This is a genomic window from Streptomyces sp. NPDC093221 (genome assembly GCF_044753885.1).
Classification (GTDB): domain Bacteria; phylum Actinomycetota; class Actinomycetes; order Streptomycetales; family Streptomycetaceae; genus Actinacidiphila.
In genome coordinates this window covers 1,317,249-1,360,359 of sequence record NZ_JBIVOA010000002.1, presented here as the reverse complement: position 1 = coordinate 1,360,359, position 43,111 = coordinate 1,317,249, and the positions used below count along the sequence as shown (strand labels likewise).

General features: G+C 71.0%; 40 protein-coding genes, 1 rRNA gene and 1 pseudogene (1 of these 42 running past the window's edge). 20 read left to right on the top strand and 22 right to left on the bottom strand.

The features are described from left to right. Positions 1-141 precede the first annotated feature (141 nt). Positions 142-258: ribosomal RNA gene (gene rrf, locus ACIQCJ_RS12070) — 5S ribosomal RNA — on the top strand. A 111-nt stretch (positions 259-369) separates the two neighbouring features. Here rrf and ACIQCJ_RS12065 read toward each other — a convergent pair. Then, positions 370-1,109, bottom strand: a pseudogene (locus ACIQCJ_RS12065) (MFS transporter); the annotation flags it as partial. A 358-nt stretch (positions 1,110-1,467) separates the two neighbouring features. On the opposite strand from ACIQCJ_RS12065, the gene ACIQCJ_RS12060 reads away from it, so the two are divergent. The 8 genes from ACIQCJ_RS12060 (at position 1,468) to ACIQCJ_RS12025 (ending at position 8,850) form a co-directional block, all read left to right on the top strand. Beyond that, a complete protein-coding gene (locus ACIQCJ_RS12060; protein WP_355340706.1) occupies positions 1,468-2,115 on the top strand; it encodes an HAD family hydrolase in 648 nt (215 codons plus the stop codon). 169 nt (positions 2,116-2,284) lie between these two features. Beyond that, positions 2,285-3,466, top strand: a complete 1,182-nt coding sequence (locus tag ACIQCJ_RS12055) for an MFS transporter (RefSeq protein WP_355340745.1) — start codon at positions 2,285-2,287, stop codon at positions 3,464-3,466. Then, positions 3,435-4,607, top strand: coding sequence for an acetoin utilization protein AcuC (locus ACIQCJ_RS12050; protein ID WP_355340703.1), 1,173 nt, complete (start codon positions 3,435-3,437; stop codon positions 4,605-4,607). Before ACIQCJ_RS12055 ends, ACIQCJ_RS12050 begins: the two co-directional genes overlap by 32 nt. Before the next feature lie 246 nt (positions 4,608-4,853). Further along, positions 4,854-5,687 carry a phosphatase gene (locus tag ACIQCJ_RS12045; RefSeq protein ID WP_391052069.1) on the top strand — a complete coding sequence of 278 codons (834 nt, stop codon included), beginning with the start codon at positions 4,854-4,856 and terminating at the stop codon, positions 5,685-5,687. Positions 5,688-5,815: 128 nt separating this feature from the next. Further along, positions 5,816-6,037: a helix-turn-helix domain-containing protein gene (locus ACIQCJ_RS12040; RefSeq protein ID WP_188281714.1), complete on the top strand. Its 222-nt coding sequence runs from the start codon at positions 5,816-5,818 to the stop codon at positions 6,035-6,037. A gap of 137 nt (positions 6,038-6,174) precedes the next feature. Beyond that, positions 6,175-6,273, top strand: a complete 99-nt coding sequence (locus tag ACIQCJ_RS12035; protein WP_003948845.1) for a 30S ribosomal protein bS22 — start codon at positions 6,175-6,177, stop codon at positions 6,271-6,273. Positions 6,274-6,469: 196 nt separating this feature from the next. Next, positions 6,470-7,537, top strand: coding sequence for an NAD-dependent epimerase/dehydratase family protein (locus ACIQCJ_RS12030; RefSeq protein ID WP_355340696.1), 1,068 nt, complete (start codon positions 6,470-6,472; stop codon positions 7,535-7,537). Positions 7,538-7,563: 26 nt separating this feature from the next. Next, complete coding sequence (locus ACIQCJ_RS12025; protein ID WP_401855346.1) at positions 7,564-8,850, top strand: lysophospholipid acyltransferase family protein; 1,287 nt, start codon at positions 7,564-7,566, stop codon at positions 8,848-8,850. 98 nt (positions 8,851-8,948) lie between these two features. On the opposite strand, the gene ACIQCJ_RS12020 is transcribed toward ACIQCJ_RS12025, so the two are convergent. From ACIQCJ_RS12020 to ACIQCJ_RS12005, 4 genes are all read right to left on the bottom strand, one after another. After that, complete coding sequence (locus ACIQCJ_RS12020) at positions 8,949-10,220, bottom strand: DUF5667 domain-containing protein (RefSeq protein ID WP_355340691.1); 1,272 nt, start codon at positions 10,218-10,220, stop codon at positions 8,949-8,951. Positions 10,221-10,461: 241 nt separating this feature from the next. After that, entirely contained in the window at positions 10,462-11,286 is an 825-nt protein-coding gene (locus tag ACIQCJ_RS12015; RefSeq protein ID WP_391052059.1) for an ECF subfamily RNA polymerase sigma factor, BldN family, read from the bottom strand. A gap of 340 nt (positions 11,287-11,626) precedes the next feature. Continuing rightward, entirely contained in the window at positions 11,627-12,640 is a 1,014-nt protein-coding gene (locus ACIQCJ_RS12010; RefSeq protein ID WP_402711263.1) for an HAD family hydrolase, read from the bottom strand. Between the two features lie 104 nt (positions 12,641-12,744). Further along, positions 12,745-13,011, bottom strand: coding sequence for a glutaredoxin family protein (locus ACIQCJ_RS12005; protein ID WP_355340682.1), 267 nt, complete (start codon positions 13,009-13,011; stop codon positions 12,745-12,747). Between the two features lie 249 nt (positions 13,012-13,260). Between ACIQCJ_RS12005 and ACIQCJ_RS12000 the strand changes: the two genes are divergently transcribed. The 5 genes from ACIQCJ_RS12000 to ACIQCJ_RS11980 all read left to right on the top strand — a co-directional run bounded on the left by ACIQCJ_RS12000 (position 13,261) and on the right by ACIQCJ_RS11980 (position 19,137). Further along, a complete protein-coding gene (locus ACIQCJ_RS12000) occupies positions 13,261-13,959 on the top strand; it encodes an exonuclease domain-containing protein (RefSeq protein WP_402711262.1) in 699 nt (232 codons plus the stop codon). Positions 13,960-14,090: 131 nt separating this feature from the next. Then, positions 14,091-14,801, top strand: coding sequence for a redox-sensing transcriptional repressor Rex (locus tag ACIQCJ_RS11995; protein ID WP_188281706.1), 711 nt, complete (start codon positions 14,091-14,093; stop codon positions 14,799-14,801). Next, positions 14,798-16,153 carry a glutamyl-tRNA reductase gene (locus ACIQCJ_RS11990; RefSeq protein WP_355340676.1) on the top strand — a complete coding sequence of 452 codons (1,356 nt, stop codon included), beginning with the start codon at positions 14,798-14,800 and terminating at the stop codon, positions 16,151-16,153. The genes ACIQCJ_RS11995 and ACIQCJ_RS11990 overlap by 4 nt, the downstream gene beginning before the upstream one ends. Positions 16,154-16,486: 333 nt before the next feature. Further along, complete coding sequence (gene hemC / locus ACIQCJ_RS11985; protein WP_401308945.1) at positions 16,487-17,479, top strand: hydroxymethylbilane synthase; 993 nt, start codon at positions 16,487-16,489, stop codon at positions 17,477-17,479. Continuing rightward, complete coding sequence (locus tag ACIQCJ_RS11980; RefSeq protein WP_355340670.1) at positions 17,476-19,137, top strand: bifunctional uroporphyrinogen-III C-methyltransferase/uroporphyrinogen-III synthase; 1,662 nt, start codon at positions 17,476-17,478, stop codon at positions 19,135-19,137. The genes hemC and ACIQCJ_RS11980 overlap by 4 nt, the downstream gene beginning before the upstream one ends. Before the next feature lie 105 nt (positions 19,138-19,242). Here ACIQCJ_RS11980 and ACIQCJ_RS11975 read toward each other — a convergent pair whose 3' ends face one another. Continuing rightward, positions 19,243-21,471: an AAA family ATPase gene (locus ACIQCJ_RS11975; protein WP_355340743.1), complete on the bottom strand. Its 2,229-nt coding sequence runs from the start codon at positions 21,469-21,471 to the stop codon at positions 19,243-19,245. 160 nt (positions 21,472-21,631) lie between these two features. On the opposite strand from ACIQCJ_RS11975, the gene ACIQCJ_RS11970 reads away from it, so the two are divergent. After that, positions 21,632-21,781 (top strand): hypothetical protein, encoded by a 150-nt coding sequence (locus ACIQCJ_RS11970; RefSeq protein ID WP_355340667.1) that lies wholly within the window; start codon positions 21,632-21,634, stop codon positions 21,779-21,781. A gap of 306 nt (positions 21,782-22,087) precedes the next feature. Beyond that, positions 22,088-23,074 carry a porphobilinogen synthase gene (gene hemB / locus ACIQCJ_RS11965; protein WP_402711261.1) on the top strand — a complete coding sequence of 329 codons (987 nt, stop codon included), beginning with the start codon at positions 22,088-22,090 and terminating at the stop codon, positions 23,072-23,074. 13 nt (positions 23,075-23,087) lie between these two features. Here the strand turns inward: hemB and ACIQCJ_RS11960 are convergent, their stop codons facing one another. The 6 genes from ACIQCJ_RS11960 to ACIQCJ_RS11935 all read right to left on the bottom strand — a co-directional run bounded on the left by ACIQCJ_RS11960 (position 23,088) and on the right by ACIQCJ_RS11935 (position 29,176). Beyond that, positions 23,088-23,984 carry a patatin-like phospholipase family protein gene (locus ACIQCJ_RS11960; RefSeq protein ID WP_355340662.1) on the bottom strand — a complete coding sequence of 299 codons (897 nt, stop codon included), beginning with the start codon at positions 23,982-23,984 and terminating at the stop codon, positions 23,088-23,090. A gap of 71 nt (positions 23,985-24,055) precedes the next feature. Beyond that, positions 24,056-25,372 (bottom strand): hypothetical protein, encoded by a 1,317-nt coding sequence (locus ACIQCJ_RS11955; RefSeq protein WP_391052041.1) that lies wholly within the window; start codon positions 25,370-25,372, stop codon positions 24,056-24,058. Then, positions 25,369-26,457: a fatty acid desaturase family protein gene (locus ACIQCJ_RS11950; protein WP_402711260.1), complete on the bottom strand. Its 1,089-nt coding sequence runs from the start codon at positions 26,455-26,457 to the stop codon at positions 25,369-25,371. The genes ACIQCJ_RS11955 and ACIQCJ_RS11950 overlap by 4 nt, the downstream gene beginning before the upstream one ends. A gap of 277 nt (positions 26,458-26,734) precedes the next feature. Continuing rightward, positions 26,735-27,964, bottom strand: coding sequence for an acyltransferase family protein (locus ACIQCJ_RS11945; protein WP_402711259.1), 1,230 nt, complete (start codon positions 27,962-27,964; stop codon positions 26,735-26,737). Between the two features lie 79 nt (positions 27,965-28,043). Further along, positions 28,044-28,337 (bottom strand): DUF397 domain-containing protein, encoded by a 294-nt coding sequence (locus tag ACIQCJ_RS11940; protein ID WP_391052033.1) that lies wholly within the window; start codon positions 28,335-28,337, stop codon positions 28,044-28,046. After that, a complete protein-coding gene (locus ACIQCJ_RS11935) occupies positions 28,337-29,176 on the bottom strand; it encodes a Scr1 family TA system antitoxin-like transcriptional regulator (protein ID WP_391052030.1) in 840 nt (279 codons plus the stop codon). Before ACIQCJ_RS11935 ends, ACIQCJ_RS11940 begins: the two co-directional genes overlap by 1 nt. A gap of 114 nt (positions 29,177-29,290) precedes the next feature. Here ACIQCJ_RS11935 and ACIQCJ_RS11930 point away from each other — a divergent pair, with 114 nt between their 5' ends. Continuing rightward, complete coding sequence (locus tag ACIQCJ_RS11930) at positions 29,291-29,707, top strand: ATP-binding protein (protein WP_355340645.1); 417 nt, start codon at positions 29,291-29,293, stop codon at positions 29,705-29,707. A 7-nt stretch (positions 29,708-29,714) separates the two neighbouring features. Here the strand turns inward: ACIQCJ_RS11930 and ACIQCJ_RS11925 are convergent, their stop codons facing one another. The 8 genes from ACIQCJ_RS11925 to ACIQCJ_RS11890 form a co-directional block, all read right to left on the bottom strand. Continuing rightward, a complete protein-coding gene (locus ACIQCJ_RS11925) occupies positions 29,715-30,524 on the bottom strand; it encodes a DUF4253 domain-containing protein (RefSeq protein ID WP_402711258.1) in 810 nt (269 codons plus the stop codon). Between the two features lie 868 nt (positions 30,525-31,392). Then, entirely contained in the window at positions 31,393-32,133 is a 741-nt protein-coding gene (locus ACIQCJ_RS11920) for a chitinase (protein ID WP_402711257.1), read from the bottom strand. 179 nt (positions 32,134-32,312) lie between these two features. Next, the gene (locus ACIQCJ_RS11915; RefSeq protein WP_355340636.1) at positions 32,313-32,891 is read right to left on the bottom strand and encodes a YbhB/YbcL family Raf kinase inhibitor-like protein; all 579 of its coding nucleotides are present in this window, start codon (positions 32,889-32,891) and stop codon (positions 32,313-32,315) included. Positions 32,892-32,925: 34 nt separating this feature from the next. After that, entirely contained in the window at positions 32,926-34,647 is a 1,722-nt protein-coding gene (locus tag ACIQCJ_RS11910; protein ID WP_402711256.1) for an MFS transporter, read from the bottom strand. Positions 34,648-34,708: 61 nt separating this feature from the next. Next, the gene (locus tag ACIQCJ_RS11905) at positions 34,709-35,149 is read right to left on the bottom strand and encodes a MarR family transcriptional regulator (RefSeq protein ID WP_391163538.1); all 441 of its coding nucleotides are present in this window, start codon (positions 35,147-35,149) and stop codon (positions 34,709-34,711) included. 112 nt (positions 35,150-35,261) lie between these two features. Further along, positions 35,262-36,035 (bottom strand): DUF899 family protein, encoded by a 774-nt coding sequence (locus tag ACIQCJ_RS11900; RefSeq protein WP_401308974.1) that lies wholly within the window; start codon positions 36,033-36,035, stop codon positions 35,262-35,264. A gap of 67 nt (positions 36,036-36,102) precedes the next feature. Further along, complete coding sequence (locus ACIQCJ_RS11895; protein ID WP_391163536.1) at positions 36,103-36,612, bottom strand: MarR family transcriptional regulator; 510 nt, start codon at positions 36,610-36,612, stop codon at positions 36,103-36,105. Beyond that, positions 36,606-37,316, bottom strand: coding sequence for an SDR family oxidoreductase (locus ACIQCJ_RS11890; protein WP_402711254.1), 711 nt, complete (start codon positions 37,314-37,316; stop codon positions 36,606-36,608). Before ACIQCJ_RS11890 ends, ACIQCJ_RS11895 begins: the two co-directional genes overlap by 7 nt. Before the next feature lie 287 nt (positions 37,317-37,603). On the opposite strand from ACIQCJ_RS11890, the gene ACIQCJ_RS11885 reads away from it, so the two are divergent. Together ACIQCJ_RS11885 and ACIQCJ_RS11880 are read left to right on the top strand one after the other, a co-directional pair. After that, positions 37,604-38,317, top strand: coding sequence for a GAF and ANTAR domain-containing protein (locus ACIQCJ_RS11885; RefSeq protein WP_401308983.1), 714 nt, complete (start codon positions 37,604-37,606; stop codon positions 38,315-38,317). A 5-nt stretch (positions 38,318-38,322) separates the two neighbouring features. Beyond that, positions 38,323-39,072, top strand: a complete 750-nt coding sequence (locus tag ACIQCJ_RS11880; RefSeq protein ID WP_355340616.1) for a GAF and ANTAR domain-containing protein — start codon at positions 38,323-38,325, stop codon at positions 39,070-39,072. A gap of 3 nt (positions 39,073-39,075) precedes the next feature. On the opposite strand, the gene argS is transcribed toward ACIQCJ_RS11880, so the two are convergent. Continuing rightward, a complete protein-coding gene (gene argS / locus ACIQCJ_RS11875; protein WP_391163534.1) occupies positions 39,076-40,860 on the bottom strand; it encodes an arginine--tRNA ligase in 1,785 nt (594 codons plus the stop codon). Between the two features lie 226 nt (positions 40,861-41,086). Between argS and lysS the strand changes: the two genes are divergently transcribed. Further along, positions 41,087-42,826 (top strand): lysine--tRNA ligase, encoded by a 1,740-nt coding sequence (gene lysS / locus ACIQCJ_RS11870; RefSeq protein WP_391052005.1) that lies wholly within the window; start codon positions 41,087-41,089, stop codon positions 42,824-42,826. 97 nt (positions 42,827-42,923) lie between these two features. Here lysS and ACIQCJ_RS11865 read toward each other — a convergent pair whose 3' ends face one another. Next, on the bottom strand, positions 42,924-43,111 hold the final stretch of the coding sequence (locus ACIQCJ_RS11865; RefSeq protein ID WP_402711253.1) for a DUF2637 domain-containing protein. It continues 1,486 nt past the right edge of the window; only the last 188 of its 1,674 coding nucleotides appear in the window; the start codon falls outside the window, past its right edge — the gene reads right to left on this strand; it ends in the stop codon at positions 42,924-42,926.

Genomic DNA, 43,111 nt, shown 5'->3' with positions numbered 1-43,111 from the left:
CCCTGTGAGGGGTGGAGCTGACTGGTACTAATAGGCCGAGGGCTTGTCCATTGTTGCTCGCGTTCACTGTGTGGTTCTGAAACAACCAGCCCACCACCACGCCCCCTTCACCGGGGGTGTGGGGTGTGTGTTTCATGGTGTTTCGGTGGTCATAGCGTTAGGGAAACGCCCGGTTACATTCCGAACCCGGAAGCTAAGCCTTTCAGCGCCGATGGTACTGCAGGGGGGACCCTGTGGGAGAGTAGGACACCGCCGAACAATTTTTATGGAAGAGGCCCGGCCTCGGATCTTAGGATCCGACGCCGGGCCTCTTTTGCGTTCCCCGCCACCCACCGGAAAACCGGTTTTCGAGTCCGCCTATCAGCCGGGCGTCGAGGACAGGAGGAGCGGGAGAGCGAGGAGGACAAGGAGGGCGCTGGTCCAGAAGGAGGCGAGCCAGCCGAGGAGCAGCAGGGGCCCGCGGTGGTGAGGACCAGGCCGGGGCGGTGGTCGGCGAGGCGGCCCGCGAGGGTGAGCCCGGCGAAGGAACCGGCGCCGAAGAGCATCAGGGCCACCGAGATCCACAGGCGGCCGAGGCCCGCGGTGTCGGTGACGACCGGTGCGAGGAAGGTGAAGCTCGCGAAGGTGGCCGCGTTCACCAGGGTGCCGAGCACCGCGCCCGCGGGCACCCCGGCGACCGTGGCCACCGTCGTCCCGGAGAGCAGTACGGCCAGCGCGCGCCCCTTGCGGTCGGGGGACACGAGGGTGACGGCGGTGGTGAGGGCGACGGCGAGGAAGCCCGCGTTCGCGAGCGCGGCGACGATCCGGGTGGCGAACAGGACCGGGAAGCTGCCGGTGACGGCGCCCGCGGCGTGCGCCGCCGCGAAGGCGACGACGAAGGCGAGCAGGCTGCTGCGGGCGGGCCAGGCGCGGGCGAGGGCGGCCATCAGCGGGGCGCCGACGACCATGCCGATCGCGAAGGCCGAGGTGAGCGTGCCCGCGGTCCCGACCGTCACGTCGAGGTCGGCGGCGATGTCCGGCAGGAGGCCGGCCAGCATGAATTCGGAGGTGCCCATGGCGAAGACGGCCATGGCGAGCAGGTACAGCGGAACAGGGAGACGGAGAGGCATCGGGAAAGGCTCCGAGGTGAGGAGATGCACGAGAGGAAACGTGAAAACGTCGTCTCGTCACCGCGGTCAGCACCCGGGGTGCGGCAGCCGTCCAGCCATGGCCGCGCGAAGAGCCGCGCGGAGAGTCGCACGAAAGCGCGGAGAGTCGCACGAAAGCCCGTAGGGCCGCTCAAAAGCGCGGAGTGGCCGCGAAAGGCCGCGCAAAAGGAGCGTGCGAAAAAGGCGGACGGTGAAAGGGAGCTGCGAACTCAGTGGTTCAGGGGGCTGACGGCGTGACCGAAAGCCCCCGCCTTGGATGCCTCGGGGCTCGACATGGCCCGTACGCTACCGGATGCGTGCCCCCAACTACAGTGGCCGTATGCGGTATGACCTGGTCATCTTCGACAACGACGGCGTCCTTGTGGACAGCGAGCCGATATCCAACCGGATTCTCGCCGGGCACCTGACGGAGGTGGGGCATCCGACGACGTATGAGGACTCGATCCGGGACTACATGGGCGCGGCGGTGCACCGGGTGCACGACGTGGTGTGGGAGCGGTCGGGGCGGCGGCTGCCCGAGGGGTTCGACGAGGAGCTGCACGCGCGGGTCTTCGCGGCCTTCGAGCGGGAGCTGGAGCCGGTGGCGGGGGCGGCCGGGGTGCTGGACCGGCTGGTGGCGGAGGGGGTGCCGTACTGCCTGGCGTCGTCGGGGAGCCATGAGCGGATCAGGGTGGCGCTGCGCAGGACCGGGCTGTACGAGCGGTTCGGGGAGGAGCGGATCTTCTCGTCGCAGGACGTGGGGCGGGGGAAGCCAGCGCCGGATCTGTTCCTGCACGCGGCGGCCGTGATGGGGGTGGCCCCCGAGCGGTGCGCGGTGGTCGAGGACAGTCCGTTGGGGGTGCGGGCGGCGGTCGCGGCGGGGATGGACGTGTACGCGTTCACGGCGATGACCCCGGCGGAGAAGGTGGCCGACGCGACGGCCCTCTTCGGTGCGATGGAAGGGCTGCCCGACCTGCTGCTGAGGTGAGCGGGAGCGGTCCGGGGAGCCGTCCGGCGCGGGTTGATCACAATTGTGACCCCCGCCACCTACTCATCCGTAGCTTCCGCGTTTACGCTGCTCGCTCATGGACGAAGCCGCGCAGAGCGCCCCCGGGGGGCCCGCCGCCCCCGTGAAGTACCGGCAGCCGGACGACCGGCTGCGGCACGGGCGGGCCGCGCTCGCGATCAGCTTCTTCGCGCAGGGCGCGCTGTTCGCGCTGCTGGTCACCCGGATTCCGGCGATCCAGGACCGGTACGGCATCAGCGACGGGCTGCTGCCGGTGTTCCTGGCGGCGGTGCCGATCCTCGCGGGCCTGGGCAGCGTGGCGACCGAGTACGTCGTGAAGCGGATCAGGCCGAGTGCGGTGCTGCGCTGGGTGCAGCCGGTGGTGGCCCTGGTCCTGCTGCTGCTCGGCGCGGGCGACCAGTTGTGGATGGCGGCGGTGACGCTGGCGCTGTTCGGGGTGTGCGTCGGCGGTCTGGACGCGTCGATGAACATGCTCGGGGTGAGCCTCCAGCACACCTACGGCCGCAGCATCATGCTCGGCTTCCACGCCTCGTACAGCCTGGGCGGGATCGTCGGGGCGTGTCTGGCGTGGTCGGGGGCGCACTGGCACATCTCGCTGGTGGCGCTGTACGGGCCGGTGGTGGCGCTGCTGATCCCGCTGACGCTGGTGGCGAGCCGCTGGTACGCCGACCAGGAGCAGCCGTCCGTCACCGAGTTGGGGGGCGAGAAGCAGGCCGTCGTGATGCGGCTGCTGATGCCGCTCTGTCTGGTGATGGCCTTCGCGTACATCGGTGACTCGACGGTCTCCAACTGGAGCGCGAAGTACCTCCAGGACACCTTGCACAGCTCGGAGCAGCTCTCCACCGTGCCGTACGCCGTCTACATGGTGACGACGCTGATCGGCCGTTCGGTGGGTGACTTCGGGGTGCGGCGGTACGGTGCCGCGTCCGTCGTGCGGCTGGGGACGGTGCTGGCGATGGCGGGCTTCGCGGTGGTGGCGGTGGCGCCGGGGGCGTGGGTGGGCATGCTGGGCTTCACGCTGCTGGGGCTCGGGCTGTGCGTGATCGTGCCGCAGACGTTCGCGGCGGCCGGGCGGATGTTCCCCGGTGCCTCGGACTCGGCCATCGCGCGGCTGAACATCTTCAACTACGTGGGTTTCCTGGTCGGCTCGCCGCTGGTGGGCGCGCTGGGCGATGTGTGGAGCTACCGCGGGGCGATGCTCGTGCCGATGGTGCTGGTGGGGGCCACGCTGTTGTACGCCAAGTCCTTCGAGGCCGGGCCCGCCGGGTACGGTGTCGGCCATGAGCGGCCGAGCACAGTTGATGTGGGATGAGCGGGTAACCAAGTACGACTTCGGTCCGGGCCACCCGATGGACCCGGTGCGGCTGTCGCTCACGCGCGGGTTGGTGCGGGCCTTCGGGCTCGACCGGGAGCTGTCGGTGGTGGCGGCGCCCGCGGCCGGTGACTCGACGCTGGCGCTGGTGCACCGGGCGGATTACGTGGCGGCGGTGCGGGCGGCGTCCGCCGATCCGGCCGCGGCGGATCTGTCGTACGGGCTCGGTACCGAGGACAATCCGGCGTTCGCGGGGATGCACGAGGCGTCCGCGCTGATCGCGGGGCAGTCGGTGGGCGCGGCCGAGGCGGTGTGGCAGGGCGATGTGCTGCACGCGGTGAACTTCGCGGGCGGGCTGCACCACGCGATGCCGGGCGCGGCGGCGGGTTTCTGCGTCTACAACGACGCGGCGCTCGCGGTGGCCCGGCTGCTGGAGCTGGGCGCGGAGCGGGTGGTGTACGTGGACGTGGACGTACACCACGGCGACGGTGTGCAGACGGCGTTCTGGGACGACCCGCGGGTGCTGACGATCTCGCTGCACGAGCATCCGCGGACGCTGTTCCCGCAGACGGGGTGGCCGGAGGAGACGGGCGGGCCGTCCGCGGAGGGCGGCGCGGTCAATGTGGCGCTTCCCGCGGGGACGGGTGACGCGGGCTGGCTGCGGGCCTTCCACGCGGTGGTGCCGGAGCTGGTGGCGGCGTTCCGGCCGCAGGTGGTCGTCTCGCAGCACGGCGCGGACACCCACTTCGAGGATCCGCTGGCGCATCTGGCGGTGTCGCTGGACGCGCAGCGGCTGGTCGCGGAGGCGTGTCACGCGCTGGCGCACGACCACGCGGAGGGCCGCTGGGTCGCGCTGGGCGGCGGGGGTTACGCGGTGGCCGATGTGGTGCCGCGTACGTGGACGCATCTGGTGGGGATCGCGGCGGGCGCGCCGGTCGCGCCGAAGACGCCGGTTCCCGAGGAGTGGCGGCACGAGGTCTACGCCCGGACCCGGCAGCAGGGGCCGCTGCGGATGACGGACGGCCGTGATCCGCACTGGGCGGACTTCGCCGACTCCGGTTACGACCCGGCGGACCGGCTCGACCAGGCCGTGATCGCCACCCGCCGCGCGGTCTTCCCGCTCCACGGCCTGCTGCCGTAGGGCCTGTCCGGCGGCACGCCGTAGCGCGTTGTCCCCTTTTCCGGCGAGCGTGGCGCTCCTTCTCCACGGAATCCCCCAATTTCGCACACGCCGTCACCGCGTTGTTCGGTAACCCGTTACAGCGGAGCGCGTACGCGTGTGGCGTAGGTCTTCTACGTCCGGAGCGCACTCGGCGCGGGTCACCCGCACGGGGTGTTTTTGGCGGTTTCGTACCCGGCGGGCGGAGGGAGTCGGGACGATCAAGGGGTGCTGAGTGTCGGCGCGCTGCGCGCGCATCTGGTGGCGGCCGGGCTGGCGGGACGGGTCTCGACCCCGAGGGAGAAAAGTCTGCACAGTTACCGGCTCTTCGCGGCGCGGGATCCGCGCCAGACGCTGGGGCTGGATCCGGAAGGGGAGTGGGGCACGGCTGAGTTGCTGCGGCTGATGGCCGACCGCTGCGGTGTGTCGCCGGACCCGGCGGACACCTCGGGGCAGGACACGATCGACCCGGACTGCACGGTGGCGGCGCTGGACGCCTTCGCCGAGCGTCTTGGCAGGGCGGCGCAGGATCGTATCCCCGTTCTGCTGGGGACGGGCCACCCTCATCGGCTGTTGGGCTTCTACGCCTCTTTGGCCGCCGCGCTGTCGGCGGCGGGATGTGTGATTCTCACCCCTGCGTACGGCGGCTACGTCGATATGCCGACACAGTTCGGGGTACGGCGTCACAATCTTTGGTACGTGGGAGGTGTCGCCGTGGTGCGCCCCGTGCCTGGTGCGGAGGGTTCGCAGGAGGGTGCGGGGGCGGGCGAACCGGGTGCTCATACGCACTCCCCGCTGCCCGTCAGAGCGGCCCTCGCGGCTGCCGCGGAGCAGGGCGGAGTGCTGCCGCGGCTGGTGGTCGGGGACCACGGATTCGTATGCGGGGCAGGGCAGTTGGGCATCGAGGCGATCGGTCTCGCGGACTCCGACGACCCCGCGGTGTTCGTCGCGGAAGCGGAGGGCAGGGTGTCGGTCGCGGTACCGCTGGACGACACCGTGCGGTCCGATTACTACCGGCCGCTTACCCGCTACGTACTCCATCGGGCGTGGCTGTCACAGTAATCAACTATTGGCAACTCCTCTTCCCCACTTGCATCATGCGCCCCTAATCTGAGGGGGAGCGCACTTGACTGTTGGAGTCGCCGGAGGGGAAGCCGGTGGCCGTCAGGTGCGGAAAGTTCAGGTGTGTCATGGCTTCAAGCGAAACCAGGCCTCTCAACGAGGTCGTGTTCCTTACCGTGGCCGAAGTTGCCGCGGTCATGCGCGTGTCCAAGATGACGGTGTACCGGCTGGTGCACAGCGGTCATCTGCCGGCGATCCGGGTGGGGAGGTCTTTCCGGGTTCCGGAGCAGGCCGTCCACGACTACCTGCGTGAGTCCTATGTGGGGGTGGGGGTGGGGGAATCTGCCTGATCTCGCCCGCCGAGGGCCGCTGACCGCCTGCGTGGGGCTCGGTTTATGCTCGTCCGCCTCGGGCGGGTAGGCTTGGCCGACGTAGGTCGTGTGGGCTCGGACGCCCCGCACCGAGTGAAAACGAAGCGAGGGTAGTCGTGGGCTCTGTCATCAAGAAGCGACGTAAGCGTATGGCCAAGAAGAAGCACCGCAAGCTGCTGAAGCGGACGCGCGTTCAGCGTCGCAACAAGAAGTAAGCGGGCTCGACGCAGTACGCCGCTCTTCCTGCCCCCTCCACCGCCCGTAGGCGGCGGAGGGGGCAGTGGCGTTTTCCGGGGCAGGTGTGACGGAGGGGGCAGCGGCGTGACGTCGGCGGCCCGCACAGCGGGCCGTCACTGCGGCGCAACAACGAACGGGTACGGTGCGTACAACCCCGTAGGAAGGCGCTGAACCGTGGGCAAGGTGGTGCTCGTCACCGGAGTCGCGCGACCGATCGGCGGCCGTTTCGTCCGCCGCGTCCTGCGGGAGCCGGAGGTCGACCGGGTGATCGCGGTCGACGCCGTACCGCCCGAGCACGATCTGGGCGCCGCGGAGTTCGTCCGCGCCGACATCCGGCAGCCCATGATCGCCAAGGTCCTCGCGCAGACGTCGGTCGACACCGTCGTGCACCTGGACGTCAGCGCCACCACCACGATGGGCTCCGGCGGCCGGACGCAGGTCAAGGAGACCAACGTCATCGGCACGATGCAGCTCCTGGGCGCCTGCCAGAAGGCCCCGACCGTACGGCGCCTGGTCGTGAAGTCCACCACCAGCGTCTATGGCGCCGCGCCGCGCGACCCGGCCGTCTTCACCGAGACGATGCCCGCCAAGTCGCTGCCGAGCGGCGGCTTCGCGAAGGACGCCGTCGAGGTCGAGGGGTACGTGCGGGGCTTCGCGCGCCGCCGCCCGGACGTCGCGGTCGCGGTGCTGCGGTTCGCGAACATCCTCGGCGCGCACGCCGACACCCCGCTCGCGGAGTTCTTCGCGCTGCCCGTGCTGCCCACCGTCCTCGGCTACGACCCCCGGTTGCAGTTCGTCCACGAGGACGACGTGAACGAGGTGCTGGTACTGGCCGCGCTCGACGCGCGGCGCGGGACCCTCAACAGCGGGACGTTCAACATCGCGGGCGACGGGGTGCTGCTGCTGTCGCAGACCGCGCGGCGGCTCGGCAAGCCGACCGTGCCGGTGCTGCTGCCCGCGGTCACCTGGATCGGACGGACGCTGAAGGCCGCGGGCGTCACCGACTTCTCGCGCGAACAGATTCGGCTGTTGACGCACGGCAGGGTGGTGGACACCCGGCAGATGCGTGAGACGCTCGGTTTCGTGCCGGCGTACACGACGGCCGAGACGTTCGCCGACTTCGCGCGCAGCCGCGGGCCCGGGCTGCTGCCGCCGGACCGGATGGCGCGCGCCGTCGACCGGCTCGCCGCGGCGGCGCTGGCGCCCGACGCCGCGGACGCCACCGACGCCGACCACGCGTGACCGCACCAGGCAGAAGGAGTCGAACCATGGCAGACGCCAAGGTGATCCCGTTCGGCGACGATTCGCGGGCGCGGCGTACGGGCTCGGGTTCCGGCTCGGGTCCGGGGTCCGGCTCGGGGTCCGGCCGGTCGCGCGGCGGCCGGTCCGCGGGCGCCAGGAAGAAGGACGGCGCCGGGTCGTCCGGCGCGGGCGGGCCGGGCACGCAGCCGCTGGCGGCGGTGCCCGAGGTGCCGGAGCCCCAGGAGACGGCCGAGGCGGGCTCAGAGCCGGGCGGTACGGGCGCAGCGGTCCCCGCGCAGGGAAGCGGCGGCGGGACCGAAGCGGAATCCGCCACGGGGGCGCGTACGGGTTCCGGTTCCGGGTCCGCTTTCGGGTCCGCTTCAGGGTCCGCTTCCGGTTCCGGTTCCGCCGCGGGGGACGAGGGGCCGGGGCTGGCCGCCGCGCTCGGCGGGGTCGCCGACCGGCTGCTCGGCGGGGACTGGGAGCGGAAGGTCGCCTCCGGCCTGTCGTTCCTGCGGCGCCGGGTCACCGGCGAGTACGAGGTCGACGAATTCGGCTACGACGCCGAGTTGACCGAGCAGGTGCTGATGTCGGTGCTGCGGCCGTTCTTCGACACGTACTTCCGGGTCGAGGTGAAGGGCATCGAGAACATCCCCGCCGAGGGCGGGGCGCTGGTGGTCTCCAACCACTCCGGGACGCTGCCGGTCGACGGCCTCATGACGCAGGTCGCCGTGCACGACCACCACCCGGCGGGACGGCACTTGCGGCTGCTCGCCGCCGACCTGGTCTTCATGCTGCCGGTGGTCAACGAATTCGCCCGCAAGGCCGGGCACACGCTGGCGTGCGCGGAGGACGCCGAGGTCTTGCTGGAGCGCGGTGAGGTCGTCGGGGTCATGCCCGAGGGCTTCAAGGGGCTCGGCAAGCCGTTCTCGGAGCGCTACAAGCTCCAGCGGTTCGGGCGCGGCGGATTCGTCGCGACGGCGCTGAAGACGAAGGTGCCGATCATTCCGTGCTCGGTGGTCGGCGCCGAGGAGATCTATCCGATGGTCGGCAACTCCCGCACCCTCGCGCGCGTGCTCGGCGTCCCGTACTTCCCCCTCACCCCCACCTTCCCCTGGCTGGGGCCGCTCGGACTCGTCCCCCTCCCCACCAAGTGGACGATCCAGTTCGGCGAGCCCATCCTCACCGACGCCTACCCGCCCGAGGCGGCGGAGGACCCCATGCTCGTCTTCAACCTGACCGACCAGGTCCGCGAGACGATCCAGCACACCCTGTACAAGCTGCTGGTGGACAGGCGGTCCGTCTTCTTCTGAGGGCGGCCCCGCCACGCGGCGGGCGGTGTTCTTCTGAACGTGAAAGGGCGGCCGGTTCTCCCCGCGGGGAGCCGGCCGCCCTTGGGTGTGCGGTGGTGCTAGTCGTTCGAGTCGTCCACGCCGAGGCCGAGGCCGGGGAGGAGACCGGGCAGGAGCGGGGGGAGGGTGACGGAGTGGGGCGGGGTGGCGGAGGTGGACGGGGTGTCCGTGGCGCCGTTGCCGCTGCCGGGAGTGCTGTTCGGCGGGGGCGGGAGCAGCGGGCCGCCGATCAGGCCCTCGTGCTGCGGGGTGGTGGGCGACACCGACGGGTTGCCGCTCGGCGCCTGCCCGGACTTGCTGTCCCCGGACGCGGGCGCGGACGGCGTGCCGGAGCCGGAGCCCGTACCGCTGCCCGTACCGTCGTCGCTTCCGCCGCCGGAACGCCGGTGGCCCCGGGAGCCGGAGGAGCTGTCGTCCTTCGGCTTGGGGAGCACGGATTCGAGCGGCTTGACGTCATCGTCTATGGCGGCGAAGACCGACGAGACCTGGTCGGAGACATCGGTGAGCTGGCTGGGCAGCTTGCCCCGCATCTCGGTCCAGCCCTGCCGGTGCGACGCGGCGAAGGTGTTGAGCAGCGCCATCGGCTGGAGCGAGCCGTCCTTCGCGTACGCCTGGGTGAGCAGCCGGTGTCCCTCGGCGGCCTCCTGCCGCATGCCGGACAGCGCCTTGCGCACATCGCCGACGGACTCGTCGTCGAGCTGTCCGCCGCGCTGCCGGTCCATGAGCCGCCGGGCCTCCTGCATGCGCGTGGAGGCCATGTCGAGGTAGACCTTGCCGCGGGAGGCGTCACTGCCCGCCATGTCGAGCTTCAGGTCCTCCATGCCCCGCTTGAGGCCGTAGAGGGTGTCACCTGGCAGCGCGTTCGTACTGGCCGCCGCGACTCCGCCGAAGGCACCGGCGGCGACGCCGACGGACAGGCCGCCGACCGCGAGCCGCCGGGACAGCCGGGAGCGCGGGGTGAGCTTGCGCAGCCGGTGGGCCCCGTGTCCGCCGGTGCCCTCCGAGCGCTGCTCGGGAACCCGGCCGGTGACCTCGAAACTGCCGTCGGCGATGGCCTGTTCCATCGCGGCGATGAGCTGCGCGCGCTGGACGGTCTTCTTCTCGGCGTCCAGTACGGGCGCCGGCCGGTCGCCGATGGCCGCGGCGAGCGACAGCAGCGAGTCCTGTTCGGGATCCGCGTGCCGGGCCGCGGCATGGCTGCCGTGCTGCCCGCTCGCCGGTCCGGCACCGCCGCCACCGCGCTCGCCGGTGGTCTCGTCGAGGACAGCAGCGTCCTCAAGGGCCTGGGCGAAGGCGTTCGCCCGGCGGTGTGCCGTTGCCTGTCCGATCACGGGCGGCACCTCCTCTCGTCATCCACACTCGACTCCCCATGCCGCCCGGAAGGTTGCGTTCCCGGCTGCCGTCCACCCGATCGAGTGAACAGCAACAGGCAGCGCGCGGCACAGATATGTCTGCATGTGATGCAACGAGTGCCGGGCCAGTTGGGTTACGCAGGTCTGATGATCGGGTCGGCTCTGATGATCGGACTGATAGGCCGAATGACGGCCTGCCGGGGTACGGGACAACGCGGACTCACCGGGCGTCTTCCGGTAGCAGCCTGGCCAGGGTGCGGACCGCCCGGTACTGGAGGGTCTTGATCGCCCCCTCGTTCTTGCCCATGATGCGGGCGGTCTCGGCCACCGAGAGACCTTGGAGAAACCGCAGCGTCACGCACTCCTGCTGCTGCGGATTGAGCTTGCGCACGGCCTGGAGCAGCGCCTCGTTCGACAGCGACTCCAGAACGGAGTCCTCGGGGCTGCGCTCGACCTCGTTCGCGTCGAGCATTTCACCGGTGGTCACTTCCAACCGGAACCGGCTCGATTTGAAGTGGTCGGCGACCAGATTGCGGGCGATCGTGACCAGCCACGCGCCGAAGTCACGGCCTTGCCAGGTGAAGGTACCGATTCTGCGCAGGGCGCGCAGGAACGTCTCACTCGTCAGATCCTCGGCCGTGGCTTTGCTGCCGACGCGGTAATAGATGTAGCGGTAGACGGTGTCGGAGTAGTGGTCGTAGAGCCGTCCGAAGGCTTCGGTCTCGCCTTCCTGGGCCCTTTCGACCAGGTCCATCATCCGGCCGCTGTCGGTGTCGGAGGCCGGGCGGCGGGCGGTGGTCGTGGCGGTCGACTGACCGCCGCCGGAGCCGTTGCCCGCGCCGGTGGTGCTGGTGGAGCTGCTGCGGGTGCGTCTGCCTGCGGCTGTGCTGACTTCGGCCAGCGCGTAAGCGTGGCCGGGGACGGTGGGACCGGACGTGGCGAAGGCGGGCACGGCGTACGTGGGGACTGTGCGCATCAGGCGGTCAACCACCAGTGCGCGCAACGCAGCCAGGCCAGAGGTGTCAACCCCGTCGTGTGGGTACACGGGACTCCCAGAGGCAGAACTTCCATCACGTGCAGTACGGGACCGTTCACTCGTCGTGGCGACGTGTGGGTACCGGAATGCGTCTGAGGAGAATAACGCTTCGTACAGGCGACGCTACACCGAGTTGCTCAAATCGCCGTTTCCGCCACTTCCTAAGCGGAATGGTGATCGAGCAATTATCGAACAGGCGCCCTTAGTTGACCACTTCTGCTCGTGAAATGGTCGCGGAGAGAGCGTGTTGTGCTCGTGTTCACGCGTGTCGCTCCCGCCACTTCGGACGCCCCGCGGCACGGCGGATCCGCGGCGTCACGGGGGTCACAGGCGTCCCGTGACGGCTGCGTCAGGAGTGCCGGCGGCGGCTGATCGCGACGGCGGCCAGGGCGCCGCCCGCCACCGCGCCCATCCCGGCCGCGGCGGGGATGCCGATCTTGGCGGCCTTGCGCCCGGTGCGGTAGTCGCGCAGCCGCCAGCCCTCGGCGCGGGCGTGCTTGCGCAGCCTGCTGTCGGGGTTGATGGCGTAGGGGTGGCCGACCAGGGACAGTATCGGGATGTCGTTGGAGGAGTCGCTGTACGCGGCGCACAGCGACAGGTCCAGGTCCTCGGCGGCGGCCAGGGCGCGTACGGCCTCGGCTTTCGCGGGTCCGTGCAGCGGCTCGCCGACCAGGTGCCCGGTGTAGACGCCGTCGATCGACTCGGCGACCGTGCCGAGCGCGCCGGTCAGGCCGAGGCGGCGGGCGATGATCGTGGCGGTCTCGACGGGTGCGGCGGTCACCAGCCAGACGCGCTGCCCGGCGTCCAGGTGGGCCTGGGCGAGCGCGCGGGTGCCGGGCCAGATCTTGCCCGCCATGTACTCGTCGTAGATCTCCTCGCCGATGGACATCAGTTCCTCGACGCGGTGCCCCTTGATGATGGACAGCGCGCTCTCGCGCACGTCCCGCATGTGCTCGGGGTCCTCGTTGCCCGCCATGCGGAAGTACGTCTGCTGCCAGGCGAAGCGCAGCAGGTCGCGGGTGTCGAAGAACTTCCGCTTGTACAGGCCGCGGCCGAAGTGGAATATCGCGGCGCCCTGCATCACGGTGTTGTCGAGGTCGAAGAAGGCCGCCGCGCGGGGCTGGTCGTGCGCCGGGAACTCAGGTTCCGCGGGCTCGTCCGGCTTCCCCGTCCTGGCGGATCTCGCGGACGCCGCGGATCTCGCGGACGTGACGGTTTCCTCCGGCCCGGCGGAAACCGCGTCCCGCGGCCGGGTCTTGGTGGCCAGGGCGGTCTCCGCGGCCAGTGCCGCGGCCTCGCCTGCCAGCACACTGCGCTCGGTGCCGGCCTGCCTACGGGGGGTGAGCCATCTGCGTGCGGCCATACCGCGAGCATAACCACCCGGCGCGTCAAGCCCTGTTCGCGCACGATGCGGGGGCGTGAACGCCGCACGACCGGTACAGTGACCGGCTGCGGGTCCCGGCCGGGTCAGCCCGCGGTGAGCGCCGCGCGCAGCCGCTTCTCGTCCACACGCCAGAACGTGTGCTGTTCGCCGTCGATGAGGACGACGGGGATCTGCTCCCAGTACCGCGCGTACAGCGCCTCGTCCCGGGTGATGTCCCGTTCCTCCACGGCCGCGCCGGTCTCGCCCGCCACCTTCTCGATCACGGTGCGCGCGTCGTCGCACAGGTGGCAGCCGGGCTTGCCGATGAGCGTGACCGTGCGCACGGCCGCCGCGGTGTCGTCGTTCGTCATACGGGCCATTGTGCGCCGGACGGTCCGGGCCCCCGTACGACGGGTTCGCGTACAGGGAACGGGCTCTCGCACGAGGAACAGGCCCCCGTACGGCGCCGGGTCGCACCACCTGTCACCCGTGACCCTCCGTGCGGCCGTACTGCACCTGTGTCACAGGCGATATGCGGGCGTTACTCGCACTCGCGCACATTCGATTACGATCGAGGTCGTTTTGTACGGCCGGGGGCGATGCGTGAGGAGTGTGACCGCGTGCTCTCGGCTCCGAGCCAGGCTTCGGCGTACGGCTTTGCCGTGGTCGACGTCGAGGCGACCGGTTCGTCGTCGCGGCGGCACCGGGTGGTGGAGCTGGCGGTCGTACTGCTGGACAAGGACCTGACCCCGCAGGGCGAGTTCACGACGCTCGTCGATCCGCACGGTCCGGTCGGCCCGACGCACATCCACGGCATCGAGGGCGGCGACCTCGGCGGGGCGCCCTCGTTCGACGGCATCGCGGCCCGGCTGCTGAGTCTGCTGCGCGGCCGGGTGCTCGTGGGGCACAACGTGGGGTGCGACCGCTCGTTCCTGGCCGCCGAGTACGCCCGCGTCGGGGTGCGGCTGCCGTCTATACCAGAACTTTGCACGATGCGGATGGCCGCCGCCCGCTTGCCCGTTCCGCACGGACTGTCACTGCGCGACTGCGCCGAGGCAGCGGGCGTCACGGAGTGGCACGCGCACACCGCGCTGGGTGACGCCCGTGCGACGGCTGAGCTGTTCTCGCACTACGTTCGGGGTGCGGAATCGGTCGAATTTGCGGAATCCGCCGTTCTGGGCGAGCGGCTGGCGCAGGCCGCCGCGGTGGAATGGCCGCAGGCCACTGGCCTACCGGGGGTCGTTGACGCACTCTGGAAGCGCCGCAGCAACGATTCCGCACGGCGAATGGTGCCCAATGTCCGTAATGGGAGCGCGTGATGCCGGTCACGTCCGCCGGGCAAATCGGACACCATCTTTGTGCACGCGTTCACAAAGACATAGCCTGCTGTCCACGGGGCGGCCCCAAAGACCGTGGTCGTCTTCAGCCCAGCTCTACCCGCAGGAGCACCGTGGCAACTGGCCGATCTCACCGACCGGCGACCCGCAGCCGAGGGATTCCCGAGGCCACCGTCGCCAGACTTCCGCTGTACCTGCGGGCACTGACAGCACTCTCCGAGCGCTCGGTGCCCACCGTGTCGTCGGAGGAACTCGCCGCCGCCGCCGGGGTCAACTCGGCCAAGCTGCGCAAGGACTTCTCCTACCTCGGCTCCTACGGGACCCGCGGCGTGGGCTACGACGTCGAGTACCTCGTCTACCAGATCAGCCGTGAGCTGGGCCTCACGCAGGACTGGCCGGTCGTCATCGTCGGTATCGGCAACCTCGGCGCCGCGCTCGCCAACTACGGCGGGTTCGCCTCCCGCGGCTTCCGGGTCGCCGCGCTGCTGGACGCCGACCCCGCCCTCGCGGGCCGTCTGGTCGCCGGGCTCCCGGTCCGCCACATCGACGAGCTGGAGTCGATCGTCGACGACAACCAGGTGTCGATCGGCGTCATCGCCACGCCCGCCGGCGCCGCCCAGGAGGTCACCGACCGCCTCGTGGCCGCCGGTGTGACCTCGATCCTCAACTTCGCGCCGACCGTGCTGACCGTTCCGGACGGCGTCGACGTACGCAAGGTCGACCTCTCCATCGAGCTGCAGATCCTCGCCTTCCACGAGCAGCGCAAGGCGGGCGAGGACCGCCAGGACCCGGACGGTGACGTACCCGCCGTGATGCCCGCATGAGCGTTCTCGTCGTCGGACTCAGCCACCGCAGCGCACCCGTGAGCGTCCTGGAAAGGGCCGCGCTCACCGGGGACGCCCGCGCCAAGCTGCTCCAGGACGCGCTCGCCGCGGAGCCCGCGGCCGAGGCGGTGGTGCTCTCGACGTGCAACCGCATCGAGCTGTACGCGGACGTCGACAAGTTCCACGCCGGGGTCGCCGAACTGTCCACGCTCCTCGCCCAGCACAGCGGCGTCGGCCTCGAAGAGCTGACCCCGCACCTGTACGTGCACTACGAGGACCGGGCCGTCCACCACCTGCTCTCCGTGGCCTGCGGGCTGGACTCCATGGTCGTCGGCGAGGGCCAGATCCTCGGCCAGATCAAGGACGCGCTGGCCGCGGGGCAGGAGCTGCACACCGCGGGGCGGCTGCTCAACGACCTGTTCCAGCAGGCCCTGCGGGTCGGCAAGCGCGCCCACTCCGAGACCGGGATAGACCGGGCGGGCCAGTCCCTGGTCACCTTCGGCCTGGACCAGCTCGCCGTGACGACGGGACCGCTCGCCGGCCGCCGCGCCCTCGTCGTCGGCGCGGGCTCCATGTCCTCCCTGGCCGCCGCCACGCTCGCGCGCGCGGGCGTGCGCGAGCTGGCCATCGCCAACCGCACGGTCGACCGGGCCGAGCGCCTCGCGGCGACCCTGGCCTCCGACAACGGCGCTCTCGACAGCCGCGCGATCACCATGTCCGAGGTGTCCGCCGCGCTGCGCACCGCCGACGTCGTGGTGTCCTGCACCGGCGCGACCGGCCTGGTGCTGAGCGCGGACGACCTGCGCGCCGCCCTCGCCGAGCGCCCGGCGGGCACCGACCTCGCCGTGCTTGACCTCGCCATGCCGCGCGACATCGACTCGGCCGCGCACGCCCTGCTCGGCGTGCACCTGGTCGACATAGAGTCGCTGGCCGCCGCGTCCGCCGACGCGCCCATGGCCGCCGACGTCGACGCCGTGCGCGGCATCGTCTCCGAAGAGGTCGCCGCCTTCGGCGCGGCTCAGCGTGCCGCTCGCATCACGCCCACCGTGGTGGCGCTGCGCGCCATGGCCGCCGACGTCGTGGCGGGTGAACTTTCCCGCCTCGAAGGTAGGCTGCCCGATCTGGACGACAAGCAGCGCGCCGAGATCACCCAGACGGTGCGCCGCGTCGTCGACAAGCTCCTGCACGCGCCCACCGTGCGGGTCAAGCAGCTCGCGGGCGAACCGGGCGGCGCGGGCTACGCCGACGCCCTGCGCGAGCTCTTCGACCTCGACCCGCAGGCCGTAGCCGCCGTCCGCTCCGCGCCGACCCGCACCACCCTGGGCGTCCCAGAACCGAATCGAGGCCGCTGAATGAACGAGACGGGTGCCCCGCACGAGCCCGGGGCTGTGTCTGATCTGGGGCTGCCGCCGGGTGGGCGCGAGGTGCCGGACGCGGCTGGACGTGCCCCGCAGGGGCGCGGGCCTGTGTCTGATGTGCGGCTGCCGCCGGGTGGGCGCGAGGTGTCTGAGGCGGTGCCGGACGCGGCTGGACGTGCCCCGCAGGGGCGCGGGGAACTGCGCGGCCGGCCGGTGACGGCCGGTGGTCCGGGAACAACCGGCAGTGCCCCGCTGGACCCGGCGGAGACGAGCGGCGCCGCCGCGGCTGAGGCCGCGGTGCCCCGCGCCCCCGAGGGGGCACCCTCCGTGCGCGAGGAAGCCGTCGAGGGGGCACCCTCCTCGCACGGGGCGCAGCCCCTTCGGCTGGGGACCCGGCGGAGCAAGCTGGCGATGGCGCAGTCGGGCATGGTCGCCGCCCAGGTGACGGAACTGACCGGCCGCCCGGTCGAGTTGGTCGAGATCACCACGTACGGCGACGTCTCGCGCGAGAATCTGGCCCAGATCGGCGGCACCGGCGTCTTCGTGTCGGCCCTGAGGGACGCCCTCCTGGCCGGCGAGATCGACTTCGCGGTGCACAGCCTCAAAGACCTGCCCACCGCGGCGGCGGACGGCCTGACGCTCGCGGCGATCCCGGTACGGGAGGACCCGCGGGACGCACTCGTGGCCCGCGACGGCCTGACGTTCGAGACGCTGCCCGACGGAGCGCGGGTCGGCACGGGCTCCCCGCGACGGATGGCGCAGCTCAACGCGTGGGCACGGTCACACGGCAGGGACGTGGAGACGGTGCCGATCCGTGGCAATGTTGACACCCGCATCGGGTACGTTACTTCCGGCACGCTCGACGCGGTCGTACTGGCCGCCGCCGGGCTGAACCGTATCGGCAGGCTCGCGGAGGCGAGCGAGCTGATCGCTGCCGACGCCGTACTGCCCGCTCCCGGCCAGGGAGCGTTGGCGGTCGAATGCGCCGCCTCCAACCAGGAGTTGGCCGCACAGCTCGCCGAGCTCGACGACCCGTTCACCCGGGTCGCCGTGACCGCCGAGCGATCCCTGCTCGCCGCCCTCGAAGCCGGCTGCTCCGCCCCTGTGGGCGCGCTCGCCGACCTCGTGGCCGACGGGCAGACTACCGAGCTGCGCCTGCGCGGTGTCGTCGGCACGACCGACGGCGCCTCACTGGTGCAGATGTCCATCACCGGCCCCGTACCGGCGTCCGACGACGAAGCGCGTGCCCTCGGGCGCGAGTTGGCCGTCGAGATGCTCGCCAAGGGTGCGGCCGGTCTTATGGGGGAGCGCGCACTTTGAACCCCGCCGCCGTCGCTGCAACGACGAACACCGCCGGGACCGCCGGTTCCAACCGACCTTCTTCCGGCCACGTCACCTTCCTCGGTGCCGGGCCCGGAGACCCCGGGCTGCTGACCTTGCGCGCTGTGGAGGCGCTGGCCCGTGCCGACCTGCTGGTCGGCGACGCGCCGGTGCTCGACGTGGTCCGCACGCACGCCCGCGCGGACGTGGGCACGGCCCAACCCGCCGCAGACGGCGAGGTGTTGGACATCTCCGCTGTCTCGGCTGCTGCCACCCAGCTTGTCATGGCGTCCGCGCGGACCGGAAAGCGGGTCGTCCGTGCGGTCGCGGGCGACCCCGGCCTCGACTCGTCCGCGGCCGAGGAGATGCTGGCCTGTGCCCACGCGGGCATCCCCTTCGAGGTCGTGCCCGGCGTGGCCGCCGCCGTCGGCGTACCCGCCTACGCGGGCGTGCACTTGAGCAGTGACGTGCGCTTCGTGGACGCGGCCACCGCCGGCGACCGCTGTTGGAACGAGGTGGGCGCGAGCGACGCGACACTGGTGGTCTCCACCACGCTCCAGACCGTCGCGATCGCCACCGCGGAACTCATCGCCGCCGGACGCAAGCCCGACACCCCGCTGTCGGTGACCGTCGCCGGGACCACCACCCGGCAGCGCACCTGGACCGCGACGCTGGCCACCATCGCCGCGGAGCTGAAGGCGACCAAGGCGTTGCCGACGCCCGAGGGACCGATCGCCGCGATAGCCGTCGTCGGCGAACGCACCGCCCAGCGCCAGCACTTGTCGTGGTTCGAGACCAAGCCGCTGTTCGGCTGGCGGGTCCTGGTGCCGCGCACGAAGGAGCAGGCGGCGTCGCTGTCCGACCAACTCCGCTCGTACGGCGCCGTGCCGCACGAGGTGCCGACCATCGCGGTCGAACCGCCGCGCACCCCGCAGCAGATGGAGCGGGCCGTCAAGGGCCTGGTGACCGGACGCTACGAGTGGATCGCCTTCACGTCGGTGAACGCCGTCAAGGCGGTGCGCGAGAAGTTCGAGGAGTACGGGCTCGACGCGCGGGCCTTCGCCGGTATCAAGGTCGCCGCGGTCGGCGAGCAGACCGCCCAGTCGCTGGTGGAGTTCGGCGTCAAGCCGGACCTGGTACCCAGCGGCGAGCAGTCCGCGGCCGGGCTGCTGGAGGACTGGCCGCCGTACGACCCGGTCTTCGACCCGATCGACCGCGTCTTCCTGCCGCGCGCCGACATCGCCACCGAGACGCTGGTGGCCGGACTGGTCGAGCTGGGCTGGGAGGTGGACGACGTGACGGCCTACCGGACCGTGCGCGCCTCGCCGCCGCCCGCCGACACCCGTGAGGCCATCAAGGGCGGCGGATTCGACGCGGTGCTGTTCACCTCGTCCTCGACCGTACGCAATCTCGTCGGCATCGCGGGCAAGCCGCACAATGTCACCGTGATCGCCTGCATCGGGCCCGCCACCGCCAAGACGGCGGAGGAGCACGGGCTGCGGGTGGACGTCATGTCGCCCGAGCCGTCCGTGCTCGCCCTCGCGCAGGCCCTCGCCGACTTCGGTACGGCCCGCCGGGTCGCGGCCGAGGAGGCGGGCGACCCGGTGACCCGTCCCAGCGAGCGCCGTCCCGGCTCGCGCAGAAGGGCCCGCGTCTAGGGCCCGGATCTGAGGCCCGGATCTGAGGCCCGCGTCCAGGGCCCGGACCCAGGGCCGGGACCCAGGGCCCGCGTCGAGGACCTGGTGGGCCGCACGGGCCCACGACTACCGCAGCGCCGGGGGCAGTTGCTCCCGGTGGACGACGCCCAGGCGCTGCGTGGCGCGGGTGAGCGCCACATACAGGTCGCTCGATCCGAACCGGGCGGGCTCCACGACCAGCACATGGTCGAACTCCAGGCCCTTGGCCTGGCGCGGGGCCAGCAGCACCAACGGCCGGGTCAGGTCGGGCGCTTCGCCCGCCGTGACACCGTCCAGCGCGGCGGCGATCTCCTCGTGCAGCTCGCGCGGCGCGATCACCGCCAGGCGGCCCTGCCCCGGCAGCGGCGTCAGCTCCGCGGCGGCCTTGGCGACCGTCCCCGCCAGGTCCCCGCCCGCGTCCCGCGTCCACGGCCGCTCGCCGGTCGACCGCACCGACACCGGCAGGACGTACCGCGGGTCCTGCGCCCGTACGACCCTGGCCGCCAGCTCCATGATCTCGGCGGGCGTACGGTAGTTGACCTTCAGCGTGACGTGCTCGAAGCGGTCCCCGACGTACGGCCGCAGGATGTTCTCCCACGAGCCGACGCCCGCCGCCTCCGACGTCTGCGCCGGGTCGCCGACCAGCGTCAGCGAACGCGTCGGGGTGCGGCGCATCAGCAGCCGCCACGCCATCGGCGACAGGTCCTGCGCCTCGTCCACGATGATGTGCCCGAACGCCCAGGTGCGGTCGGCGGCGGCGCGTTCGGCCGCGCTGCGGTGGTCGTCCTCCTCGTGCCGTTCCGCCATCCGCTCGGCGTCGATGATGTCGTGCGCGGCCAGGACCTCGGACTCCTCGTCCTCGAACTCGTACGACTCCGAGCCCCGCGACAGCTCCAGCACACCCTGCGCGTAGGCGATCCGCTCCTGCCGTACGGCCTCCTCGGCCGCCAGCCGGGCGCTGTCGTCCACGCCGAGGAGTTCGGCGGCCTCGTCCAGCAGGGGGACGTCCGCTGGCGTCCACGGGGCGTCGAGGGGGTTGTCGGGGCGCGGGCGCCGGATCGCGTCGGCGTCCTCGGCGGGCAGGTACACCGGCGCGGCCAGATAGTCGGCCAGGAACGCCTCGGGGGTCAGCGGCGGCCACAACTCGTCGACGGCGGCGTGGACTTCCTTGCTCGCCGCGATGGCCCGGCCGAGCAGCGCGATGTCGTCGGGCCCGAGGAAGTTGGGCCCGCCGTACGGGTCGGCGCCGATCCGCTCGGCGAGCTGCGCGGTCAGCGCGTCGATCACGCGGAAGACGAAGTGCGGGCGGCCGAGGTTGTGCGGCAGCAGGGTGTCGCGGGCCGCCTGCCGGGCCTCGTACGCGATCTCCCAGTCGAGGATGAGGTCGCCGTCGTCGTGCCGGATGATCAACGGGGCGCCGGGCTCGGGCAGTTGCTGCCGGTCGCGGACGGCCGTCGCCAGCGCCTCGGCCATCTCCTCGCCGCCCTTGACGGCGGCGGCGCGCGGCGTGTCGGTGCCGGTGGCGTGGACTCCGGGGAAGAGTTCGGCCTGGGTGGCGAGCAGGACGCCGGTCTCGCCGAGGGCGGGCAGCACCTCTTCGATGTAGCGCAGGAACGCCGGGTTGGGGCCGACGATCAACACCGCGCGCTTGGAGAGCAGTTCGCGCTGCTCGTACAGCAGGAAGGCGGCCCGGTGCAGGGCGACGGCGGTCTTGCCGGTGCCGGGGCCGCCCTCCACGACGAGGACGCCCCGGTGCGGGGCGCGGATGATGGTGTCCTGCTCGGCCTGGATGGTCCGCACGATGTCGCCCATCCGGCCGGTGCGCGCGGAGTTGAGCGCCGCGAGCAGCACGCTGTCGCCGTTGGGGTCCTCGAAGCCGGTGCGTTCGCCGTCGGCCAGGTCCAGGATCTCGTCGTGCAGCTCGGTGACGGTGCGGCCCTCGCTGGCGATGTGGCGGCGGCGCCGCAGGCCCATCGGGGTGTGCCCGGTGGCGAGGTAGAAGGGGCGGGCGACGGGCGCGCGCCAGTCGATGAGCAGCGGCGTACGGTCGGCGTCGTCCTCGCGGATGCCGATCCGGCCGATGTGGTGCGTGGCGCCGTCCGAGCGGTCGACGCGGCCGAAGCACAGCGAACCGTCGACCGCGTTCAGCGCCGCGAGCAGGCCGGAGCGCTCCGCGACCCGGATGTCGCGTTCGAGCCGCGCCTGGAGGCCGGTGCCGACCGGCGTCAGCGCGTCCTCGACGCCCTGCGCCGCGACACCGCGCAGCGCGTCGACCCGCGCGTGGACGCGGTCGATGAATTCCTGCTCTTCCCGCAATTCGACGCTTTCCCGATTTGACAAAACGGCTCCCCGTCGGATATGGTTGTTCTTGTTGGCCCCGTGATCGGGGCCTTTCCCATGTGCGCTGAATGCGCGCAGAAGAAACCAATATACGCGTGGCGATCCCCGGTCGGCAATTGCCCACCGGGGATTTCTCGTGCCCCGCGGCCCGTACCCGGTCGTCCTCTGCTCGCCCGGCGCGGGCGACCCGCGCTCGATGGGCACCACGCTCTACGACGACCTCGCCTCGCCCGGCTACGACCGCCCCTCGCACCGCTGCCCGGAGGCGCGCTTCTTCTCCGGGTGAGCCCGGCCCGCATCGGCAAGGCGCATTCACCAGGCCGCGACACCCCCTGGGCCGCGACGCCGATGGCCCGTCGGCAACGCCCGAATTTCCGGTGGCCGCCTTTCCGCGGATACGGCGGCGGCCGACGAATTGCGCGGCGCGGAAGCGAACGGATCTTCTTCTCCTCCGCATTGCCGCGGGCCTTTGCGGAGCCGACTGGGCGTCGGGAAAAGCACACCGGGAGCGGGCGTACCGTGGGAGAGAGCCCTCGATCGTGAGGGTGCCTCGATCTCCACGGGTTCGGACCCACGGGAAGGCGGCGCAGCCATGAGCAGCCGGTACGGCGAGTTTCCGGGCGCGCGCCCGCGACGTCTGCGGACGACCCCGGCGATGCGCCGCATGGTCGCCGAGACCCGGCTGTCCCCGGCGGAGCTGATCCTGCCGATGTTCGTCCGCGAGGGCATCAGCGCGCCGCAGGAGATCTCCTCCATGCCTGGCGTCGTCCAGCACACCCGCGACTCGCTGCGCAAGGCGGCGGCGGAAGCGGCAGCGGCCGGGGTCGGCGGCATCATGCTCTTCGGCGTGCCCGAGGTGAAGGACGCGGTCGGCAGCCAGGGCACCGAGCCCGACGGCATACTCCAACTCGGCATCCGCGACGTCGTGTCCGAGGTCGGCGACGCGCTCGTGGTGATGTCCGACCTGTGTCTGGACGAGTACACCGACCACGGTCACTGCGGCGTGCTCGACGCCGAGGGCTGCGTCGACAACGACGCCACGCTGGAGCGCTACGCCGAGATGGCCCAGGTCCAGGCCGACGCGGGCGTCCACGTGGTCGGCCCCTCCGGCATGATGGACGGTCAGGTCGGCGTCGTACGCGACGCGTTGGACGAGATCGGCAAGCAGGACGTGGCGATCCTCGCGTACACCGCGAAGTACGCCTCCGCCTTCTACGGCCCCTTCCGCGAGGCCGTCAACTCCTCGCTCAAGGGCGACCGCAAGACGTATCAGCAGGACCCGGCCAACCTCCGTGAGGCGATGCGCGAGCTGGCGCTGGACCTGGAGGAGGGCGCCGACATGGTGATGGTCAAGCCCGCCCTGCCCTACCTGGACGTGCTGCGCCGCGTCGCCGACGAGGTGAACGTGCCCGTCGCCGCGTACCAGATCTCCGGTGAGTACTCGATGGTCGAGGCCGCCGCCGCGAACGGCTGGATCGACCGCGACCGCGCGATCATGGAGACGCTGACGTCCATCCGCCGGGCGGGCGCGAACATGATCCTCACGTACTGGGCGACCGAGGCCGCCCAGCGGCTCTAGGACCGGACAGGCCCTAGCCCGCCCCTGCCTCCGAGAAGTCCTCGAACTCGCAGTCGGACAGCGCCGCCAGGGCGTCGGCGTACCCCAACTCCTCGGCCCGCAGCAGCCGTTTGCGGTCGGTCTCCGTCCGGCTGGTCAGGACGTCCGGGTCGGACGGGGTGACGCGGTGGATCGGGACGGACCCGAACGAGCCCTGGACCATGATCTGTTCGGAGACCCGCGCCAGCGGGTTGTAGGCGAGCATCAGGCCGCGCACCGGGGCGGATATGCCGGGCGCGGTACGGATGACCAGCGCCTCCTTGCCGCTGAGGTGGTGGCCGAGCGAGCCCGCGCCGACCGTGGAGACGGCGATGACGGCGCTCGGATTGCGCGCCAGCGCGCGCAGCAGCGGCAGCGGGTCGGAGATGCCGCCGTCCACGTACGTCTGGGACCGCAGCCGGACCCGCCGGTGGTAGAGCACCGGGATGGCCATGGTGGCCCGCAGCACCTCGAAGAGTTCGGCGTCCGAGGTGCACCGGCCGAGGTCGAAGTACTCGGCGATGGACGTGACCGCGTTGGTGACGGCGACCTCGAAGGTCAGCGCGTGCTTGGTCAGGCTGGCCACCGAGAGCCCGGTCTGCTCGCGGATGACGGAGACGAGCAGGTCGACGTCGACCATCTTCGTCACGCGCCTGCTGTCGATGAAGTTCCGGCCGCTGAGGTCGTCCAGGAACGTCTTCACCAGCCCGGTGAGGTCCGGCGCGTCGTCGGCCCGCGCCTGCCCGGCGAGCACCGCCCCGGCCACGCACCCGGCGCTGGAGGAGTGCACGGAACCCACCTTGCTGTGGATGCCGAGGTCGACCATGCCGCGGACGACCCCCAGCGCGTAGATGGACCGCATCGCGCCACCTTGAACAGCGACCGAAAGCATCGGGGCTCCTTGACTACGGTGAGTACGGTGATCGCGGGGATGGCGACCACGGCCAGCGGCTACGGCTACGGCTACGGCTTGATGAGCTTGATGACCTGGACGGCGATGGCGACCGTCGGCGCGAGGACGGACAACGCGCCCGCGAACAGCAGGCCGTTGCGGATCGGCATGGACGGCAACTTCTGTACGTCGCGCAGGCGTTGCAGCGCCACCAGGTAGCGCACCCCGGCGGACGGATCGGTCGAGTCGGGGTCCGGCATGGCGGCGATGATCTGGTCGATCTGCTCCTTGCGGTCGACCCGCACCTGCCGCCTGATGTGCGTCATCGAGCCGATGAACACATAGAGCACCATGCCCACGAAAGCCGCCAGGCACAACAGCGTCGGATAGGTGCCGATGGCCGGCTGGAGGAAGAAGAACATGGCGAAGGACGTTGCGAAGGTGCAGGTGAGTCCGCCCTGGAGGTTGGACACCGCCTGCCGCAGCTTCGCCCAGCCGTAGAAGTTGTCGGGGTTGAGCGGGTTGGTGCCGAATTTGTACTCGTTCTTCAACTGCTTGAGGAATTTGACGTAGTGGATGCCGACGACGCCCTCCGCGTACGCCATGTACATCCCGACCGTGCCCATGAAGATCCACACCACACCGCCGAAGGTGACCGGCGCGGCCCGCCCCCACCACTGGTCGTACAGCGCGTCGGAGCCCAGGAAGTGGAAGAGGTGGCCCTGGAGGCGGAGGTTGATGCCGGTGACGACGGCGACGATGCCGAGCAGCACCAGCCAGGAGTATTTGCCGTGCTTGGCGTATTTGGCGTTGAGGTCGTCCACGGCCGACTTCAGGTGGGCGCGCGCCTGGTCGTCGCAGCGGATGCAGCCGGACTTGTCCAGGCTCTCGTGGAGGGTCTGGAGGCTGCGGAAGATGCCGTAGACCAGCGGGACGGACCAGGCGATCGAGAAGGTCAGGATGCAGGAGGGGTAGTCGCGCAGGAACGGTACGGCGTTCGCGTCCGGGTCCGCGCTCTCGCGCCGCGACAGGAACGACCACACGTCCGAGAGCACGCTGAGGTCCCAGTGCGGCCGGTAGAACGAGTTCATGATCAGCGCCGACCAGGACACGAGCAGGCAGGCGAGGAGCACCGCCCAGATCGCGACGACGTACGGCGACCGCTCGTCCTCGGGGCTGCCGGCGGGGCCCGGCGTCACGGACCGCTTCTTCAGCAGCCGCGAGACGAGGATCGGCTCGACGAGGAAGGGCTTGATGTTCAGCGCTTCGGAGGTGATCGGGACGGGCGTGGGAGGCGGGCCAGGTGGCGGGACCGGGGTCGGCCCCCCCGCGCCTCCGGCGCCCCCGGCGGTCGGCGCGGGAATCGGTCCGGTGGTCGGTGCGGTCACAGTTTCCCCCCGTGTCCAGCGGTGTCCTGCGGTGCCGGGTTCTGTCCTGCGGAGTTCTTTCCCGCGCAGTTCTGTCCCGTGCAGTTCTGTCCCGTGCAGTTCTGTCCCGTGCCGCTCTGTCCCGTGCCGCTCTCCGGCACGGAAAGCGCCCGGATGAGCCGGCCGTGCGATTTCACGGCCGCCCACATCGACGGATGCGTCCGTACCGTCATTTCGGTTCCGGCGAGCAGGGCGACGAGCCGTTCCGTCGCCGCCGGGAGTTCGGGAAAGGTCAGCGTGGGCGCGAGGTGATGGACGCAGTGATACGTCGTGCCGCCGCTGAGCCAGTACCAGAATCCCCGGCCGCCGCCCACGTCGGTGGACCGGGAGAGCTGAGCGGAAAGCGATTCCGTTCCGTCGACGGAAGGACCGTATTCGGCCAGATCCGTATTGTGCTGCACCTGGGTGATCAGCGAGACGAAGGTCCCGGATATCAAGTGGAACAGCAGATACGTCAGCAGTGCCCGGCGCGTCGGCAGCACCAGGAAGACCGGAATCCAGACAACGGCGTGCGGCAGGTACTTGTCGGCCAGCAGAAACCACGGCCAGCCGCGCCCCCGGGGCCCGACCACCCGCCGGACGACCGCCTGCCGTGTCGTCCACAGCTCGCTCGGCTTGAGCATGTTCAGCGTGGAGAACGGCAGCAGCAGCCACATGTAGAGGTGCTGCGCGCGGTGCAGGGCGTGCCACGGCTGCTCGGCGGTCACCCGCCCGAACCAGCCGAACTGGATGTCCGGGTCGAACGCCGGATTTCCCACGTACCGGTGGTGCAACCGCACGTGCTTGTGAAACCACCAGCGCGGCCCGAGGCCGATCGCCGCCGACCCCGCACGCAGTACGGCTTCCGACCTCCACCGGCCGCCGCGCACATTTCCGTGTACCGCGTCGTGGAACCAGGACCCGACCATGGAAACGGACGCCAGTGCGAAAAGCGTGATTCCGCCGAACCACGCGATACCGCCGGGCGAGACGAACGGCGACCGTGCGAAGGCGAGTACCAGAACGTATCCGGCGGACATGAGCGCGACCCGTACCGCGAAGTCCACGGCATAACGCGAAGCGGGCGGTCTGGCCCTTCGGGATAACTCCGACTGCCGAAATCCGCGCAGAAGGTGATCGGACGCAGGCGGGCCCGATTCGAGCGGGGGAGTGGAGGCTAATGGACCTGAGGAGATACGGCTCTGCATTGGTGCTCTCCGGTGCCTGTACGCCCCGAAAGCGGCGGACGATTGGCAGACCGTAGCACCGCCGGTAACCGGCGGTGCGCGGTTTCGTCCAAGGCGATACGCGGAGATACGCCCGAGTCCGGTGGGTTTTCTGGTGCTACCCGGCGGTCGCTTCCGAGTCGGGCCCGGTTGTCGGCGCGGGGACCGGCTTGGCCGGCTTGGCCGGCTTGGCCGGCTTCTTGGGCAGCAGCCAGTTCTTCAGCGCCTTGGCCAGGGGCGTCTCCACGTATGTGTGGACGAGCCAGGCCGCCAGCAGCATCACGGCGACCAGCGCCGGAACCAGGATGCGGGCCGGGAGCACCCCGTGCGTGTGCCGGATGATCTCCCACCCGATGTCTTCGTGCAGCAGATACAACGGATACGTCATGGCACCGGCGACCGTCAGCCAGCGCCAGTTGAAGAAGTTCAGCTTCCCGAGGGCGGCGCCCAGGACGAGACCGTAGAAGATGCTCACGACGGCCAGCGACCACCACCACGACAGATTGGTGTGCGTGGACGCCTCGGCGCTGGCCACCAGATCCGTGAGCTGGTTCTGTGCCATCAGCCAGGACGCCCCCAGCAGCAGCCACAGTATGGGCGTGGGCCCCACCCGGTGCATCAGGTAGATCACGATGCCGCTGACGAAGAAGGCCGCGTACTGGGGAACGATCATCAACTGCAGCAGATCGATCCCCGACTGCGGCGCGATTCCGGCCAGCAGCAGCCAGACGATGCAGAAGGTGACCACTCGCCTGTAGGTCAGCCCCATCATCGCCACGACCATGAACAGCAGGTAGAACCGCAACTCCACCCAGAGCGACCAGTACACGCCGTCCACGTCCTGCGCGCCCAGCAGCTCCTGGAACATCGTGACATTCGTCAGCACGTCGCTCGCGGCAAGGGTCGTTCCCCCCGGCCGCGTCACCAGCACCGTCGTGGTCACCGCGATGGCGAACCAGTACGCCGGATAGAGCCGGACGAACCGCGACACGGCGAACTGCTTCGGCGTCCGCCCCCAGCACGACATGCAGATGACGAACCCGCTGATCAGGAAGAACAGCTCGACGCCCAGCCATCCGTACCCGGCCACCTCGTGGACGCCGGGGAAGACCGCGCGCGAGGACTTCCCCCACGGGGACTCGAACCAGTCGTCGAAGCCCATGTAGTGGTAGGCGACCACCATGAGCGCGGCTATCAGCCGCAGACCGTCCAGCACGTACAGCCGCTTCTTCGGCTGCGGTGCCGCGCTCCCGGCCTTGCCTCCGGCGGCGGGCTCAGGGACCGGTGCGAGGTCGGGCAGCGGCGCGGAGCCGGTGGGGGCGGCATCTCCGCGAACAACGGTGCTCATAGGTGGGGTGTCCTAGAGGTGAACTGAGGCGAATTGGGGATTCCGCCCACCTTACCCCCGGGTAATTTTTAGGAATGTCCTAAAGAAGTGGCGTTTTATCGGTCATATCGGAACCCGGCGCCGCCGTGGCGGTGGCGGTCGCGGCGAAGGTGGCGAAGGCCGCCCATGCGGCCGGGGTGAACGTGAGGCTCGGACCCTGGGGGTCCTTGGAGTCCCGCACGTGCACGGCGGCCGGGTGAGCCGCGACCTCGATGCAGTTGCCGCCGTCGCTTCCGCTGTAACTGGACTTGCGCCAGTCGTAGGCGATCTCGACGCAGTCGCCGCCCTGGCTGCCGCTGTAGCTGGACTTGAACCACTTCAGGGGGTCGTTCATCACTCTCCTAGCAACCGGTCCAACAGACCCTTCGTGTCCTCGGGATCGAGGGCCTGAGCGCGCAGCATCGCATACTTGCGCGCAAGGATGCTCACCCCGTCGGGGTCGTGAATGAACAGGCTGCCGCGCTGAGTTTCAGCGTAGGCGAGGTGATCGTGTTCCGGTGTCTCCAAGAGAACGAAGGGGCCATCAAGGCCCGCGTGTGTGGTCCGGCCCAACTGGATGATCTGGATGCTGATGCCCGGCACATCGGCACACTCGCGGAGGTGTTGCACCTGGTTCAGCCACACGTCGTCACCGCCGATCCGGTCCATGAGCGCGGCCTCGGAGATGATGAAACTCGCGGCCGGCGGGATCTTCCCCTGCAAGATCTCCTGTCGCTTCAGGCGAGCCGTGACGCGGAACTCGATTTCCTCCTCGGTGAGAGCGGGGATGTCGTTACGGAACACCGCCCGCATGTACTCCTCCGTCTGGAGAAGGCCGGGCAGCACCTGGTTCTGGTACGAGTTGTACGTGAGTGCCTCGCGCTCAAGCTCGACGAACTCCGCCGCGAAGGTCGGGATGGCGTCGTCGACCTCCGGCAGGTGACGTACCGCCACCTCCAGTGCTCCCTTGGTGTCCAGCAAGCGGTCCAGCTCCTGTGCCAGGGAAAGAGTCAAGGGGCGACGTCCCTGTTCAATCGACTCCAACTTGGCCAGGCTCACGATAACGATTGGCGCTAACTGGGCCTGCGTGTACCCCGCCGCAGCACGGAACAGAGCCACTTGCGCGCCGAGCGAGTGGAAGGGAGACAGGTTCTTCTTTTCCTTGTTCGGCGGACGCCGTTTGCGAGGTGCCATACGACCGTAACTACCCCACTGCCACTCGACGTGTATCGGTCCTAACCCGTACACGCGGCGCGTACGAGTAACAGGTCTAGTACACCCCGAACACGCTGCGCGACGCTGAGCTTCATGAACGAAGACGTCCAGCACCTGGACCGCCGGGAGCGGTTCTACCGTCGGGAACGGCGCTCGGTCCCCGCCGCGCGGGAGTTCGCGCGGGAAGCCCTCACCGCGTGGGGGTTCGAGAGCCGGGAGGACGAAGTCCTCCTGTGTGTGAGCGAGTTGGCGACCAACGCGCTGCTGCACGGCGTGCCCCCGGGGCGCGGCTTCCTCTTACTGCTGCGCCGCGACCTCGGCACCACCTTGCGGGTCGAGGTGCACGACAGCGGCGGCGGCCGTCCGCACCTGGCCGACCGGCCGGGGCGTGAGCGCGATCAGGAGGAGTCCGGGCGCGGGCTCGTCCTGGTCGACGCGCTGGCCGACAAGTGGGACGTGGGGGAGCGGAACCCCGGCAAGATCGTGTGGTGCGAGTTCGCCGCCCGCTGACCGGGCGTCAGTCCCACCAGAAGGACCACGTGTGGACGTCGAGGAGGGCCTTCTCCGCGTACTCGCGCAGCGTCTCGTAGGTGCCCTGGTCGATGTTGTCCGGGCAGAAGGCGTAGTGCTCGGCGGCGACGGCCTCGGCTTCTTCCCGGGTGCTCGGGGGCGCGGCGACGGAGACGGTGAGGCGGTCGAAGGCGAGGGCGATGACGCGTATGCCGAACCGGTCCTCCCACGAGCGGAGCACGGCGCACAGGCGGGCGGGGTCGCTCTCGTAGTTGAGCGGGCCGCTCCAGCCGATCGCTGCGGGTATGTCGGCGCTGCGGCGGGCGTGGACGAGGGCCGCGCGCGGATTCTCCAGCCAGCCGGAGCCGACCATGTCGGCGGTGACCTCGGCGGCCAGGTCGTCGGGGTCGTCCACGGCCTTCGCGGCGGGGGCCAGGCCCGGCCACGCCGCGCCGTACGGCGCGAGGACGTCGTCCTCCTCGACGTCCTCGGCGTCCTCCTCGATCAGGCCCGCCCAGAACTCGGCGAGCACTTCCTCGGCGTCGTGGTCCCCGGCGTACGACGCGTGGTCGGGCATCAACTGCCAGTCCACCGGGCCCTTCGAGTACGGCGCGCTCGCCTCTATCAGCAGCGGTTGCAGGCCCGCCGCCCGCGCGGGCAGCAGGCTCGCCCACGCGTCGTCCGCCGCGGGGCCGTCCGCCATCCACAGCAGCGGCTCGTGCCAGCGGCCCTCGAACGTCGTGTCGACCAATGTGCCCGCGGGCAGCCGCAGGTCCAACTCCGCGAGTCGCGGCAGGGGGTTAGGAAGCATCGCCATGCGCCCGACTCTAGGGGCGACCACTGACAGCCGGACAGCCGTGCGTCCCGGACCGTGGGGACGGGATCCGGGACGTACGGTGCGGCCCTGCGGGCCGGGCTTTCCCGGCGGTCAGGCGCCGGGCCCCGGCCCGGCTCCGCGGGGCCTCGTCAGAGGACCGGGCCCGTGCTGTGGCGGTCGGGATACCAGTCCCAGCCGTCCGCGCAGTACCAGACGCCGTGGTGCCGGTAGCACTCGTCGGCCATCGCCGAGGGCCGCCCCTGTCGTGCGGGTCCGGCGGCCGAGGCCGGGCCTGACACAGAGGCGAGCAAAAGTATTGCCAGCGCCGTGATCGCAGCCGTCCGACCGAGCAACTTCCGCATGCTCAAACTCCTGTTGACCTGGGGGACAGGGACGCCTGATCCCTACCACCCCGGCCTCCTCCCCTACGCGCATATGCCACCTTTCCCCCAAGTAGCCCCACGGTGCCCTTGCGCAGGGCCATGCTTTTAGGGGCGCGGCCCCTGTGCCCTCCCCTTGCGCAGGAGGTTGCCCACCGGGGGCGCGGGGAACTGCGCGCTCAGCCCGCGCGGTGGTGCGCCTTTGAGGACCGGCCCCAGCGGGGCAGATGCTGTTGTTTTCGGGCTGACAGCCCGGTGGGGGCTGGTCGCGCAGTTCCCCGCGCCCCTGAAAAGATCGGCCAGCCGTCCTGGCAGGGGAACCGCCGAGGGGCACGCCCCTGAAAAGATCGGCCGGCCGCCCGGCGGAAAGAGCTGCACAGAGGCGCGCGCCTCAAAAGACCGGCCGGCCGTCCTGGCAGAGGAACCGCGCGGGTGCGCGCGCCTCAAAAGATCGGCCGGCCGCCCCGGCAGGGGGACCGGCAAGGGGGTCAGCAGGAGAGGTTGCCGCCGCCGACGTCGGTGCCGAGGAGGCGGGTGAACTTCTTGTAGAGGTTGATGCGGTCGTTGCGCTCGTCCGGATTCTTGCCGTTGCATTCGAGGTCGCCGTTGATGCTGCGGATGGTCTCACCGAAGCCCTTGCCGTTGACCATCGCGTTGTGCGGGGTCATCCTTCCGGCGCCGCTCTGGGTGTTCCAGAACCACAGCCCGGTCTTCCAGGACACGGCGGCGTCGCGCTGCACCAGGGACGGGTTGTGCAGCAGGTCGATGCCGAGGGCGTCACCGGCGGCCTTGTAGTTGAAGTTCCAGCTCAACTGGAGAGGGCCGCGCCCGTAGTAGGCGGCGGTGCCGGCCGGGCAGCCGTAGGGCTGGCGGCGGTCGCAGTAGCGGGAGTAGTTGGCGGTGTTCTGCTCGACCACGTACCGCAGGCCGCCGGTCTCGTGGCTCACGTTGGCCAGGAAGGCGGCCGCCTCGCGCTTGCGCGCCGAGCCGTCGCCGGAGCGGGCGAAGCCGGGGTAGGCGTCCAGCGCGCGGACCAGGCCCTGGTAGGTGTAGAAGGAGTTCCGTGCCGGGAACATCTGGCCGAACTGGGCCTCGCTGACGACGAACGAACCGGCCGCCGCGGCGGGCGCCGCCGGAACGGCGACCGCGAGCCCGCTCGCGACGGCGGCGGCGCTGAGCACCGCCAGAAGGCGGGACCGGGTGCGGGACACGGCACGGGACAGGGACATCTGCGCTCCTTGGGTGAGGCGGGCACGCGTCGCTCGCCGCCCGGACGGGACGGTCCGGGCGGGGGGAGACGAAGAGCGACGCAACGGCCGCCAGAATTACAACCGTTCGCCCGAAATGCGCATATGACGCGCCGATATGCCGTCAAGAGTGTGGATCACACGGCCGCGGCCGGCCGGGGTCAGCGCTCGTACACCCCGGTCAGCCGGCCGCGGGCGAGGACGGGGGAGGCGACGGCGGGCAGGACGGTACGGGGGCGGGCGCGGGTCAGGTCCTTCGTGGTCGGGGCGCCGTCGGTCACGGGGGCGGCGAGGGCGAAGAGCTGGAAGACGTAGCGGTGCGGGCCGTGGCCCTTGATCGGCGCGGGACCGTGGTAGCCGCGGCCGATGGTCGACCGCAGCACCCGTACGCCCGGGGCGGGTTGGCGCGCGGACAGGGCGCCGGTGTCCAGGCGGCCGGCCGTCGCCGGGTCGATCAGGGCGAGGCAGTGCACGGCGGGCTTGGACATGGGGACGTCGATGTCCTCGACGGACAGCAGGAGTTGGGCGGTGCCGTCCGGCAGCGGGGTCCACGCCAGGCGCGGGGAGAGGTCGGCGCCGCCGACGTTCTTCGCGCACTGCTCCAGCGGCAGGGGGCCGCCGTCTGTGAAGTCCTCGCTGGTGAGGGTCAGCAGGTCGGGGCCCTGGAGGTTGGGCAGGTGCCACGCCGCGTGGGCGTCGCCCGACTTGCGGTTGCTGAGGAGTCGGCCGAGCAGGGGCATGTGTCTCTCCTGGGGTGAGGGGCCGTCGGCGGCGTCAGGGAGCCGTGGACGGCTGGTGCTCGCGCTTCCGGCGCTCGCGGCCGGGAGCGGCGGGGTTGGCGCCGCGCAGCATCGAGGCGACGGCGGCGAGGAAGGCGAGGACGGCGCCGAAGGCGAACACGATGACCAGGCCGGAGTGGAAGGGCCCCGAGATCAGGTCGGGGAAGAACTCGTGTCCGGTCAGCGTCTGCCGCTGCGCCGCCGTCAGACGTGCCAGGGTGCCGGTGGGTTCGAGCAGGTGCTGCACCGGGTTGACGCCGAGCTGCGCGGCGAACAGGGACGAGACCGGGGGCAGGCCGCCGACCTGGGCCGCGACGTGCGCCGGTACGCCCTGCTGCCGCAGGCCACTGGTGAGGGTGTGCGGGAGGCTGCTGGCCAGTCCGGCGATCATCAGGGAGAAGAAGACGCCGATGGACACGGCGGTGCCCGAATTCTGGAAGGTCGCCCGCATGCCGGACGCGACCCCGCGCAGCTCGTCCGGCACGCTGCCCATGATCGAGGAGGAGTTGGGGGAGGCGAACATGCCGCTCGCGATCCCGTTGAGCGCGATCAGCAGCGCGAAGATCCAGTAGCTGAAGTCGATCGGCAGGAGCATCAGGCCGAGGAAGCTGGCGCCGAACAGCAGCGCGCCGCCGGTGGCCAGGCCGCGGGAGCCGATCCGGTCCGACAGATAGCCGGAGACCGGGCCCGCGGCGAGGAAACCGGCGGTCAGCGGCAGCATGAAGATGCCCGCCCACAGAGGTGTGTCGCTGTAGTCGTAGCCGTGCAGCGGCAGCCAGATGCCCTGGAGCCAGATGATCAGCACGAACTGCATGCCGCCGCGGCCGATCGAGATGGCCAGGCCCGCCAGATTGCCGAAGGTGAAGGCCCGCAGCCGGAACAGCCCCAGTTGGATCATCGGCGAAGTGGCGCGTCTCTCGATGACGACGAACGCCGCCAGCAGGGTGAGGCCGCCGACGACCAGGGCGACGACCAGCGGATTCGTCCAGCCCATGGTGTGGCCGCCGTAGGGCTGGAGGCCGAAGGTGACCGCGATCAGCACCGCGCTCAGGCCCACCGCGAAGGTGATGTTGCCCCACCAGTCGACACGGCCGCCGCCGCGCTTTCCGGTGTCGCGCAGGGTGCGGTACGCCCACAGGGTGAAGAAGACGCCGACCGGCACGTTCACCCAGAACACCGCGCGCCAGTCCCACGCGGCGAGCAGGCCGCCCGCGACCAGGCCGATGAACATCCCGGCCAGGGCCGCGACCTGGTTGATCCCGAGCGCGAAGCCGCGCTGCTCCTTGGGGAAGGCGTCGACCAGGATCGCGGCGGAGTTGGCCGTCAGCATCGAGCCGCCCACGGCTTGCAGCACCCGCCAGCCGATCAGCCACATCGCGCCGTGGCCGCCGTCGTACGGGTCGAAGGAGAGCAGGATCGAGGCGAAGGTGAAGACGGCGAAACCGGAGTTGTAGATACGGACCCGGCCGTACATGTCGCCGAGGCGGCCGACGGTGACGACGAGGACGGCCTGGACCAGCCGGTACCCCATGATCATCCACAGCAGGTACGCGATGTTGCCCGGCGCGAGCGGGTCCAGGTGGATGCCGCGGAAGATGGCGGGGAGCGCGATCAGGACGATCGAGCCGTCGAGCGCGGACATGAAGACGGCGGCGGTGGTGTTGGTCAGCGCCGTCCACTTGTACCGGTCGCCCAGCGCCTGGGAGGGATGGGACATCGGCTCGCTTCCTGTCGCGTCCGGGGGCTTCCCGACGGGTCCTCGGGCGGGGTCCGTCGCGTCAGACGGCCTGGGCCAGCCGGTCGAGCAGGGGGGCCGCCGCCGCGAGCTGTGCCAGTTCGGCCGGGGTGAACGCGCCGCTGGTCAGGGCCCGGGTGATCTGCTCGGTGCGCGCGTTGCGCTTGTCCTCCAGCGCCCGCCGGCCCGCCTCGGTCACCGTCAGCACCACGCGCCTGCCGTCGTCCGGGTCCTGGCCGCGGTCGACCAGGCCGCGGTCCCGCAGCCCGGCGAGGGTGGTGCCCATGGCCTGGGCGGTGATCTGCACCTGCCGGGCCAGGGCGGAGGAGGTCGTGGGCCCCGAGCGGTTCAGGAGCGACAACGCCGTTCGCTCGGGCATGGTGAGGCCCCCGCCGGTGGGCACCTGCCGGGCGCGGCGCACCAGTGCGCCGACGCCGGTCAGGAGGGAGGCGGCGACGGCTGCGGGGTCCAGATCCTCGTTCATATGCTAAGGCTACCTTATCAACCTGCCTTATCTGTTTTTCGTCTCACGGAAGTGAGGGCGGGGGCGGGGTGGCGTGCGGGCGGGCGGGCGCGTCAACGGCGTCCGCGGCGCGTCAGTGGTGTTCGCCGCCGCGGCCCAGGGTCTGCTCGGCGGTCACGCCGGGACGCGTCCACTGCGGTACGGGCCGGCCGGTCGGGCCCCAGGTCGCGTTCCCGTCCACGTCCGCGCGCCAGTACCAGCACGGACCGTTCCCCTCGGGCCAGCCCTCCGGCGTGTCCTGCCACGCCTCGCGCCGCCCGTACGGCGTCATGTCCAGCAGCGCGAAGCTCCCGCTGGCCGCCTCGGTGCCGCGGCCCGTCGTGTCGTACGTGAGGAACGTACGGTCGCCGTCGCGCAGGTAGGAGGTGAGGTGGCCCATCGCCCCGCCGACCGGCGCGGCCACGTCGCGCACCGAGTACCAGGGCTCGGTGTAGCCCATGAACTCCACGAACGGCGGGACCTCCTCCCAGCGTCCCGTCGTCAGCACGGCCCACGAGATGCCGCGCGCGTTCAGATACGCGGCGTCCTTCATGTGCCACGCCGTGACCGTGCACCCCTCGCACTGGCCCTGGTGGGGCGCCCCGTCGTGCCACATGTGCTTGTAGACCAACAGCTCGTTCCGCCCCTGGAACAGGTCCCTGAACGGCACCGGGCCCTGCGCGCCCGTCACCTCCACCGACCCGTCGAACTCCACCATCGGCAACCGGCGCCGCGCCGCCGCGATGGCGTCCCCCTCGCGCGTATGGGCCTTCTCCCTGACCAGCAGCTCGTCCCGCGCCGCCTGCCACGTCTCCATGTCCACCACCGGCGGCCGTCCGCCGCCCGCTTCGCCCTGCGTGCTCGTCACGATGTCCTCCGCGCTCTGTCGTGAGTGTTCTCGGCCGTGTCCGGCGCCGGATTTCCGGCGGCGGTCACTACAGGAGACTCGGGGCGGGCCCGGAACTCATCGCGGAGGTGAGGCGGGTCAGGAGGGCGGTGAGGTGGGCGAGGTCTTTCCGGGAGAGGGCGGAGAGGGCCGGCGGGGGGCGGTGGAGGATCGCGTCGGCGGTGGCGATGGCGTCGTGGCCCGCCGGGGTGAGGGTGACGAGCTTGCGGCGGCGGTCGGCGGGGTGGGGGAGGCGTTCGACCAGGCCGTGGGATTCGAGTTTGTCGACGATCAGGGTGGTGTAGGGGGCGTCGGCGCCGATGGACGCGGCGAGTTGGGTGAGGGTCAGGGGCGCGTCGCGCAGGAGGAAGAGGGCCTTGCCGCGTCCGGCGCCGAGCCGGAAGCCGAGGGCTTCGGCCAGCTCGCCGTGGCGGTTGTGGGCCTCGACGAAGCCGTGCATGAGGGCCCAGACCGTCTCGGCGGAGGCGGAGGGGGCGGGGGGTTCCGCGTGCGGGTCCGTGGCCGGCGTCGGGGCCGGGTCCGGGGGCGGGGTCACCATGCGACGGTGTTGCCGAGGTAGTCGACGTAGTGCAGGCCGGGGCTGTCCCGGAGGGAATCGAGCGTCCTGACGACGTTCGGAATGCTCTCCTCGACGGTCAGCCGCCCGCCGGGTCCGCCGACGCCGATCCGCACCCAGCCGGGCGCCATCAGCACCAGCGGCCGGGACTCGCCCTCGTGCCGCGCCGCGTAGCTGCGCATGAAGGTGTTCAGCGCGGCCTTGCTGCCCCGGTACACCTCGTGCCCGCCGCGCTCGTTGTTGGCCACGCTGCCCTGGCCCGAGGACATGACCCCGATGGTGCCGGTCCCGGTCACGAGGTCCGAGAGCGTTTCGACGACCCGCAGCGGGCTCAGCGCGTTGGTCACCATGACCCGCACGAATTCCTCGGTCGACGTCTCCGCCACCGTCCCCTCGGGCTCGTTCGTGACGCCCGCGTTCACGAAGAGGAGGTCGAAGACGCGCCCCTCCAGCCGCTCGCGCACCGCCGTGACCTGCTCGGGGACCGTGACGTCCACCGTCTCGATCTCGACGCTGTCCGGGTGCGCCTCGGCGAGGTCGTGCAGCTCCGTCCGCCGGGTGCCGCGCACGGTCGCGACGACGTGCCACCCCTCGCGCCGCCACTCCCGCGCGAGGGCGAGGCCGAGGCCGCGGGAGGCGCCGATGAGCAGGACGCGCTTGCCGGATGCCGAATTGGTTGTAGTCATAACAATGATTGTGGGTCGTATAACTACCCGCGTCAAACGGAGCCGGGGCTCCCCGAGCCGGGGGTTTCGCGGGGCGCGCGGCCCCGACGACGTACACCGTCAACGTGGCGTGCGCCCGTAACCTCCGGAAAACGGGGTGATCGCGCACGCAGGGGATAAGGTCGGCGGGCGCACGGCGTCCGTCGTCCGTACAACACCCGGCTGAGGGGACGCCATGCGGGTGGCCGCTCGGACAGATCAGCCGCAGGACAAAGGGTGTTGGGCGCTGAGCCGTGATCAGTGACGCGATGGCGGAAGCACTGGTGTCGCTGCGCCGGGGCGAGTGGCCGCAGCGGGCGCGTCTCGCGGCCGTGGCGCTCGGGGTGGACGGCGTGTCGACGGCCCTGGCGGGGGACACCTCGCCGCGGAAGACCCCGGGGAGCCGGGAGGCGGCCGAAGTGCTCTGGTGCTCCGGCCCGTTGAGCCGTGCCTTCGAGGACTTGCAGTACACGGTCGGCGAGGGCCCGGCCGCCGACGCCGTACGTACCGGCCACGCCGTCCTGGCACCCGACCTGCGCCGCGTGCGCGCCGACCGCTGGCCCGCGCTGGTGCCGGAGGCCGAACGGCTGCCGGTCCGCGCGGTGTTCTGCTTCCCGATCGCGCTCGGCGCCATCCGGATCGGCGTGCTGACCGCCGTACGCGCCACGGCCGGGGCGCTCGGCACCGAACAGACCGGCGACGCCCTCGTCCTCGCCGACGCGCTGGCCGCCCGCTACCTGGGGGACGAGGGCGGCGCCGAACTGCCCGGCACGCTGTACAGCGCCGTCGTCCACCAGGCGGCGGGCATGGCGAGCGTGCAACTCGGCCTCCCGCTCGCGGACGCGCTCCTGCGGCTGCGGGCGCACGCCTTCCGGAGCGGGCGGCCCATCCGCGTCGTGGCGCATGATGTGGTGGCCAGACGGCTGCGCCTCGATGTCAACGGCGACGGCACCCTCCCCTCCACCGCAGCAGACAAGGACTGATCCCCATGACGCGTGTGCAACGCCTCACCGAAGTCTTCGTGGAGGTCGCCGACTCGCTCACCGACGACTTCGACATCATCGACTTCCTCCAGCGGCTCGCCCAGCGCTGCGCGGAACTGCTGGACATCGCGACGGTCGGCATCCTGCTCGTGGACGAGCACGGCACGCTGCACCCGCTGGCCGCGTCCGACGAGAGCACCCGGCTGCTGGAACTCTTCGCGTCCCAGCACGACCAGGGCCCGTGCGTGGAGTGCTTCCGCACCGGCGACGCCCGCATCGACGTGGACCTGACCGCGCCGATCACCCGGACCCGCTGGCCGCACTTCACCACGCGGGCCACCGAGGCCGGATTCGTCCGCACCCACGCCTTCCCGATGCGGCTGCGGCAGCGGGTGGTGGGCGCGCTCAGCCTCTTCCAGCGCGAGTCGACGCCGATCAGCGAGGAGGACCGGCTGCTGGCGCAGGCGCTCGCGGACATCGCCACGATCGCGATCCTCCAGCAGCGGACCCTGGAGCGCAGCCAGGTCGAGCGCGTGCAGCTCCAGACCGCGCTGACCAACCGGATCGTGATCGAGCAGGCCAAGGGCGTGCTGGCCGAGCGCTGGGGTCTGTCGGTGGACGACGCCTTCGGCGCCTTCCGCCGCTACGCCCGCGCGCACCACCTGCGGCTCGCGGCGCTCGCCTACGACGTCGTCCAGGGGGACTTCGACACAGCGGCGATCTTCCGCGAGCCGGAGGGGCCCGAGGGGTCCTAGCTCCTAGAGGCGCTCGGGGGTACGGATACCGAGCAGCGTCAGACCCTGCCGCAGGGTGCGGGCGGTGACGTCGCAGAGGAAGAGCCGGTTCTCCACCACGGCGGGGCTGTCCGCCTTGAGGACCGGGCACTGCTCGTAGAACGTCGCGAACGCCGAGGCCACCGAGAAGAGATACGCGGCGAGCTTGTGCGGCTCGTACGTCTCCGCCGTCGAGGCCAGCGCCTCGCCGAACTCGTCGAGCAGCAGCCCCAGCGCGCGCTCGGCGGGTGCCAGCGGCAGCTCGGGGTGGGCCGCGGGCCGCGCGTCGCCCGAGCGCCGGATGATCGACTGGATCCGGGCGTACGCGTACTGGATGTACACGCTCGTGTCGCCGTTGAGCGACACCATCCGGTCCAGGTCGAAGACGTAGTCCCGGCCCAGGGACGTGGACAGGTCCGCGTACTTCACCGCGCCGATGCCGACCTCGGCGCCGCGCTCGGCGACCTCCGCGTCCGACAGCTCGCCCTTGGTGTCCTTCTCCTTGACGACGGCCGTCGCCCGCTCCACCGCCTCGTCCAGCAGGTCCTCCAGCTTGACGCTCTCGCCCGCCCGGGTCTTGAACGGCTTGCCGTCCTTGCCGAGCACCGTGCCGAACGGGATGTGCTTGACGGTGACCTCGTCGGTCAGCCAGCCCGCCCGCCGGGCGGTCTCGAAGACCATCCGGAAGTGCAGCGCCTGCCGGGCGTCCACTACGTACAGCAAGGTGGTGGCGTGCAGATTCTGCGTCCGGTCCCGCACCGCCGACAGGTCGGTGGCCGGGTAGCCGAAGCCGCCGTCGGACTTGCGGACGATGAGCGGGACCGGCTCGCCGTCCTTGCCCTTGATGTCGTCGAAGAACACGCACAGCGCGCCGTCGGACCGGACCGCGACACCGGACTTCTCCAGCAGGTCGCTGGTCTCCACCAGCATGTCGTTGTACCCGGACTCGCCGACGATGTCCTCGTCCTGGATCGCGATGTCGAGCTTGTCGTAGACGGAGTGGAAGTAGATCAGCGACTCGTCGACCAGCCACTGCCAGATCTTCAGCGTCTCCGCGTCGCCCGACTGGAGCTCGACCAGCCGCTTGCGGGACCGGTCCTTGAACGCCTCGTCGGAGTCGAAGAGCGTCCGCGACGACTTGTAGAGCCGGTCGAGCCGGGACATCGACGCCTCACCGGCCACCGCGGAGTCCGCGGTGGTCTGTGTGCTCTCCAGCTCGTCCGGGTGCTCCATCAGGTACTGGACGAGCATGCCGAACTGGGTGCCCCAGTCGCCGATGTGGTGCCGCGGGATCACCGTCTCGCCGCTGAACCGCAGAATCCGCACGATCGCGTCGCCGATGACGGAGGACCGCAGGTGCCCGACGTGCATCTCCTTGGCGACATTCGGCTGCGCGTAGTCGATGACGGTGGTGCCGGGGTGCTCGGCCAGGGGTACGCCGAGCCGGTCGTCCGCTGCCCGCAGCGCGAGGTTGGCGGTGATCGCGGTGTCCGTGACCGAGATGTTGAGGAAGCCGGGTCCTGACACCTCGATCTCGCCGATCAGGCCGTCGGGGCCGTCCGCGGGCAGCCCGGCCAGCACGGCGGCGGCCAGCTCCCGGGGATTGGCCTTCGCCTTCTTGGCGAGGCCCAGCACGCCGTTGGCCTGGAAGTCGGCCCGGTCGCTTCGGCGCAGCAGCGGGTCGGCACCGTCGGCCGACGGCACGGCGGCCGCGAGGGCGGCCGAGACACGCTGCTGGAGTGAAGCGGACAGGGAGGTGACCGAGGCCATGGGTGTGCCGTTCCGTGTGTCGTGGATAGCGGACTTCGCCTCGCGGTGAGGCGAGGTCCCAGTGTCCCACGCGAGCCCCGATGGGCCGAGCCGGTTATCCACAGGTGGGGACGGAGCGGGCGAGTTATCCACAGGCCGGGTTATCCGCTGGCGATCGGGGGCCGGATGTCTGGGAGAATCGGAGCCGTCGGAACACCCCCATCGAACCCTCAGGAAGAAGAGGACCGTGGCTGAGAGCAACGAGGCCGACTGGGTCTCCCGTTTCGCGGACGACGTCATCGCCGAGTCGGAGCGCCGCGCACCCGGGAAACCCGTTGTCGTCGCGTCCGGGCTCAGCCCCTCGGGCCCGATCCACCTCGGGAATCTGCGCGAGGTCATGACCCCGCACCTGGTCGCCGACGAGGTGCGCAGGCGCGGGCACGAGGTCAGGCACCTGATCTCCTGGGACGACTACGACCGGTACCGCAAGGTCCCGGTCGGCATCCCCGGGGTCGACGAGTCGTGGGCCGAGCACATCGGCAAGCCGCTGACCTCGGTGCCCGCGCCCGCCGGGTCCTCGTATCCGAACTGGGCGGAGCACTTCAAGGCGCAGATGGCCGCGTCGCTGGCCGAGTTGGGCGTGGAGTACGACGGCATCAGCCAGACCGCCCAGTATCAGGCGGGCGCCTACCGCGCGCAGATCCTGCACGCGGTGCGGCACCGCGCCGACATCGACGCGATCCTCGACCAGTACCGGACGAAGAAGGCCCCGGCCAAGCAGCAGTCGCAGAAGCCGGTGGACGCGGCCGAGCTGGAGGCCGCCGAGGGCTCGGGCGCGGCGGGCGAGGACGACGGCAGCGGCTCCGGCGTGGGCTACTTCCCGTACAAGCCGTACTGCGCGGTCTGCGGCAAGGACCTCACCACGGTCACCGCGTACGACGACGAGACGACCGAGCTGACGTACACCTGCGCCTGCGGGCACGGGGAGACGGTCCGGCTGGAGGAGTTCGACCGCGGCAAGCTGGTGTGGAAGGTCGACTGGCCGATGCGCTGGGCGTACGAGGGCGTGATCTTCGAGCCGTCGGGCGTCGACCACTCCTCGCCGGGCTCGTCGTTCCAGGTCGGCGGGCAGATCGTCGGCCCGATCTTCGGCGGGAAGCAGCCGATCGGCCCGATGTACGCCTTCGTCGGCATCTCCGGCATGGCCAAGATGTCGTCGTCCAAGGGAGGTGTGCCCGTCCCCGCCGACGCGCTGCGGATCATGGAGCCGCAGATCCTGCGCTGGCTCTACGCCCGCCGCCGCCCCAACCAGTCCTTCAAGATCGCCTTCGACCAGGAGATCCAGCGGCTCTACGACGAGTGGGACGCGCTGGAGCGGAAGGTCGCCGAGGGCACCGCGCTCCCGGCCGACGTCGCCGCGCACAGCAGGGCCGCCCGCACCGCCGCCGGTGAGCTGCCGCGTACCGCGCGGCCGTTGCCGTACCGCACGCTGGCGTCCGTCGCCGACATCACGGCGGGCGCCGAGGCCCAGACGCTGCGCATCCTGACCGAGCTGGACCCGGACCGGCCGATCGGCTCGCTGGACGAGGTGCGGCCCCGGCTCGACCGCGCCGAGTCCTGGATCACCACCCAGGTGCCGGCCGAGCAGCGCACCGTGGTGCGCGCCGAGCCCGACACCGCCCGCCTCGCCGCCCTCGGCGACAGCGAGCGCGCCGGGCTCAAGCTCCTGGTGGACGGCCTCGACTCGCACTGGTCGCTGGACGGTCTGACGACCCTCGTCTACGCCGTGCCCAAGGTGCTGGCCGGTCTTGAGCCGGACGCCAAGCCGACTCCTGAGCTGAAGGTCGCCCAGCGGTCGTTCTTCGCCCTGCTCTACGAGCTGCTGGTCGGCCGCGACACCGGTCCGCGCCTTCCGACGCTGCTCCTCGCGGTGGGCGCCGACCGCGTCCGCACGCTGCTGGGCGCGGGCGAGGGCGAGGGCGCGTAGGGGCTCGTACGGCATCGGGGGCGGGACCGCGACCGCGGTTCCGCCCCCGTCGTATGCGTGGCCCCCGGCCTGCGGCCTGTGGTTCACGGCCCCCGGTCTACGGGATGTGCTCGGTGTCGGACTCGGACTGGAAGCGGTAGCGCAGGTCGCGCAGGGACGGGACCAGCTCGCGCTCCTCCGGCGGCGTACCGGTGTACATGTCGGAGAGGTAGCGGGCGAACTGCCGGGCATTGGGGAAGGTGCCGAATTCGCGGACGTAGCGGCGGTAGGCGCCGAAGAACGCCT

Coding starts and splice junctions, on each gene's coding strand:
- ACIQCJ_RS11885 (WP_401308983.1), top strand. CDS start 37,604: ATGGCGGAAGCACTGGTGTCGCTGCGCCGGGGCGAGTGGCCGCAGCGG.
- ACIQCJ_RS12025 (WP_401855346.1), top strand. CDS start 7,564: ATGGCAGACGCCAAGGTGATCCCGTTCGGCGACGATTCGCGGGCGCGG.
- ACIQCJ_RS11935 (WP_391052030.1), bottom strand. CDS start 29,176: ATGGCACCTCGCAAACGGCGTCCGCCGAACAAGGAAAAGAAGAACCTG.
- ACIQCJ_RS11920 (WP_402711257.1), bottom strand. CDS start 32,133: ATGTCCCTGTCCCGTGCCGTGTCCCGCACCCGGTCCCGCCTTCTGGCG.
- ACIQCJ_RS12050 (WP_355340703.1), top strand. CDS start 3,435: ATGAGCGGCCGAGCACAGTTGATGTGGGATGAGCGGGTAACCAAGTAC.
- ACIQCJ_RS11890 (WP_402711254.1), bottom strand. CDS start 37,316: ATGACTACAACCAATTCGGCATCCGGCAAGCGCGTCCTGCTCATCGGC.
- ACIQCJ_RS11910 (WP_402711256.1), bottom strand. CDS start 34,647: ATGTCCCATCCCTCCCAGGCGCTGGGCGACCGGTACAAGTGGACGGCG.
- ACIQCJ_RS11945 (WP_402711259.1), bottom strand. CDS start 27,964: ATGAGCACCGTTGTTCGCGGAGATGCCGCCCCCACCGGCTCCGCGCCG.
- argS (WP_391163534.1), bottom strand. CDS start 40,860: ATGGCCTCGGTCACCTCCCTGTCCGCTTCACTCCAGCAGCGTGTCTCG.
- hemB (WP_402711261.1), top strand. CDS start 22,088: ATGAGCAGCCGGTACGGCGAGTTTCCGGGCGCGCGCCCGCGACGTCTG.
- ACIQCJ_RS11895 (WP_391163536.1), bottom strand. CDS start 36,612: ATGGTGACCCCGCCCCCGGACCCGGCCCCGACGCCGGCCACGGACCCG.
- ACIQCJ_RS11880 (WP_355340616.1), top strand. CDS start 38,323: ATGACGCGTGTGCAACGCCTCACCGAAGTCTTCGTGGAGGTCGCCGAC.
- ACIQCJ_RS11930 (WP_355340645.1), top strand. CDS start 29,291: ATGAACGAAGACGTCCAGCACCTGGACCGCCGGGAGCGGTTCTACCGT.
- ACIQCJ_RS12040 (WP_188281714.1), top strand. CDS start 5,816: ATGGCTTCAAGCGAAACCAGGCCTCTCAACGAGGTCGTGTTCCTTACC.
- ACIQCJ_RS11925 (WP_402711258.1), bottom strand. CDS start 30,524: ATGGCGATGCTTCCTAACCCCCTGCCGCGACTCGCGGAGTTGGACCTG.
- ACIQCJ_RS11940 (WP_391052033.1), bottom strand. CDS start 28,337: ATGAACGACCCCCTGAAGTGGTTCAAGTCCAGCTACAGCGGCAGCCAG.
- ACIQCJ_RS11960 (WP_355340662.1), bottom strand. CDS start 23,984: ATGCTTTCGGTCGCTGTTCAAGGTGGCGCGATGCGGTCCATCTACGCG.
- ACIQCJ_RS11905 (WP_391163538.1), bottom strand. CDS start 35,149: ATGAACGAGGATCTGGACCCCGCAGCCGTCGCCGCCTCCCTCCTGACC.
- ACIQCJ_RS12005 (WP_355340682.1), bottom strand. CDS start 13,011: ATGACGAACGACGACACCGCGGCGGCCGTGCGCACGGTCACGCTCATC.
- ACIQCJ_RS11990 (WP_355340676.1), top strand. CDS start 14,798: ATGAGCGTTCTCGTCGTCGGACTCAGCCACCGCAGCGCACCCGTGAGC.
- ACIQCJ_RS12010 (WP_402711263.1), bottom strand. CDS start 12,640: ATGGCCGCACGCAGATGGCTCACCCCCCGTAGGCAGGCCGGCACCGAG.
- ACIQCJ_RS12060 (WP_355340706.1), top strand. CDS start 1,468: ATGCGGTATGACCTGGTCATCTTCGACAACGACGGCGTCCTTGTGGAC.
- ACIQCJ_RS11915 (WP_355340636.1), bottom strand. CDS start 32,891: ATGCCCCTGCTCGGCCGACTCCTCAGCAACCGCAAGTCGGGCGACGCC.